Source organism: Paraburkholderia sp. GAS448, from assembly GCF_050435685.1.
Classification (GTDB): domain Bacteria; phylum Pseudomonadota; class Gammaproteobacteria; order Burkholderiales; family Burkholderiaceae; genus Paraburkholderia.
In genome coordinates, this window is record NZ_JBNDKT010000018.1 from 114,233 (window position 1) to 162,851 (window position 48,619).

The window sequence follows — 48,619 nt, forward strand, 5'->3', positions numbered from 1 at the left end:
AAGAACAAGCTGGTCGACCAGTCGAAGAACTAAGCCAGCGTTGCTTCTGTCCGGTTTCTGGACTCGCGGCGATTGCGAGTCTGCTTACCGGATATTCCCAAAAGCCGTCCAGGTGTGCTGAACCCTGGGCGGCTTTTGCTATCCTACGGTTTTACAAAAATACAGAAGCCATCCATGAATTACCCTCATCCGATCATCGCGCGCGAAGGCTGGCCATTTATCGCCATCGCGGCCGTCGTTGCGTTGTTGATCCATGCCGTCGCGGGGTTCGGCTTTGCGTGGCCTTTCTGGCTGCTGCTTGTCTTCATCGTGCAGTTCTTCCGCGATCCGGCGCGGCCGATCCCGACGCAGGCGAATGCCGTGCTGTGTCCGGCCGATGGCCGCATCGTTGCCGTCGAGACGGCTCATGATCCGTACGCCAACCGGGAAGCGCTGAAGATCAGCGTGTTCATGAATGTGTTCAACGTCCACTCGCAACGCTCGCCGGTGGATGGTGCGATTTCGAAGGTCGAGTATTTTCCGGGCGCGTACCTGAACGCGGCGGTCGATAAAGCCTCGCTCGAAAACGAGCGCAACGCGGTGGTGATCGAAATGGCCGGTGGCCAGACGGTGACGTCGGTGCAGATCGCGGGTCTGATTGCGCGACGGATTCTCTGCTATGTTCGCTCCGGCGAGCCGCTTACGCGCGGCCAGCGCTACGGCTTCATTCGCTTCGGTTCGCGTGTCGACGTCTATCTGCCGGTGGGCAGCCGTCCGCGCGTGTCGATCGGCGAGAAAGTATCGGCCTCGTCGACCATTCTTGCTGAACTATAAAGCGGCACAAGGAGGTTTCGATGGCCGCATTCAAACCGCGTCGACCCCGTAGCGCCGGCCCGCAGCCGCGGCCGTTCCGCCGCAACAAGCCGGTGCAGGAACCAGCGGTGGTCGACAGCCGCCGTGCCGCGCGTCAGCAGTTTCTGAGAAAGCGCGGCATTTACCTGCTGCCGAACGCCTTCACCACCGCGGCGCTCTTCTGTGGTTTCTTTGCCGTCGTGCAGGCGATGAACGTACGCTTCGAAGTGGCGGCGATCGCGATCTTCGTCGCGATGGTGCTGGACGGCATGGACGGCCGCGTTGCGCGTATGACCCACACACAGAGCGCGTTCGGCGAGCAGTTCGACAGCCTGTCGGACATGGTGTCGTTCGGCGTCGCGCCGGCGCTCGTGATGTACGAGTGGATTCTGAAGGACCTTGGGCGCTGGGGCTGGCTCGCGGCGTTCGTCTACTGCTCGGGCGCGGCGCTGCGGCTCGCGCGCTTCAATACGAACATCGGTGTCGTCGACAAGCGCTTTTTCCAGGGCATGCCGAGCCCGGCGGCGGCCGCGCTGATCGCCGGTTTCGTGTGGCTCGCCACCGACAATCGCGTGCCGCTCAAACTCGTCTGGCTGCCGTGGGTCGCATTCGTGCTGACGATCTATGCGGGCGTGACGATGGTCTCGAACGCGCCGTTTTACAGCGGTAAGGCGCTCGACGTGCGGCATCGCGTGCCGTTCGCGGCCATTCTGCTGGTGGTGGTCGCGTTTGTGCTGGTGTCGTCCGATCCGCCGTTGATGCTGTTTGGCCTGTTTGTGCTGTATGGCCTGTCGGGCTACGTGTTCTGGGGCTATCAGGCGATGCGGGGCAGGGGCAATCCGGCCCGCTCGTCGCAGCGTGACCACTGACGCACCGGCGCGCTGCGTAAGCGAAAACGGCGGCCCTCGGGCTGCCGTTTTCGTCTGTGCCACGGGATTGCCGCTAATTGCGCGTTTTCCGGAATGCCGCTATAGTCGCTGGCATGGTTATTTTCAAGTTCCCCCTCCTGTCTCTTCAAGCCGGTGCGCCCCTACGTGCACTAGCGCTAGCGCGCCTGCCGCGCTGATCGTTTTCGCCTCCCGTCTGCCTCGTCTGTTGTTGAGCGTCGCCAGCGGTGGCGCAAACACCTGAATTCCGTTTTCGCATCTCCATCATCCCCAATTTGACTGAATCCCCCGGAGACCTGACATGGCAGACAAGCTGATCATTTTCGACACGACCTTGCGCGACGGCGAACAATCGCCCGGTGCGTCGATGACGAAGGAAGAAAAAATCCGTATCGCGAAGCAGCTCGAACGGATGAAGGTGGACGTGATCGAGGCCGGCTTCGCCGCCAGTTCGAACGGCGACTTCGATTCGATCCAGACGATCGCGTCGATGATCAAGGGGAGCACGATCTGCTCGCTCGCCCGTGCGAACGACAAGGATATCCAGCGCGCCGCCGATGCGTTGAAGCCCGCTGAGCGCTTCCGTATCCATACGTTCATCGCGACGTCGCCGCTGCATATGGAAAAGAAGCTGCGCATGACGCCCGATCAGGTGTTCGAGCAGGCGAAGCTCGCCGTGCGCTTCGCGCGCAAGTTCACTGACGACGTCGAGTTCTCCCCGGAGGACGGCAGCCGCTCGGACATGGACTTCCTGTGCCGCGTGCTGGAAGCCGTCATCGCCGAAGGTGCGACCACGATCAACATCGCCGATACGGTCGGCTATGGCGTGCCGGAACTGTACGGCCAGCTGGTCAAGACGCTGCGTGAGCGCATTCCGAATTCGCACAAGGCCGTGTTCTCCGTGCACTGCCACAACGACCTCGGCATGGCGGTGGCGAACTCCCTGGCGGGCGTGAAGATCGGTGGCGCGCGTCAGGTCGAGTGCACGATCAACGGTCTCGGTGAGCGCGCGGGCAATACGTCGCTCGAAGAAATCGTGATGGCTGTGAAGACCCGCAAGGACTACTTCGGCCTCGAACTCGGCATCGACACGACGCAGATCGTGCCTGCTTCGAAGCTCGTGTCGCAGATCACCGGTTTCGTCGTGCAGCCGAACAAGGCCGTGGTCGGCGCGAATGCGTTTGCGCACGCGTCGGGCATTCACCAGGACGGCGTGCTGAAGGCGCGCGACACCTACGAAATCATGCGCGCCGAAGATGTGGGCTGGAGCGCGAACAAGATCGTGCTCGGCAAGCTGTCTGGCCGCAATGCGTTCAAGCAGCGTCTGCAGGTACTCGGCATCGCACTCGACAGCGAAGGCGAACTGAACACCGCGTTCGCGCGCTTCAAGGAACTGGCCGACCGCAAGGCTGAAATCTTCGACGAGGACATCATCGCGATCGTCACCGAGGAGTCGGCGGAAGCGCAGGAGAGGGAGCATTACAAGTTCGTGTCGCTGTCACAGCACTCGGAAACTGGCGAGCAGCCGCACGCGAAGGTAGTGTTTACGGTCGAAGGCAAGGAAGTGACCGGAGAAGCACACGGTAACGGCCCGGTCGATGCCACGCTGAACGCGATCGAAACCGAAGTGGGTAGCGGTTCGGAACTGCTGCTGTACTCGGTGAACGCGATCACGACCGGCACGCAGGCGCAAGGCGAAGTGACGGTGCGTCTGTCGAAGAGCGGCCGTATCGTGAACGGTGTCGGCACCGATCCTGATATCGTCGCGGCTTCCGCGAAGGCCTATATTTCGGCGCTCAACAAGCTCTTTTCGAACGCGGACAAAGTGAACCCGCAGCGTTCGTGATATCCATACAGGGCACCGATCGCGCCGCTGCGTGATCCAGACCGAAACCCCGTGCTTCACAAGAGCACGGGGTTTCGTGCATTTGAAGCGTGTGTGCCGCGTTTGCCGATTCGATCCGTTCGGGCGCCGGGAAATCGGGTTCCCGCACCGGTCCCCCTTGTTCCGGCGGGGGTACGGCCCGTGTGGTACTTGCGGTTACCGAAATCGCGCGGTATGGGGCAATTCAATCTTTGCTACTCAGGCTGTGCCGCGAACCGTTTCTGGCTGCGCTGCCGAGGTGTTGTCGGACGTAGTGGGCTCTTCGCCGGGATAGCCGAACGCCAGTACCTTGATGCGCCCGTCGCCTACCCTCAAAACGCGCACCGCATATTGGTGCACGCTCGCGCGGTCCACGAAACAAACGCGCCCCCGGCAGGCGAAACGCACAGAAAAACGCCGCCTGAAGAGGCGGCGGGCGGGCGCGACGCGGCGTCGTCTAGAAGAAATTGCTCCGGCGGTCCGGATCATGCAGCGGGTCGGGCGTCTTTTGTGTCAACCGCAGGATTCCCTGATTGTCGAAGTAGAAGCTGTACATCAGATACCAGACATTATCTTCCTGATACCGGTAGGTCCAGACCTCGCGCTTCATCAGCGGAAAGTACGATGTTTCCACCGGCCGGCCGAAGTTGACCAGCACATCCTCGCGGGTCCACTTGCCGATCTCCGCGCGATAGAACTCGTTCGGCTGCAACACCTGGCGGACGCTCACGATCTTGCCGGAGGCGTCGATGTCGGCGGCCGTGGTCGTTTCCCCCATCGGCTGGGTTGGCCACATCAGGCGCTTGCCGCCATTCGGCAGATCATAGGTTTCGCGCGGCGCGCCGAGGTGGCTGATGATCGTGGACTGGTCCTCGCCCGGTTGAAATTGCTGCCACGGCTGGGCGCAGCCGGCCAGCACCAGCGCGCCCAGGCAGGCGAGCGCGGTGCGGCGCAGGCCTGCGCGCGGCCGGGCGGTCGCGGCGAGCCCGGATGAGAGGCGGTTAAGCATGAATTCCTCCAATGGCTTTGCTAGCTTTTAGCGGCGGTTTTTATCATGGAGCCACGTTATTTTGACATGCGGCGGGGCAAAAGATTTGCGCGCAGGAAGCGCCCGGCTTCTTTTGCTCCCTCGTTCGGGCTTGCTCCGCAACGCCCGGGCGTCCTATGATCCGCGCTTCGAGCGATTCAACCGGAGCAGCGATGGCAGGGATTTGGGTACGGGCGGCGATGGCCGTGCTGGCGGCGTCGTCGATGGCCGCGCCGGTCACGGCGGCATACGCGGGCGGCGAGCCAGTGCAGCTTGCGCTGATCGAAGGCATGTCGGGGCCGTTCGCCAACGCGGGCGCGGCAGTGGAGCGCAATCTGCGGCTCGGGGTCGAGCGGGTCAACGCGGCGGGCGGCGTGAAGCTTGGGGATGGCGCGCATCCGCTGGAACTCGTCGTGCTGGATAGCAAGGGTAGCGCCGAGGAGGCCTTGATTCAGCTACGCGCAGCAGCGGACCGGCACATCGGCTACATCCTCCAGGGCAACAGTTCGGCGGTCGCAGCGGCACTGCTCGCGGCCATCGAGAAACAGAACGCGCGCGAGCCCGATAACCGCGAACTGTTCCTCAATTACTCCGCAGACGATCCCGCACTGACCAACGAGAACTGCAGCTTCTGGCATTTTCGCTTCGATGCGCACGCCGGCATGCGCATGGACGCACTTGCCGATGTCATCCAGCGCGACAGGTCGGTGAAAAAGGTCTATCTGCTGAACCAGGACTACAGCTTCGGGCATGACGTCAGCACGCTGGCGCGCGCGGCGCTGGCGTCGAAGCGGCCGGACATCGCGGTAGTCGGCGACGAATTTCATCCGATCGGCCGTGTGAAGGATTTCGCTCCGTACATCGCAAAGATCCGCGCGAGCGGGGCGGATGCGGTTGTGACCGGTAATTGGGGCAACGATCTCACGCTGCTGGTGAAGGCTGCACGCGAGCAGGGGCTCGACACGAAGTTCTACACGTTCTACGGCAATAGCCTCGGTGCGCCGGCTGCGCTCGGCGACGCAGGCGTCGGCCGGGTGCTCGCCGTGGCCGACTGGCATCCGAACGCCGGCGGCGCGGCGTCGGACGCGTGGTACAAGGCGTTTCGCGCCCGTTTCCCGTCCGCCGCCGACGATTACCCCGTCCTGCGCATGGAATTGATGGTGGAGATGCTCGCGGCAGCGATGAATCGCGCGGGGAACGCGCAGCCAGCCGCTGTCGCAAAGGCGCTCGAGGGCATGAAGTTCGACAACGGCTTCCATTCCTCGTGGATGCGCGCCGACGATCATCAGCTGATCCAGCCCCTTTACGTCATGCAGATGGACCAGGCCGGCACGCCTGGCGTGCGCTTCGATAACGAGGGTTCGGGCTACGGGTTCCGTACCGTGCTGGCGCTGCCGCCGGAGGGTACCGCGACGCCGACGGTTTGCCGTATGAAACGCCCTTGATTGCATCCGTAACGGGTCCGTTCGAGGGAGGTTCGCGGCCCGTTCGCGCTGTGCTACAATACGCCCCTCGTTGTAACCCCACGGCACGGCCTTTCTTCCGTGACCGCCTGTCTAGTACTAAAGGAAATCAACATGTCCGCAGTTGAAACAACCAGGAAGTCCGACGTCGTTGCGCAATTCGCACGCGCTGCTAACGACACCGGCTCCCCAGAAGTGCAGGTCGCACTGCTCACGACCCGCATTAATGAACTGACCGTTCACTTCAAGGCCCACACGAAGGATCACCACAGCCGCCGCGGTCTGCTCCGCATGGTGAGCCGCCGTCGCAAGCTGCTCGACTACCTGAAGGGCAAGGACGCAGATCGTTACCGCGCACTGATCGAGAAGCTGGGTCTGCGCAAGTAATCGGGCGCGCAGTTAGTCGTCTTTCCGCAAGATGCCTGTGTCAGTCAACTGATACAGGCATTTTGTTTTTGAACGGTGCGCTTCATGTGGCGCGCACCGAAGCGTCATCCGCGGCGCGCATGGAAGATCACGCGGCGGGTGACCGAAACAAGGCCGGGCCGCAGGGCAGAGCTTTGTGTCATTCCAGCGGTTCGCGCGCGCTTCGCGTGGTTCTCTGGAATGGCATAACACACCTCTTCCCGTGTGGCACCGGTCCTGGCGTTGCCGCGCCGCTTCTCGTCCGCGCGGCATTACGAAGAGAAAAGGAGTGACTATGTTCAACAAGATCGTCAAAGAATTCAAATGGGGACAACATAACGTTCGCCTCGAAACGGGCGAAATCGCCCGTCAGGCAAGCGGTGCGGTGCTCGTGGACGTCGAAGATACCGTTGTGCTGGCTACCGTTGTTGGTGCGAAGACGGCGAAGCCGGGTCAGGATTTCTTCCCGCTGACCGTCGACTACCTCGAAAAAACCTACTCCGCAGGCAAGATCCCGGGTGGCTTCTTCCGTCGCGAAGGTCGTCCGTCGGAAGGCGAAACGCTGATTTCGCGCCTGATCGACCGTCCGCTGCGCCCGCTGTTCCCCGAAGGCTTCTACAACGAAGTCCAGGTCGTCGTCCACGTGATGTCGATCAACCCGGAAGTCCCCGCCGACATCCCCGCGCTGATCGGTGCATCCGCGGCGCTCGCCATCTCCGGTCTGCCGTTCAACGGCCCGGTCGGTGCTGCACGTGTGGCATACATCAACAACGAATACGTGCTGAACCCGACGCGTTCGCAGCTGAAGGATTCGCGTCTGGACCTGATCGTCGCCGGTACGGAACGTGCTGTACTGATGGTCGAGTCGGAAGCGGATCAGCTGCCGGAAGACGTGATGCTCGGCGCCGTGGTCTATGGCCACGAGCAGATGCAGGTCGCGATCGACACGATCCACGAACTCGTTCGTGACGGCGGCAAGCCGGAATGGGACTGGCAGCCGGCCCCGAAGAACGAAGCGCTGATCTCGCGCGTCACGGAAATCGCCGAGCCGCAACTGCTCGCCGCCTATCAGACCCGCGACAAGCAGGCCCGTTCGACGAAGCTGAAGGAAATCTACGCAGCCACGTCGGCGAAGCTGGAAGAAGACGCGGCCGCTGCTGGCTCCGTTGCAGCCGACAAGGCGACCGTCGGCAACGTGCTGTTCGATATCGAAGCAAAGATCGTCCGCAGCCAGATCCTGAACGGTGAGCCGCGTATCGACGGCCGTGACACGCGTACCGTGCGCCCGATCGAAATCCGGACGGGCGTGCTGCCGCGTACGCACGGTTCGGCGCTCTTCACGCGCGGAGAAACGCAGGCGCTCGTGGTTGCGACGCTCGGCACGAAGGGCGACGAGCAGATCATCGACGCGCTCGAAGGCGAATACCGCGAACGCTTCATGCTCCACTACAACATGCCTCCGTTCGCGACCGGCGAAACGGGCCGCGTCGGTTCGCCGAAGCGCCGCGAAATCGGTCACGGTCGTCTCGCGAAGCGCGCGCTGGCCGCGTGCCTGCCGAGCGCCGAAGAATTCGGCTACTCGATCCGCGTCGTGTCGGAAATCACCGAATCGAACGGTTCGTCGTCGATGGCATCGGTGTGCGGTGGCTGTCTCGCGCTGATGGACGCTGGCGTCCCGATGAAGGCGCACGTCGCCGGCATCGCAATGGGCCTGATCCTCGAAGGCAACAAGTTCGCGGTGTTGACCGACATCCTCGGCGACGAAGACCACCTCGGCGACATGGACTTCAAGGTGGCGGGTACAGAGCAAGGCGTGACCGCGCTGCAGATGGACATCAAGATCCAGGGCATTACCAAGGAAATCATGCAGGTCGCGCTCGCGCAGGCGAAGGACGGCCGCATGCACATCCTCGGCAAGATGACCGCGGCTGTTTCGGGTGCGAACACTGAACTGTCGGAATTTGCGCCGCGGATGATCACCATCAAGATCAATCCGGAAAAGATCCGCGACGTGATCGGCAAGGGTGGCTCCGTAATCCGCGCGCTGACCGAAGAAACCGGCACGACGATCGACATTTCGGATGACGGCGTCGTCACCATCGCGAGCACGAGCAGCGAAGGGATGGCCGAAGCGAAAAAGCGCATCGAAAACATCACGATGGAAGTCGAAGTCGGTCAGGTGTACGACGGCACGGTCCTCAAGCTGCTGGACTTCGGCGCGATCGTCAACATCCTGCCGGGCAAGGATGGTCTGCTGCACATTTCCGAGATCGCCAACGAGCGTATCAAGGACATCAACGACTATCTGAAGGACGGCCAGCACGTGAAGGTGAAGGTCATCCAGACGGACGAGAAGGGGCGTGTGCGTCTGTCGGCCAAGGCATTGCTGAACGAAGCGCCCGCCGGCGCGCCGCAAGGCGAGCCGACGCCGCAGCAGTAAAGCGGTAGGGGTCTGACGGCCGGCGGCGTGGATGCGCGCCGGCCGTTTTTCATGGAGGATGGATTGCATTGCGCACAGCCCGCTCCCCGCACGCTGATCGCAGCGCAATCCACACCTTGGAGGTGACGCAGATGAAAGCGATCGAGATTTCCGAATTCGGTGCGCCGGATGTTCTGAAACTTGCCGAACGGCCGATGCCTGAACCGAAAGCCGGTGAAGTGCTGATCAAGGTCGCGGCGTCGGGCATCAATCGTCCTGACGTACTTCAGCGCAAGGGTGCGTATGCACCGCCGCCGGGCGCGTCGGATCTGCCGGGGCTGGAAGTGGCGGGCGAGATTGTGGGCGGCACGATCGACGAAAAGCACAATCCGTTTGCTCTGAAGCTCGGCGATCGCGTGTGCGCATTGCTCGCAGGTGGCGGTTACGCGGAATACGTCGCGGCTCCGCTTGCGCAATGTCTGCCGGTGCCGAAGGGGCTATCCGATGTCGAGGCGGCGTCGCTGCCGGAGACGTTCTTCACCGTATGGAGCAACGTGTTCGATCGTGCGCGGCTCGGTGCGGGCGAGGGCGGAGCGAACGAAACCCTGCTCGTGCAGGGCGGCTCGAGCGGCATCGGCGTGACGGCGATCCAGATCGCGCATGCGCTGGGTTTTCGCGTGTTCGCGACGGCGGGCTCGGACGACAAGTGTCGTGCGTGTGAAGAGCTGGGCGCGGAGCGTGCGATCAACTACAGGACAGAAGATTTTGTCGAAGTGGTGAAGTCGCTGACGAATGACCGTGGCGTCGACGTGATTCTGGACATGGTGGCGGGCAGTTATGTGCCGCGCGAACTGAAGGCGCTCGCCGATGGTGGCCGTCTCGTGTTGATCGCCCTTTTGGGCGGCGCGAAGGCGGAGCTGAACCTGAACGACGTTCTGCGCCGCCGTCTGACGGTGACGGGGTCGACACTGCGTCCGCGTCCCGTCGAGTTCAAGGCGAAAATTGCTGCGCAGCTCAAGGAGCGCGTCTGGCCGCACCTCGAAGACGGGCGCATCAAGCCCGTCGTGTACCGTGTGTTTCCCGCGGCGCAGGCGGCCGAAGGGCATGCGCTGATGGAAAGCAGTACGCATGTCGGCAAGATCGTGCTGGATTGGGGCGGCGCGCAGGTTGCCGCTGCAGGCGCTTGACACGGGTGGTTTGACCCGATCCGTCTGCGCACAGTAAAATTGCGCGTTTTGCGCGCGCTGCGTGATTTTCGCAAGGCGGCTGGACTGGCTCTGAGAACCAGGGTGCGAGCCTTGGTTCGCGCCCGCTTCACGACAAGACAAGACAATGTCGAAACAACGAGCAAAACTGGTAGTTGGTAACTGGAAGATGCATGGGCGCCTCGCCGAAAACGCGGCCCTGCTGCAGGCGGTGGCGCAGGGTGCCGGCGAGCTGCCGGAAGGCGTGCGGGTTGGCGTGTGCGTGCCGTGCCCGTATCTCGCGCAGGCGCAGTCGCTGCTCGAAGGCGGCCGCGTCGCATGGGGTGTCCAGGATGTGTCGGCGCATACGCATGGTGCCTACACCGGCGAGGTGGCGGCAGCGATGGCGGTCGAGTTCGGAGCAACGCTCGCAATCGTCGGACATTCGGAGCGCCGCGCGTACCATCGCGAACGCTCAGAAGTGGTAGCGATCAAGACGCAACGCGCCCTCGAGGCAGGTATTACGCCCATTGTCTGTGTCGGGGAAACGCTCGAAGAGCGCGAAGCGGGCACGACCGAGCAGGTGGTCGGCGCGCAGCTTGATGCGGTGCTTGCGAGGCTCTCTCAGGAAGAGGCTGTTCGGATCGTCGTTGCATACGAACCTGTCTGGGCAATCGGCACGGGCAAGAGTGCGACATCGGACCAGGCACAGCAGGTCCACGCGTTTTTGCGTGGACGTCTGGCGGCGAAGGGTGCGGCGGTCGCCGATGTGCCAGTGCTGTACGGTGGCAGCGTAAAGCCTGATAACGCGGAAGAATTGTTTCGTCAGGCGGATATCGATGGCGGCCTGATCGGCGGTGCATCGTTGAACGACACGGATTTCCTGGCAATCTGCAACGCGGCGCAAGCCGTGGCGACCGGCGCGGCGTAAGCCGTCGCGGCGAGCAGGGCGCCCGGGCGAGGATGACCCACTACGTGCACCACACAGTGTGTTGCGCGGTTAAATAAAGACTCAGGTGAGTGTGATGCTGTATTTGAAAACGTTGATTATCGTCGTCCAGTTGTTGTCGGCGCTTGGGGTTATCGGCCTCGTATTGCTGCAGCACGGAAAGGGCGCCGACATGGGTGCTGCGTTCGGGAGCGGAGCCTCGGGCAGCCTCTTCGGTGCGACAGGTTCGGCCAACTTTCTGTCGCGGACAACGGCTGTTCTCGCCGCCGTGTTTTTTGTCACGACGTTGACCCTGACTTACCTTGGCGCGTATCGTTCCAAGCCGTCGGTTGGTGTGCTGGGCGCAGCTGTGACTGCTCCGGTTGTGGCTTCTGCTGCGTCGGCACCGGCGGGTGTTTCGGCACCTGTTGCAGCGTCGCCGGCGTCGGCTCCGGGTCAGGATGTGCCGAAATAAAATTTTCACGCAAAAACGTTTTTTGTGCGTTGAACAATCTGTTTAAACCAGTTACAATTCAAGTCTTGAAGCGATTCGCGGGTTTTAGCAGTTGATTTCCCGGATTGTATGCAGTGCCGACGTGGTGAAATTGGTAGACACGCTATCTTGAGGGGGTAGTGGCGAAAGCTGTGCGAGTTCGAGTCTCGCCGTCGGCACCAATGATATATAAATGCCAGCCGCTTGCTTCGCTTCGGCTGGCATTTTCGCTTCTAAGGCGCTGCTTGCCATGGGCTTGCAACGTCAAGCAGGCCGAAGTGATTTTCTGGTCAGGGGTGCTTCGCTCCTGATGGCACTCAGAACCAACCGATAGAGGATAGTCTTGAACCTCGCAGCCTATTTCCCCGTCTTGTTGTTCCTCATCGTGGGCACCGGTTTAGGCGTAGCACTGGTCAGTATTGGCAAGATCCTCGGCCCCAACCGGCCCGACACCGAAAAGAACGCACCGTACGAGTGCGGCTTCGAAGCATTCGAAGATGCGCGCATGAAGTTCGATGTGCGCTACTACCTGGTGGCCATTCTCTTCATTATTTTCGACCTTGAAACGGCGTTCCTGTTCCCGTGGGGTGTAGCCCTGCGCGATATCGGCTGGCCCGGCTTCATGGCGATGATGATTTTCCTGCTCGAATTCCTGCTTGGCTTTGCCTATATCTGGAAGAAGGGCGGCCTCGACTGGGAATGACAGATTAATCGCCGGTTTGCGTGGGTGGCTCGGCTAGTCGCCCCGTCTGGAGTGGAAAGCAAATGAGTATCGAAGGGGTCTTGAAGGAAGGGTTTGTCACCACTACGGCTGACAAGCTGATCAACTGGACGCGCACCGGCTCGCTGTGGCCGATGACGTTCGGTCTCGCGTGCTGCGCGGTCGAGATGATGCATGCGGGCGCTGCCCGTTATGACCTCGACCGTTTCGGCGTGGTGTTTCGTCCGAGTCCGCGTCAGTCAGACGTGATGATCGTCGCTGGCACGCTCTGCAACAAGATGGCGCCGGCCTTGCGTAAGGTCTACGACCAGATGGCCGAGCCGCGCTGGGTGATCTCGATGGGCTCGTGCGCGAACGGCGGCGGCTATTACCACTACTCGTATTCAGTGGTGCGCGGCTGCGATCGGATCGTGCCTGTCGACGTCTATGTGCCGGGTTGTCCGCCCACGGCTGAAGCGCTGGTCTACGGCGTGATCCAGCTCCAGGCGAAGATCCGCCGCACCAACACCATCGCCCGTCAATAAGGCTCACGCCTACTCCCATAATATGGCAAGCAAACTCGAGACCCTGAAAGCGAACCTCGAGGCGGCATTTGGCGGCCGCCTGCTGAGCGTCACCGAAGCAATCGGTGAGCTGACGATCGTCGTGAAGGCGAGCGATTACCTCGAAGTAGCCACGCGTTTGCGCGACGATCGCTCGCTCGGCTTCGAGCAGCTGATGGATCTGTGCGGCGTCGATTACCAGACGTACGGCAACGGCGCCTACGAAGGTCCGCGTTTCGCCGCGGTGCTGCATCTGTTGTCCATCGCCAATAACTGGCGTCTGCGTGTGCGCGTGTTCGCACCGGACGACGAAGTGCCGCTCATCGCATCGGTCGTCGACATCTGGAGTTCGGCGAACTGGTACGAGCGTGAAGCGTTCGACCTCTACGGCATCGTCTTCGAAGGCCATCCTGACCTGCGCCGTATCCTGACCGACTATGGCTTTATCGGCCACCCGTTCCGCAAGGATTTCCCGGTTTCCGGCTACGTCGAAATGCGTTACGACCCGGAAGAGAAGCGCGTCGTCTACCAGCCCGTGACGATCGAGCCGCGGGAAATCACGCCGCGCGTGATCCGCGAGGATCGCTATGGCGGCCTGAAACACTAAGAGAACGCCATGGCAGAGATCAAGAACTACACGCTCAACTTCGGCCCGCAGCACCCGGCAGCGCACGGTGTGCTGCGCCTCGTGCTCGAACTCGACGGCGAAGTGATCCAGCGCGCCGACCCCCACATCGGCCTCCTGCATCGCGCGACTGAAAAGCTCGCCGAAACCAAGACCTTCATTCAATCCGTGCCGTACATGGACCGTCTCGACTACGTGTCGATGATGGTGAACGAGCACGGCTACGTGATGGCGATCGAAAAGCTGCTCGGCATCGATGTGCCGGTACGCGCGCAGTACATCCGCGTGATGTTCGACGAAATCACACGCGTGCTGAACCACCTGATGTGGATCGGCGCGCACGCGCTCGACGTCGGCGCGATGGCGGTGTTTCTGTATGCGTTCCGCGAGCGCGAAGACCTGATGGATGTGTATGAAGCGGTGTCCGGCGCACGGATGCACGCTGCGTATTACCGTCCGGGTGGTGTCTACCGCGATCTGCCTGACGCAATGCCGCAATACAAGGCGTCGAAGATTCGCAATGCGAAGGCGCTGTCGAAGATGAACGAGAACCGTCAAGGTTCGCTGCTCGACTTCATCGACGACTTCTTCACCCGTTTCCCGCACTGCGTCGACGAGTACGAGACGCTGCTCACCGACAACCGGATCTGGAAGCAACGTCTGGTGGGTATCGGTGTGGTCAGCCCGGAGCGCGCGTTGCAGATGGGTCTCACGGGCGCGATGCTGCGCGGTTCGGGCATCGAGTGGGATCTACGCAAGAAGCAGCCGTACGAAGTGTATGACAAGCTCGATTTCGACATTCCGGTTGGGGTGAACGGCGATTGCTACGACCGCTATCTGGTGCGCGTCGAAGAAATGCGTCAGTCCACGCGCATCGTGAAACAGTGCATTGAGTGGCTCCGCAAGAATCAGGGCCCGGTAATGATCGACAATCACAAGGTGGCGCCGCCGTCGCGTGTCGGCATGAAGTCGAACATGGAAGACTTGATTCACCACTTCAAGCTCTTCACCGAAGGCTTCCACGTGCCGGAAGGCGAGGCATACGCCGCGGTCGAGCATCCGAAGGGCGAGTTCGGCATCTACCTGATTTCGGATGGTGCGAACAAGCCGTATCGCCTGAAGATCCGCGCGCCGGGTTATGCCCACCTGTCCGCGCTGGATGAGATGGCGCGCGGTCACATGATCGCCGACGCCGTGACAATCATCGGTACGCAGGACATCGTGTTCGGCGAAGTGGATCGCTAAAGACGATATTCGGAGCGGCGCGCGCAGTCTGTCGCGCGTCAAGCAAAGGAACGCCGGGTCTGTCGCAGCATGGTGTGAGCGACGGGTTTTCGTTCGGTAGGAATTGAAAGAGTCGTGTCTGAAAATGATCTCAGCTGAAGGCCTGAAAGAAATCGATCGTGCGATCGCGAAGTATCCCGCCGATCAGAAACAGTCCGCCGTGATGTCGGCGTTGGCCACCGCTCAGGAAGAGCACGGCTGGCTGTCGCCCGAAGTCATGCAGTTCGTCGCGGACTATCTCGGCATGCCGGCGGTTGCCGTGCAGGAGGTTGCGACCTTCTACACGATGTACAACACGTCGCCGGTCGGCAAGTACAAGATCACGCTCTGCACCAACCTGCCGTGCCAGCTCGGCCCGGACGGCGGTTCGGACAGCGCCGCCGAATACCTGAAACAGAAACTCGGCATCGACTTCAACGAAACGACGCACGACGGCAAGTTCACCCTGAAAGAAGGTGAGTGCATGGGTTCGTGTGGCGATGCGCCGGTGTTGCTCGTGAACAATCACCGCATGTGCAGCTTCATGAGCCGCGAGAAGATCGACCAGCTGCTCGAGGAACTTTCGAAATGACGTCTTTACACGATCGTCACATCAAACCGCTGATTCTCGCCGGCCTGAACGGCGACAACTGGCATCTCGAAGACTATGTGGCGCGCGGGGGTTACGCCCAGCTGCGCCGTATTCTGGAAGAGAAGATTCCGCCCGAGCAGGTGATCGCCGACGTGAAAGCGTCGGGTCTGCGCGGCCGCGGCGGTGCAGGTTTTCCGACCGGTCTGAAGTGGAGCTTCATGCCGCGTCAGTTCCCGGGGCAGAAATACCTCGTCTGCAATTCGGACGAAGGCGAGCCGGGCACGTTCAAGGACCGCGACATCCTGCGCTGGAATCCGCATTCGTTGATCGAAGGCATGGCGATCGGCGCGTATGCGATGGGTATCACAGTCGGCTACAACTACATCCACGGCGAAATCTGGGAAGTCTACAAACGCTTCGAAGAAGCGTTGGACGAAGCGCGTCGTGCCGGGTTCCTTGGTGAGAACATCATGGGCTCGGGTTTTGCGTTCCAGCTGCACGCGCACCACGGTTACGGCGCCTACATCTGCGGCGAAGAAACTGCGCTGCTCGAATCGCTCGAAGGCAAGAAGGGGCAGCCGCGTTTCAAGCCGCCGTTCCCGGCGAGCTTCGGTGCATTCGGCAAGCCGACGACGATCAACAACACTGAGACGTTCGCAGCCGTGCCGTTCCTGCTCGCAGTCGGCCCGCAGAATTACCTCGAGATGGGCAAGCCGAACAACGGTGGCACGAAGATCTTCTCGATTTCCGGCGACATCGAACGTCCGGGCAACTATGAAGTTCCGCTAGGCACGCCGTTCGCGACGCTGATGGAACTCGCCGGCGGGATGCGTGGCGGCAAGAAGATCAAGGCCGTGATTCCGGGCGGCTCGTCGGCACCGGTCATTCCAGGCGACATCATGATGCAGACCGATCTCGACTACGATTCGATCGCGAAGGCCGGTTCGATGCTCGGTTCAGGCGCGGTGATCGTGATGGACGAGACGCGCTGCATGGTGCGCTCGCTGCTGCGTCTGTCGTATTTCTACTACGAAGAATCGTGCGGTCAGTGCACGCCTTGCCGCGAAGGCACGGGCTGGCTGTATCGCGTGGTGCATCGTATCGAGCACGGTCAGGGCCGCCAGGAAGACCTGGACCTGTTGAACTCGGTCGCTGAAAACATCATGGGCCGCACGATCTGCGCGCTCGGCGATGCAGCAGCGATGCCGGTGCGCGGCATGCTCAAGCACTACTGGGACGAGTTCGAGTATCACGTTGCACACAAGCACTGCCTCGTCGGCGGTCATGCGGGTGCGGCAACGGCATCGGAAACAGTGGCGGCCTGAACACAAGGCGCACTTCATAAGGCGCACTTAGGCACCAACCGCGGGGATTCATCGCTTCGACTCGTCGATTCGTTGACGAGCAGGCCGATGAACGGGCGAACGATTGAGCGGTAACAGGTTAAGGAAGATTGACCATCATGGTTGAACTTGAAATAGACGGCAAGACAGTTGAGGTGCCCGAAGGCAGCATGGTGATCCAGGCTGCGCATAAGGTCGATACTTACATTCCTCACTTCTGCTATCACAAGAAGTTGTCCATTGCGGCCAACTGCCGGATGTGTCTTGTCGATGTCGAGAAGATGCCGAAGGCTGTGCCGGCATGCGCGACGCCGGTGTCGGCGGGCATGATCGTGCGCACGAAGTCTGAGAAGGCGGTGAAGGGACAGCAAGCCGTGATGGAATTCCTGCTGATCAATCACCCGCTCGATTGCCCGATCTGCGACCAGGGCGGCGAATGCCAGTTGCAGGATCTGGCGGTCGGCTACGGCAAGTCTTCGTCGCGCTACAGCGAAGAAAAGCGCGTTGTATTCCACAAGAACGTCGGACCGCTGATCTCGATGGAAGAAATGACGCGCTGCATTCACTGCACGCGCTGCGTTCGCTTCGGCCAGGAAGTCGCTGGCGTGATGGAACTCGGCATGTTGGGTCGTGGCGAGCATTCGGAAATCACGTCGTTCGTCGGCAAGACGGTCGACTCCGAACTGTCCGGCAACATGATCGATCTGTGTCCGGTTGGCGCGCTCACCAGCAAGCCGTTCCGCTACAGCGCCCGGACGTGGGAACTGTCGCGCCGCAAGTCGGTGAGCCCGCACGATTCCGTCGGCGCAAACCTCGTGGTGCAGGTAAAGAACAATCGCGTGATGCGCGCGCTGCCGTTCGAAAATGAAGCAATCAACGAATGCTGGATCTCGGACAAGGACCGTTTCTCGTATGAAGCTCTGAACAGCGTAGAGCGCCTCACGCAGCCGATGCTCAAGCAAGGCGGCAAGTGGGTTGAAACCGACTGGCAGACGGCGCTCGAATACGTCGTCAAGGGTCTGAACGGCATCAAGGGCGACCACGGCGCGAACGCGCTGGCGGCGCTGGCAAGCCCCCATAGCACGGTCGAAGAACTGTTCCTGCTGAAGAAGTTCGCGCAGGCAGTTGGCACGCCGAACGTCGACTTTCGTCTGCGCCAGTCGGATTTCCCGGCGCCGCAGGGTGGCAACGGAAGTGGTACGCCGTGGCTCGGCACGAAGATCGCCGAACTGTCGAACGTCGATGCGGCGTTCGTGATCGGCTCGACGCTGCGTCGCGATCATCCGCTGCTGGCCGCGCGTCTGCGTCAGGCTGCTAAGGGCGGCGCGAAGCTGACCCTGCTGCAGGCGACGAACGACGATGCACTGATTCCGCAGGCGCAACGCGTCGTCGCGGCGCCGTCGGCATGGCTCGACGAACTGGCGGGCATCGCTGCCGCGGTTTCGGAAGCGTGTGGCGTGGCACTGCCGGAAGCTTTCGCAGGCACGGCGGCATCGGATACTCACAGGCAGGTTGCTGCATCGCTCGCAGCTGGTGCAAGCCGCCTCGTCCTGCTTGGCAACGGCGCTGTCCAGCATCCGGCATTTGCGCAGATTCACGCAGCGGCACAGTGGATCGCTGACGCGACCGGCGCGACGCTCGGTTTCCTGACGGAAGCGGCGAACACGGTGGGCGCGCATCTCGTCGGCGCATTGCCGGGCGAGGGTGGCCTGAATGCGCGCGAAGTGTTCGAGCAACCGCGCAAGGGTTATGTCCTCGTCAACCTCGAGCCTGAATTCGACACGGCGAACCCGGCGCAGGCGCTGGCCGCGCTGAAGCAGGCGGAAATGGTGGTCGTGATGTCGTCGTTCGTAACGGGCACCGACTACGCCGACGTCTTGCTGCCGATCGCTCCGTTCACGGAAACGGCCGGTACGTTCGTGAATGCCGAAGGTACGGTGCAGACGTTTAACGGCGTCGTGCGTCCGCTCGGCGAAACGCGTCCGGCGTGGAAGGTGTTGCGCGTGCTGGGCAGCCTCCTCGGCGTGCCCGGTTTCGAGTTCGACACGGCTGAAGAAGTGCGCGCGGCTGCACTCGGCGACGGCGACCTGACGTCGCGTCTGTCAAACAAAACGGGTGTGGCCATCGCGCGCGGTGCGGTAGCGAAGGCGGCGGACGGCAAGTTCGAACGCATCGCCGATGTACCGATCTACCACGCCGATCCGCTGGTGCGCCGCGCTGAGTCGCTGCATCTGACGGCAGCGGCGCGTGCAGCAAACTCGGCCGGTTTGCCGGCTGCGCTGTTCGACAAGCTGGGTCTGAAGGAAGGCGACGCGATCCGCGTGCGCCAGGGCGAACTGTCGGTGCAACTGCCGGCCGTGCGCGATGCGAATCTTGCGGAGACGGTCGTCCGCGTATCGGCAGCCACGCCTGCCGGTGCAGCGCTCGGCAGCCTGTTCGGTGAACTGGTGGTGGAGAAGGCGTAAATGAGCTTGTTCGATACGATCAACTCGGGCGGCACCCAGATCCTCGGTGTGGCATGGCCCACGGTGTGGGCACTGGTGCGCATCCTTGTAGTGGCCGTCGTGATCCTGCTGTGCGTGGCTTACCTGATCCTTTGGGAACGGAAGCTGATCGGCTGGATGCACGTGCGTCTCGGCCCGAACCGCGTTGGCCCCGCAGGTTTGCTGCAGCCGATCGCCGACGTGCTGAAGCTGCTGCTGAAAGAAGTGATTCAGCCGACCCAGGCAAGCCGCTGGATCTACATGATCGCACCGGTCATGGTGGTGGTGCCGGCCTTCGCGGTCTGGGCAGTGATCCCGTTCCAGGCGGGCGCGGTGCTCGGCGACATCAACGCCGGTCTGCTGTATGCGATCGCGATCTCGTCGGTTGGGGTGTACGGCGTGATTCTCGCTGGCTGGGCGTCGAACTCGAAGTACGCGTTTCTTGGCGCGATGCGCGCGGCGGCACAGATGGTGTCGTACGAAATCTCGATGGGCTTCGCGCTCGTCGTCGTGCTGATGACCGCCGGCAGCCTGAACCTGTCGGATATCGTCACTTCGCAGGAACGCGGCATTTTCGCCAGCTATGGCCTGAACTTCCTGTCGTGGAACTGGCTGCCGTTGTTGCCGATGTTCGCCGTCTACTTCATCTCCGGCATCGCTGAAACGAACCGCCACCCGTTCGACGTGGTGGAAGGGGAGTCGGAAATCGTTGCCGGCCACATGATCGATTACTCGGGTATGGCGTTTGCGCTGTTCTTCCTCGCCGAGTACATCAACATGATCGTGATCTCGGCGCTTGCAGCGACGTTCTTCCTCGGCGGCTGGAGCGCACCGTTCGGCTTCCTGTCGTTCGTGCCGGGCATCGTCTGGCTGGTGGCGAAGGTTTTCTTCCTGTTGTCGGTGTTCATCTGGGCGCGTGCGACGTTCCCGCGCTATCGCTATGACCAGATCATGCGTCTGGGCTGGAAGGTATTCATTCCAGTCTGCGTGGTATGGCTGGTGGTGGTCGGCTTCTGGATCATGTCGCCGTTGAACATCTGGAAATAAAGGGCGGATGAACCCATGACCGCAATCCAAAACTTCTTCAAGACCTTCTTCCTGACGGAACTGCTGAAGGGTCTCGCGCTAACCGGACGTTATGCGTTCCGGCGCAAGATCACGGTGCAGTTCCCTGAAGAAAAGACGCCGATTTCGCCGCGTTTCCGCGGCCTGCATGCGCTGCGCCGCTATGAAAACGGTGAAGAGCGCTGCATCGCCTGCAAGCTGTGCGAAGCGGTGTGCCCGGCACTCGCGATCACGATCGAGTCGGAAACGCGCGCGGACAACACGCGCCGCACGACGCGCTACGACATCGACCTGACCAAGTGCATCTTCTGCGGTTTCTGCGAAGAAAGCTGCCCCGTCGATTCGATCGTCGAGACGCACATCCTCGAATATCACGGCGAGAAGCGCGGCGACCTGTATTTCACGAAGGACATGCTGCTGGCTGTGGGCGATCGCTACGAAGCTGAGATCGCCGCCAACAAGGCAGCGGATGCACCGTATCGTTGAAACGCCCGTAGTTCGACACTGTAGTTCGATGCTGCAACGGCCCGCAGTCGGGGCCGGGAGCTGAAGCCTTACCGCTTTGGCATCGTGCACCTGTGTGCTTGTGCCAGATGCACGTGCCAAAGAACCATGCCTGACGATGGCCTAACGATGAACCGGTAATCATGGAATTCACGACCGTACTGTTCTACATCTTCGCGCTTCTCCTGACAGTGTCAGGGCTGAAGGTGATCACCTCGCGCAACCCGGTGGCATGCGCGCTATTTCTGGTGCTCGCGTTCTTCAATGCGGCGGCCATCTGGATGCTGCTCGAGGCTGAATTCCTCGCGATCCTGCTCGTGCTGGTCTACGTCGGCGCCGTCATGGTGCTGTTCCTGTTCGTCGTGATGATGCTGGACATCAATCTCGACGTGCTGCGACGCGACTTCAAACGCTTCGTGCCGATGGCGACCATCGTGGGCGCGATCATCGTGATCGAGACCGCGCTGATCCTCTGGCACGGCTATGGCGCGACGGTTCAGCCGGTGCGCGACACGACGGCGGTAGGCGCGGCTGCGGCAACCGCCGGCTGGTCGAACACCCGCCTGATCGGCAAGGTCATCTATACCGATTACATCTTCGCGTTCGAAGTCGCGGGCCTCGTGCTGCTGGTCGCGATCATCGCCGCGATCGCACTGACCACGCGTCATCAGAAGGACAGCAAGCGCCAGCGGGTGAGCGACCAGGTGAAGGTGCGCGCCTCGGATCGCGTGCGCGTCGTCAAGATGCCGTCCGAGAAGACCGCTGCAACCGAAGCGGCAGCCGATTCGGCGCCGGCCAAACAAGGCTGAGCGCACAAGGAGATAAAAACATGTTGACCCTTGCCCATTACCTCGTGCTCGGCGCGATCCTGTTCGCGATCAGTATCGTCGGCATTTTCCTGAACCGTCGCAACGTCATCATCATCCTGATGGCCATCGAACTGATGCTGCTGGCGGTGAACACGAATTTCGTCGCTTTCTCGCATTACCTCGGCGATGTGCACGGCCAGATCTTCGTGTTCTTCGTGCTGACCGTCGCCGCGGCGGAAGCAGCGATCGGCCTCGCCATTCTGGTGACCCTGTTCCGTAGCCTCGACACGATCAATGTCGAGGATCTCGATCAGCTCAAAGGTTAACTTCAGGCAAAGCTGTTATGTCAACGACACTCAATGAAAACCTGTTGCTGGCGGTCCCGCTTGCACCGCTGGCCGGCTCGCTGATTGCGGGGCTGTTCGGGAAAGCGATAGGGCGCGCCGGGGCTCACTCGGTCACGATCCTTGGGGTTGCGATCTCGTTCATCCTGTCGGTCATCGTCTTCTTCGACGTCATGAACGGCGCGAGCTTTAACGGGACGGTCTACGAATGGCTGACCGTCGGCAATCTGAAGTTCGAAGTCGGCTTCCTCGTCGACTCGCTGACGGCGCTGATGATGGCCGTGGTGACCTTCGTGTCGCTGATGGTGCACATCTACACGATCGGTTATATGGCCGACGACGACGGTTACCAGCGCTTCTTCTCGTACATCGCGCTCTTCACGTTCTCGATGCTGATGCTCGTGATGAGCAACAACTTCCTGCAGCTGTTCTTCGGCTGGGAAGCGGTGGGGCTGGTGTCGTACCTGCTGATCGGCTTCTACTTCACCCGCGAAAGCGCGATCTACGCCAACTTGAAGGCGTTCATCGTGAACCGCGTGGGCGACTTCGGCTTCCTGCTCGGCATCGGTCTTCTGCTCGCGTACGCCGGTTCGATGAACTACGGCGACGTGTTCGCGAAGAGCCACGAACTCGCGGCGCTGAATTTCCCGGGCACCAGCTGGGGCCTCCTGACCGTTGCCTGTATCTGCCTTTTCATTGGCGCGATGGGTAAGTCGGCACAGTTCCCGCTGCACGTCTGGCTGCCGGACTCGATGGAAGGCCCGACGCCGATCTCCGCGCTGATTCACGCGGCAACCATGGTGACGGCCGGTATCTTCATGGTCACGCGCATGTCGCCGCTGTTCGAACTGTCGGATACGGCGTTGTCGTTCGTGACGGTAATCGGCGCGATCACGGCGCTGTTCATGGGCTTCCTCGGGATCGTCCAGAACGACATCAAGCGCGTGGTGGCGTATTCGACGCTGTCGCAGCTCGGTTACATGACGGTTGCGCTCGGCGTGTCGGCTTATCCGGTCGCCATGTTCCACCTGATGACGCACGCGTTCTTCAAGGCGCTGCTGTTCCTCGGCGCGGGTTCGGTGATCATCGGCATGCACCATGATCAGGACATGCGCAACATGGGTGGCCTACGCAAGTACATGCCGATCACGTGGATCACGTCGCTGGTCGGCTCGCTGGCGCTGATCGGTACGCCGTTCTTCTCGGGCTTCTATTCGAAAGACTCGATCATCGATGCGGTGAAGCTGTCGCATCTGCCGGGTTCGGGTTTCGCGTACTTCGCGGTGGTGGGCAGCGTGTTTGTCACTGCGCTGTACTCGTTCCGTATGTATTTCATGGTGTTCCACGGCGAAGAGCGTTTCCGCAAGCCGAAGCATCCGGAATCGCCGATGGGCATGGAAGCGGCGCACGGCCACGGTCACGACGATCACGGGCATGGTCATGACGACCACGGCCATGCGCACGAACCGCATGAAACGCCGTGGGTGGTGTGGGTGCCGCTCGTCCTGCTGGCGATTCCGTCGGTGATCATCGGCGCGATCGCGGTCGGCCCGCTGCTGTTCGGCGACTTCTTCCAGCACGGCGTGGCGTTCGACAAGGTGATCTTCATCGGCGAAAACCATCCGTCGGTGCACGAAATGGCCGATGAGTTCCACGGGTGGGTCTCGATGGGCCTGCACTCGGTGTCGGGTCTGCCGGTCTGGCTGGCGCTCGCGGGTGTCGTCGTGGCGTGGTTCATGTACCTGAAGCGTCCTGAACTGCCGGCGGTTGTGCGTCGCACGTTCTCGCCGATCTACACGCTGCTCGACAACAAGTACTACATGGACAAGATCAACGAAGTCGTGTTCGCGAAGGGCGCCGTGGCAATCGGCCGTGGCCTCTGGAAGGAAGGCGATGTTGTGGTCATCGACGGCATCGTCAACGGCAGCGCGCGCTTCATCGGCTGGTTTGCCAGTGTGATCCGTTTCCTCCAATCCGGTTACATCTATCACTACGCGTTCGCCATGATTATCGGCATGTTGGGGCTCCTGACCCTGTTTGTAACGCTCGGCGGCAAATAAGGCGAGGGACACTAATGCACGCTTATCCGATTCTCAGTATCGCGATCTGGCTGCCGATCCTGTTCGGCCTCCTGGTCCTTGCCATCGGCTCCGACAGGAACCCCGCACCGGCGCGCTGGATCGCGCTGGTCGGCTCGGTACTCAGCTTCATCGTTACGATTCCGCTGATTACGGGGTTCGATTCCAGCACCGCAGACTTGCAGTTCGTCGAGAAGGCGAACTGGATCGAGCGCTTCAACATCACCTACCACCTGGGTATCGACGGCATCTCGATGTGGTTCGTCGTGCTGACCGCGTTGATTACGGTGATCGTCGTGATCGCCGGTTGGGAAGTGATCACGAAGCACGTGTCGCAGTATATGGCTTCGTTCCTGATCCTGTCGGGCATCATGGTCGGCGTGTTCAGCGCTGCCGACGGCATGCTGTTCTATGTGTTCTTCGAAGCAACGCTGATTCCGATGTACATCATCATCGGCGTGTGGGGTGGGGCGAACCGCGTGTATGCGGCGTTCAAGTTCTTCCTGTACACGCTGATGGGCTCGCTCCTGATGCTGGTCGCGCTGCTGTATCTGTACACGGAGACGGGCACGTTCGACCTCGCCGCGTGGCAAACCGCCCAGATCGCCATGACGCCGCAGGTGTTGCTGTTCATCGCGTTCTTCCTTGCGTTCGCCGTGAAGGTCCCGATGTGGCCGGTCCACACGTGGTTGCCTGATGCGCACGTGGAAGCGCCGACGGGCGGTTCGGTCGTGCTGGCCGCGATCATGCTGAAGCTCGGTGCGTACGGTTTCCTGCGCTTTTCGCTGCCGGTCACGCCGGACGCCAGCCACTTCCTCGCACCGGTTGTGATCACGCTGTCGCTGATCGCGGTGATCTACATCGGTCTCGTGGCGATGGTGCAGGCCGACATGAAGAAGCTGGTCGCGTATTCGTCGATCGCGCACATGGGCTTTGTGACGCTCGGCTTCTTCATCTTCAACCAGCTTGGCGCCGAAGGCGCGATCATCCAGATGATCTCGCACGGTTTCGTATCCGGCGCGATGTTCCTTTGCATCGGCGTGCTCTACGACCGTATGCACTCGCGCGAGATTGCTGACTACGGTGGCGTCGTCAACACGATGCCGAAGTTCGCCGCGCTCGTGATGCTGTTTGCGATGGCGAACTGCGGCCTGCCGGGCACGTCCGGTTTCGTCGGCGAGTTCATGGTGATTCTGGCAGCGGTGCAGTACAACTTCTGGATTGCGTTCGGCGCGGCGTTCACGCTGATCCTCGGCGCGGCCTACACGCTGTGGATGTACAAGCGCGTGTACTTCGGCGCGGTCGCGAACGATCACGTGAAGGGTCTGCTCGACGTCAACCGTCGCGAATTTGTCATGCTGGCGGTGCTGGCGGGCCTGACGCTGTACATGGGGCTGTTCCCGAAGCCTTTCACCGATGTGATGCACGTATCCGTGGAAAACCTCCTCTCCCACGTCGCGCAGTCCAAGCTGCCGTTGTCACAGTAATACAGAGCGGAGGAATCTCAAGATCATGCAAAACGCCCCTATCAATGCTCTGTTGCCCGACACGCTGCTGATGGCCGCAGTGGTCGTCGCGTGGCTCAACGACACGTTCGTCGGCCAGGCTGGCCGTCGCACGACGTACTACATTGCGGTCTTTTCGTCGGTGATCGCCGGCGTCTGGTTCGCCGTGAACGCGTTCGATCCGACACCGCATTATTTCTTCTCGCGCATGTTCGTGGTGGATCCGTTCGCCAACGCGATGAAGGCGGTCGTGTCGCTGGGCTACGCGGTATCGATCATCTATTCGCGCAAATACATCGAGGATCGCGACCTGTTCCGCGGCGACTTCTTCCTGCTCGGGATGTTCTCGCTGCTGGGCCAGCTCGTGATGATCTCCGGCAACAACTTCCTGACGCTGTATCTGGGTCTGGAGCTGATGTCGCTGTCGCTGTATGCGGTCATCGCGCTGCGCCGTGACGCTGCGCAGTCGAACGAAGCGGCGATGAAGTACTACGTGCTGGGCGCGCTCGCTTCCGGGTTCCTGTTGTACGGAATCTCGATGCTGTACGGTGCGACCGGCTCGCTTGAACTCGGCGAAGTGCTCAAGGCAGTGGCCTCGGGCCATATCAACGATGTGGTGCTGCTGTTCGGCGTGATCTTCATCGTGGCGGGCGTGGCGTTCAAGATGGGCGCGGTGCCGTTCCACATGTGGGTGCCGGACGTCTATCAGGGCGCACCGACGGCGATGACGCTGCTCACGGGCGGTGGCCCGAAGGTTGCCGCATTCGCGTGGGGTCTGCGCTTCCTGGTGATGGGTCTGCTGCCGCTCGCTGTCGACTGGCAGGAAATGCTCGTGATCCTCGCTGCGCTGTCGATGATCGTCGGCAATATTACCGGTATCGTTCAGCGCAACATCAAGCGGATGCTTGCGTACTCGGCGATCTCGAACATGGGCTTCGTGCTGCTCGGCCTGCTGGCGGGTGTGGTTGACGGCAAGGCGGGCGGGGCGGCCAGCGCGTACGGCTCGGCAATGTTCTACAGCATCGTCTATCTCGTGACGACGCTGGGTACGTTCGGTGTCGTGATGCTGCTCGCGCGCCGCGACTTCGAAGCTGAAATGATCGACGACTTCAAGGGCCTCAACCAGCGCAGCCCGGTGTTCGCGTTCGTGATGATGGTGATGATGTTCTCGCTCGCCGGGATCCCGCCGACGGTCGGCTTCTACGCGAAGCTCGCTGTGCTCGAAGCAACGATGAACGCCGGCCTCACCTGGCTGACCGTGCTGGCTGTGGTGACGTCGCTGTTCGGCGCGTTCTACTACCTGCGTATCGTCAAGCTGATGTACTTCGACGCACCGCAAGACACCTCGCCGATCACGGGCGATTTCTCCAAGCGCGCGCTGCTCGCGCTGAACGGTGTTGCGGTGCTGGTACTTGGCGTGGTTCCGGGTCCGCTGATGACGGTCTGTCTGCAGGCAATGCAGCACACGTTGCCGCTCTGATGTCGGCAGCAGGCTGGTTTATCGTGTTGTTGGCGCTCGCCGGCGCCAACCTGCCGTTCCTGAATCAGCGGCTCTTCGCTGTTGTGCCCATGAAGGCGGTGAAGAAGAGCGCGTGGCTGCGGATCGCCGAGCTCATCGTGCTGTATGTCGTGGTCGGCGCGCTCGGCTTCATGCTCGAAGCACGCGCCGGTAACCGCTTCGACCAGGGCTGGCAGTTCTACGCGATCACGTTTAGTTTGTTCGTCGTGTTCGCCTTCCCCGGCTTCACCTGGCAGTATCTCCTCAAACGTCGCTGACGGCGCAAGCCGTCGCGCACCCCCGCATTTCTGAGGTCCGCACATGGCTGAACAACTTCCGAACCACGACGCCGCGCTCACCGAGAAGTGCGTTGAAAGCAGGACGCTGCATGAAGGTCCGTTTCTGACGCTCAAGTGCGATACCGTCGAATTGCCCGACGGCAAGCACGCTACGCGCGAATACGTACAGCATCCAGGCGCGGTGATGGTGATCCCGCTCTTCGACGATGGCCGCGTGCTGCTGGAAAGTCAGTTTCGCTATCCGATCGGCAAGGTGATGTACGAGTACCCCGCTGGCAAGCTCGATCCGGACGAAGGTGCGCTCGCCTGCGCGAAACGCGAACTCGCTGAAGAAACGGGCTATACCGCGCGTGAATATGTGTACATCACGCGCATCCACCCGATCATTTCGTATTCGACTGAATTCATCGACATCTATCTTGCCCGCGGTCTGACGGCAGGCGAACGGAAGCTCGATGACGGCGAGTTTCTCGAACTGTTCACTGCTAGCGTGCCGGAGGTGTCGGAATGGGTGCGCACCGGCAAGATCACCGACGTCAAGACGATCATCGGTACGTTCTGGCTCGAAAAGATATTGTCCGGCGCGTGGCCGATGGCCGAACCGGAACCGGCTTGAATCCCGGGACATTGAGCACATTCGTCACGGTTTGGACAGAACGGCGGCCCACGAGGTCGCCGTTTCCGTTTTCAAGGGGCTTTCGCGATGCTTCGGCGAGCTTTGCCGCAAAGCGCTAGAATCGCCCAACGCTTTCAAATGTGACGTCCCTATGTTGCAAGAGAAAGCCAGACTTTTTGCGAACGACCGTTCACAAATTTCCATTTTGCGCTAAACTAATACGCAAGCCCTGATTCCAGATGAAGGTCCTCGATTTACAGTGTCCGCATGGCCATCGGTTCGAAGGTTGGTTCGCTTCCGCCGATGACTTCGAATCGCAGTTGTCCCGCAAACTCGTCGAATGTCCGATGTGCGGTGCGACCGAAGTGAGCCGTTTGCCGTCTGCGCCCCGGCTGAATCTGTCCGGTGCGACGAACGCGCAAGCCCCCGAGGGTGCGGCCGAACTGCAGGCGCACGTCATGCGTGCGTTACGCGAGGTACTGGAAAAAACCGAGAACGTGGGCGACCGCTTCGCCGAGGAAGCACGGCGCATTCACTACAACGAAGCGCCTGCACGCAGCATTCGCGGTGTTACGACACCCGAAGATGCGAGAGCCTTGGTCGAAGAAGGCATCGACGTGATGCCGCTGCCGGTCCCGGTCGCACTGAAAGAGCCGCTGCAGTAACGGCGCGGTGGCTCCTGGCGTCGGCGGTATCGTGCGCGGCCAGGAGACAAAAGCGCATGAATCTGGATTATTCCCCCGCCGACGACGCGTTTCGCGCCGACATCCGCACCTGGCTCGAGGCCAATCTGCCTCGTGAGCTGAGCGACAAGGTCCTCAATCACAAACGTCTGAATCGCGACGACTTCGCGCGCTGGCACAAGCTGCTCGGCACGCGTGGCTGGTCAGCGACCGCGTGGCCGACCGAATACGGCGGCCCAGGCTGGGACGCGACACAACGGCACATCTGGGACGAGGAGTGCGCGCGCCTCGGTGCGCCGACCGTGTTGCCGTTCGGCGTGTCGATGGTCGCGCCAGTGCTGATGAAATATGGCAGCGAGGCGCAAAAGCGCCACTACCTGCCGCGCATTCTCGACGGCACCGACTGGTGGTGCCAGGGCTATTCGGAGCCCGGCTCGGGGTCGGATCTCGCGTCGCTGCGCACACGTGCAGAGCGCGTCGGCGATCACTACGTCGTGAACGGTCAGAAAACGTGGACCACGCTCGGCCAGCATGCCGACATGATGTTCTGCCTCGTGCGCACCGATAGCGGCGCGAAGAAGCAGGAGGGCATCTCGTTCCTGCTGATCGACATGAAGACGCCGGGCATCACGGTACGTCCCATCATCACGCTGGATGAAGACCACGAAGTCAACGAAGTCTTCTTCGAGGACGTGAAGGTGCCGCTCGACAATATCGTCGGCGACGAGAATCGCGGCTGGACGTATGCGAAGTATCTGCTTGGCCATGAACGCACTGGCATCGCGCGGGTCGGTCAGTCGAAACGTGAACTCGTGTTCCTGAAGCGCTTTGCGTTGAACCAGCAGAAGAATGGCAGGCCGCTCCTGAACGATCCGGTTTTTGCTGCAAAGGTTGCGAATCTCGAGATCGAACTGATGGCGCTGGAAGTCACGGTGCAGCGCGTCGTCAGCAGCGAGGCCGGTGGACGGGGCCCCGGACCGGAGGCGTCAATGCTGAAGATCAAGGGTACCGAAGTGCAGCAGGCATTGACCGAACTGATGTTCGAAGCGGCCGGGCCGCTTGCAGCGCCGTTCGACGTGCCGTTCCTCGAAGGTGAGCGCGAGCACAGCATCGCCGGTGACGACGATGCCGCGCCACTCGCCGCGTACTACTTCAACTTCCGCAAGACGTCGATTTACGGCGGCTCGAACGAGATTCAAAAGAACATCATCGCGCAGATGATTCTGGGCCTTTGAGGAGCGGCGCATGGACTTCACCTTCAACGACGAACAACAGCAATTCGCCGACGCATTGCGCCGTTATCTGGACAGGAACTACGGCTTCGAGGCCCGCCAGACGATCGTGAAATCGGATACCGGCGTGGCAGACGCGCATTGGACCGCCTTCACTGAGCTTGGCCTGACCGCGTTGCCGGTGCCGGAAGCGCAGGGCGGCTTCAACGGCGGTACCGTCGATATGCTCGTGGTCATGCAGGAACTGGGGCGGGCGCTCGTCGTCGAGCCGTACTGGGCGACGGCGGTCGGGATCGAGGCCTTGCGCCTCGCCGGAAGCGCACAGGGCGACGACGCGCAACTGCTCGAACGCGCCGCAGCGGGCGAGATCAAGCTGGCGGTGGCCTTTCATGAACCGGCCGCGCGCTACGATCTGTTTGCCGTCGAAACGACCGCGACGCGGCAGGGCGACGGCTACGCGCTGACGGGTAAAAAATCGGTTGTCCAGCACGGCGCACAGGCTGATTTCTGGATCGTGCCCGCACGTCTGGACGGCGAGATTGCCCTGTTCGTCGTCGAGCGGCATGCGCAGAACGCACAGGTCACCGACTACCGGACGATCGACGGCCAGCGTGCCGCGACGCTGTCGTTCGATGCAACGCCAGCGCGACGTCTCTCGGGCGCTCACGCCGGCGCAGCCACGCTCGAACGCATCGCCGATTACGGTACGGTACTGCTGTGCGCCGAAGCCGTCGGCGCGCTGGATGCACTGAATCACGCAACCGTCGAGTATACGAAGACGCGTCAGCAGTTCGGTGTGCCCATCGCGCGTTTCCAGGCCTTGCAGCACAGGATGGTCGAGATGCTGATTCACGCGGAGCAGGCGCGCTCGCTTGCCTACCTCGCCGCCGTCCGCTATTCGAGCGACGATGCCGACGAGCGGCGTCGCGCGGTGTCGGCGGCGAAGGTGCGCGTGGGCCAGGCGGCCCGCTTCGTCGGCCAGCAGGCGGTGCAATTGCATGGCGGAATGGGCGTCACCAATGAAGTCGCCGCGGCGCACCTGTTCAAGCGCCTTGCGATCATCGAGACGACGCTCGGCGATGTCGATCACCATCTCGAACGATTTGCCGCGCTGCCCGCTTTTGCGGCAGCCGAAGTATGACCAGACGTTGACCTGCACGAGCGAGGTGTCAGTATGGGATTGAGTTTCGAAGACATGGAGGTCGGCAAGACCTTCGAGATTGGCGAACACACGTTTACGCGTGACGAGATCGTCGCATTTGCCGAGCAGTTCGACCCGCAGCCATTTCACGTCAGCGAAGCGGGTGCGGCCGCTTCGCCGTACGGCACGTTGATCGCGAGCGGCTGGCATACCTGTTCGGTGATGATGGGGCTGCTGGTGCGCAACGCGTTTGCAGGCTCGACGTCGATGGGATCGCCCGGCATCGACGACATCCGCTGGCTGAAGCCGGTTCGCGTCGGCGACACGATCCGGATGACGAATACGGTTCTCGACAAGCGCGTCTCGTCGAGCAAGCCGGATCGCGGGATTGTCTCGACGCAATGGGAGGGTAAAAACCAGCACGGCGAGACGGTGATCACCGTCCGCTCAAAAGGGCTTTTCGGACTGCGCCATCCTGGGAAGGCTGAATGACACCCGAGCTCGCGTCAGTCGATCTGCACGCGTTGCGTGCGCTCGTCGGCGCTGCGCCGCGCGTCAGCGACTGGGTGGAGATCGATCAGACGAGCGTCGACCGCTTCGCTGACGCGACCGGCGATCATCAGTGGATTCACGTCGACCCCGAGCGCGCAAAGCGTGAATCGCCGTTCGGCGGACCGATCGCACACGGCTTTCTGACGCTGTCGCTGATTCCCGCGTTGCTCGAGAGGACCGTTGCGCTCCGGCAGCGGATGGGCGTCAACTACGGCCTCAATCGGGTGCGTTTTACGTCGCCGGTACGGGTCGGTTCGAAGGTGCGCGCCAGTTTCGCGGTGACGAGTGTCACCGACGTCGACGAAGGTGGCGTGCAGGTCGTGTGGCATGTGACGCTTGAGCAGCAGGGCAGTGAGCGGCCGGCGTGCGTTGCGGAGTTCATCACGCGGCATTACTTCTAGTCGCGACGAAGCACGGCGCGAGCCCGGTTGGCAGCAACCCGGCTTGACGCCGTGCCGTGGGCTCAGTGCTTCGCGTACTGCGTCGCGCCGAACAGCACTTCTTTTGCCTTGTCGTCCATCAGCGGCTGACGGGCGTCCGCGAGCACCTCCACGCCGCGCACGACGGCTGGACGCGCCGCAATCTCTTCATGCCAGCGCTTCACATTCGGAAAATCGTCGAGTTCGATACCCTGGTTTTTCCACGAGCGCGTCCATGGGAACGATGCAATGTCTGCGATCGTGTAATCGTTGCCCGCCAGATAAGCAGTCTTGCCTAGCTTCGTATCCATCACGCCATACAGACGCCGCGCTTCATTCGAGTAGCGATTGATCGCGTATTCGATCGGCTTCGGTGCGTAGACGCGGAAATGGTGTGTCTGCCCCAGCATCGGCCCGATGCTGCCCATCTGGAACATCAGCCATTGGAGCGTTGCATAACGCGCGGCAGGGTCGGCTGGCAGGAATCTGCCGGTTTTCTCGGCCAGATAGATCAGGATCGCGCCGGACTCGAACAGCGAAAAGGGCTTGCCGTCGATGGTCTTCGGCCCTTCACTGTCGACGATCGCCGGGATCTTGTTATTCGGGCTGATCGCGAGGAACCCGGCGGTGAACTGGTCGCCTGCGCCGATGTTCACGCCATGCACGGTGTAGGGAAGGCCCGTTTCTTCGAGCATGATGTGAACCTTGTGGCCGTTCGGGGTCGCCCAGCTGTAGACGTCGATCATCGTGGCTCCTTCGTTCCTTGAGAGCGGCGCCGCATGATGCGGCGCCGAAGCAGACGAAAATTAGAGCATAGATCGGACGTTAGTGCAGGGCAGGGCAGAGCACGGCACGGGCCGTGCCGCCGCGTCAGTGCATCAACCGCATGTTACGAGCGTGCCGCTGCCGCACTGGTATCCGCGTAACGCGCGAGTTCGAGCTTCGCGATGGCATTGCGATGCACTTCATCGGGACCGTCGGCGAAGCGCAACGAACGCGCCGACGTGTACGCATACGCAAGCGGAAAGTCGTCGCTTACGCCGGCCGCGCCGTGCGCCTGCATCGCCCAGTCGATGACCTGACACGCCATGTTGGGCGCGACGACCTTGATCATCGCGATTTCACCGCGCGCGCCCTTGTTGCCGACGGTGTCCATCATGTATGCCGTCTTCAGTGTGAGCAGCCGGGCCTGTTCGATCATGCAGCGCGCTTCCGCAATGCGCTCCAGCGTCACGCCTTGCGCCGCGACCGGCTTACCGAAGGCGACGCGTTGCAGCGAGCGCCTCGCCATCAATTCGAGTGCGCGTTCGGCAAGGCCGATGAGCCGCATGCAATGGTGAATCCGTCCCGGGCCCAACCGGCCCTGGGCGATCTCGAAGCCCAGGCCTTCGCCCAGCAACATGTTCGTTGCCGGCACGCGCACGTTCTTCAAGGTGATTTCCATGTGGCCGTGCGGCGCATCGTCATAGCCGAATACGTTGAGCGGTCGATGCACGGTGATGCCGCTCGCGTCGGCTGGCACGAGAATCATCGATTGCTGTTGATGGCGAGGCGCTTCGGGATCGGTCTTGCCCATCACGATGTACACCTTGCAGCGCGGATCGCCCGCACCCGAAGACCACCACTTGTGACCGTTGATGATGTAATCGTCGCCGTCGCGGACGATGCGGGTCTGGATGTTCGTCGCATCCGACGACGCCACTTCCGGCTCGGTCATCAGGAACGCGGAACGGATCTGCCCCTGCAGCAGCGGTTCGAGCCATTCGCGCTTGTTCTCTTCGCTGCCGTAGCGCTCGATGGTTTCCATGTTGCCGGTATCGGGCGCGTTGCAGTTGAAGACTTCCGGCGCCCAGGGCACGCGTCCCATGATTTCGCACAGCGGCGCGTACTCGAGATTCGTCAGCCCCGCGCCGCGCTCGGAATCAGGCAGAAAGAGATTCCACAGCCCTGCATCGCGCGCCTTGAGCTTCAGGCTTTCGATCAGTTCCGTCGGGATCCACGCATTGCCGTTCTGGCGATTCCGCGCAATCTCGGCAGCGAAAGCGCGTTCGTTCGGATAGATGTGTTCGTCGAAAAAGGCGAGCAGCTTTTCACGTAATGCCTGAACCTTCGGGGTGTAGTCGAAATTCATGTATGGCCTCGCGAATGACGATGAGCAGGCGTATGCAATGGTGACGGGCGGCTAATGCACCTTCAACGCACCTTCTAACGCACCTTCTGGGCGTAGCGCCAGGCGAGCTCCGCCATCGGCTTCGCACGGCGGCCTGCGTCGATGGCCTGCGCGCTCGCCGCGGTGCCGTCGACGACGCGCTTCATGATCCCCTGCAGGATCGCCGCAATGCGGAACATGTTGTACGCCAGATAGAAATTCCAGTCGCCCTGAATCTCGAAGCCGGTGCGCGCGCAATAGCGTTCGACGTAGTGGGCTTCATCCGGAATGCCGAGTGTGGCCCAGTCGAGCCCGGCGATGCCGCGAAACTGCGATGGATCGATGTGCCATGCCATGCAGTGATACGCGAAATCGGCGAGCGGATCGCCTAGCGTCGACAGCTCCCAGTCGAGCACGGCGAGCACACGCGGTTCGTGCGGATGAAAGATGAGGTTATCGAGCCGGTAGTCGCCATGGACGATCGACGCGCGCTCCGTGGTTTCAGCCGGCAGGTGCTGCGGCAGCCATTCGATGAGGCGGTTCATCGCATCGATCGATTCGGTCTCGGACGCCTGGTACTGTTTGCTCCAGCGGCCGATCTGGCGAGCGAAGTAATTGCCCGGCTTGCCGTAATCGCTGAGGCCCACCGCGGCAGGATCGACGCTATGCAACGCAGCGATCACGCGGTTCATCTCGTCGTAGATGGCAGTACGCTCATCGGGCGACATGCCGGGCAGCGATTGATCCCACAGCACGCGTCCCTCGACGAACTCCATCACGTAGAACGCGCGTCCGACCACGCTTTCGTCCTCGCATAGCGCGAGCATCTTCGCGACCGGCACGTCGGTGTCAGCGAGCGCGTGCATCACGCGATACTCACGTTCTATCGCGTGCGCGGACGGCAGCAGCTTCGCCGCGGGCCCGGGCTTGGAGCGCATCACATACGAACGCGATGGCGTCACCAGTTTGAACGTGGGATTGGACTGGCCGCCGGCAAACTGCTCGACAGCAAGCGGCCCGGCAAAGCCTTCGACCTGCCCGGCGAGCCACGCGCCGAGCGCATCCATATCGAAGCGCAGCCGCTCCGCGATGGGCCGGGTGCCTTCGAATGCCGAATAGTCCGGCTTGTCCTCCGGATCTCCTGCGGGGCTGGCTTGCACCATTGTCTCCTCCAGATCGGGTTCAGCTACGCCTGTATTGAATGAATTGTGCGTAGAGCAGTTCCATCGTCGTGTTCCGCACGTCGCGATGGAGCGGCGACGGCGGGGAATAGTTGATGGCGCGCAGCACCCAGTCGCGCGGCGCGGCGCCGACGTCGAGCACGTTGATGCAGCCCGTGGCCTGAGCGAGGTGACCAAAGAACGTGCGGCCGCCGGCCGTGATCGCGTGCGACAGGAGCGCGCGGTTGACGCCGCCGTGCAGCACGAGGAGCGCGGTGTCCCAGGCGCTGTCTTCACGCAGCGCGGCGAGCGCGGGCAGCGCACGGTCGAACAGTTCGCCGATCGTCTCGCCGCCGAGGAAGCGTGTCTCTTCGGGCACGATGCCGTCGAACGCGCTGAGGAAGGCCGCTTCGAGGTCTTCGGCGGGAATGCTGCCGAGTTTGCCGCCGCGAATTTCCTGCCACGCGGGCTGGATCTCCAGTTCGACCTGCTGCCCGGTTTCAGCGAGCACACGTTGCGCCGTCTCGACGGTGCGTGGCAGGCCGCTCGCGATCACCCGATCGAAGCGGACCTGCTGCCCGGCAAACACACGACCGGCGGCGCTCGCCTGCTCGCGGCCGGCGGCGTTCAGCGGCACGGTTTCCGGATCGATTGCGCGGCCCGATGCGTCGAAATAGGTCACGTCGCCGTGGCGCATCAGATAGATGCGCCGACGTTTCGGCAACTGGAATGCAGCGTTCTGCGGTTCGCTCATTTGTACACCGGGGAGCGTTTTTCGAGGAATGCAGTGATACCTTCCGGCGCGTCGCCGTGATGCAGCGAGGCGACGAAACTGTCGCGCTCCGCCACCAGATGATCCGCAAGCGGTTGCGCACCGGCTGCGTCGATGAGCCCCTTGATCCGCGCCAGCGCATTCGGCGAGATCTTGCCGAGGTCGTCGGCCCAGGCGATTGCCGCATCGCGCGCAGCGCCCGCTTTCGCGAGCCGGTTCACGACGCCGAGTTCATGGAGACGCGTCGCGACGATCGGCTTGCCTTCGAACAGCACTTCGGCCGCCAGCTGGCGCGGCAAAGCGCGCGCGAGGAACCACGAGCCACCGCCATCCGGCGTCAGTCCGACGCGCGCGTATGACATGACGAACTTCGCGTCATCGGCGGCGACGATCAGGTCGCATGCGAGCGCCAGCGAAAAACCGGCGCCGGCCGCCGCGCCTTCCACCGCTGCGATCACCGGTTTTGTCGACGCCCGCAGCGCGGCGATCCACTCGCCGAGCAGGTCGATGCTTTGCGCCTGCACGGCGGGATCTTTCGCACGGTTTTCGAGCAGGCGGTTGAGGTTGCCGCCTGCGCAGAAGAACCGGTCGGCGCCGGTGAGCACGATCGCGCGGATCGACGCGTCGCGCTCGGCCGTGTCGAGCGCTTCGATGCCGGCGGCGTACATGTCGGGATGCAGCGCGTTGCGCGCGCCGGGATTCGACAGCGTGAGGACGAGCGTCGATTCGCTTTCAGCGGGGCGGGAGGCGAGGAGTTCTGCGCTCATTGGGAATCCTTTGCGTCGATGTCGGCAACGTCAGGCTGCGTGAGCGAAAGGCCGAGCTGTGCACGCCGCGCGAGCCACGGCGACGGGCGATAGCGCGGCTCCTGGAGCACGCTCGAGATGTTGCGCAGGATCGCGAGGATCGTCTTCGCGCCGAGCGCATCGCCAAGCGCCAGCGGCCCGCGCGGATAGCCGAGACCGAGCGTCACGGCGAGATCGATGTCCCGTGGCGACGCGATTCTCTTCTGCGCGATGTCGCAACCGATGTTGACGATGGTCGCGACTACACGTTGCGCGACGAAGCCAGTCGAGTCGTGGATCACGGTGACGGGTACGCCGTCGGACGCGAACAGTGCGTGACCGGCGTCGCGCGCGGCGCGCGTGGTGGCTGGCGTCGTCATCAGCGTGCGACGTTGCGCGCCGGCGAGCGGGAACAGTGCATCGACGGCGACCACGCGGCTCGCGTCGAGGCCTTCGTCGACGGCGGCTGTCGTGGCATCGTGTCCGAACGGCGTGACGACGATCAGCGAATCGGCCCCTGGCGTTGCGTCGTCATCGAGCACGACGCCGCTTTTCGCGACGATTACCAGCACCGCTTCGCGTGCTTCGGGATAGCGCCTGCTGACCCAGACGCGTTTTGGCAATTCCGTCGGGGCGCTCGCTTCGGCCGCAACCTGCTGCTTGCCGTCGACGTACTGATAGAACCCCTCACCGACCTTGCGACCAATCAACCCACCGGCGAGCCGGGTGCCGGTAATCGGCGACGGCGTATAGCGCGGCTCTTCGTAGAACTGGTGGTAGATCGACTCCATGACCGGATGCGAGACGTCGAGGGCGGTGAGGTCGAGCAGCTCGAACGGCCCGAGCCGGAAGCCGGCCTGCTCGCGCATGATGCGGTCGATGTCGACGAAGCTCGCGACACCTTCGCCCGCAACCCGCAGACCTTCGGTATTCATCCCGCGTCCGGCGTGATTGACGATGAAGCCCGGCATGTCTTTCGCGCGCACTGGCGTGTGGCCCATGCGGCGCGTGAGGGTCATCAGCGCATCGCCTGCTGCCGGATCGCTGCGCAGGCCGTCAATCACTTCGACGACTTTCATCAGCGGCACCGGATTGAAGAAGTGGTACCCCACGACCCGCGAGGGGTCCTGGCAGCCCGCTGCAATCGCGGTGATCGACAGCGACGAAGTATTCGACGCCAGCACGCAGTTGCCGCCTACGACCGTTTCGAGTTCGCGGAAGAGCGCGCGTTTGACGTCGAGCTTTTCGACGATCGCTTCGATCACGAGATCGCAGCCGGCAAGCTCGCCGACGGCCGCCGCGCCGGATACGCACGCCAGCGCCGCATGAGCGCGGGCCTGATCGAGCTTGCCTTTGGCGGTCAGTTTTGCGAACGTGTCAGCGAGATAGTCGCGCGCCGCGCCGACCGCCTCCGGATTGGCGTCGAAAAGACGCACAGTCAGGCCGGAGAGGGCGGCGATCTGTGCAATGCCGCGTCCCATCGCGCCCGTACCGACGATGCCGATGGTTTCGATGCTGAATTGACGAGAGGTCATGGTAAGGCTCGACTCCATGGTTGTTTTTAGAATAGCACGATCGTGCAATTTCTGGGATGATTGGTCAAAGCGGCCGCTGACACTTCAAGTGCGGTTCCCATCAAACGGCGCAAGCAGGCCGAATGGAGACACCTGATGATCAAACTGTGCGGTTACGCGCTGTCCAACTACTACAACAAGGTGAAATTCGTGCTGCTCGAGCATGACATCCCTTTTGAGGAAGTGCTCGTGATGCCGAGCCAGGACGAAGCGCTGCTCGCGCATTCGCCGCTTGGCAAAGTTCCGTTTCTCCAGACGGAAGAAGGCGATCTGTGCGAGTCGCAGGCGATCGTCGAATATCTGGCGGCGCGTTATCCCGACAGGCAGATCTTTTCCGCCGACCCGTGGGAAGCCGCGAAAGAACGCGAGATGATCTTCTTCGTCGATGTCCATCTCGAACTGACCGTCCGCAATCTCTACAAGCAGGCGTTCTTTGGCGGCACCATCACCGACGCGACCAAAGGGCGCGTCGAAAAGCTGCTGGCCCATCATATCAGCGGTTTCAGGCGGCTCGCGAAGTTCGGGCCGTATCTGCGCGGGGAGCGTTTCGGCGTGGCAGATGCGGCGGGATTCGTGAGCCTGCCGCTCGTCGGCATGGCGACGCGGATCATCTATGGGCGCGACTTTCTGCTCGACGCCGGCATCGACTGGAAGGCGTATGTGAAGGCGGTGGGCGAGCGCCCGGCCGCGCAGCGCGTGACGGCTGACCGGAAGGCGTGCGTCGAGGCGCAACAGCGCCAGAAGGGCTGAGCGCGACGGCGACGCTGGCGCGCGACCGCACACGCGCGGACGCGCGCATGCGGTGCTGTGGCGCGATGACGAAGAACGCTGGTTCGTTCGCATCATCGCACGCACCATTTCAGAGACGAGCCAGCCGTTCGAGCGCGGTGGCGAGCGTGCTTTCCTTTTTCGCGAAGCAGAAGCGCACCACGCCCGACTCGTGCGACTCGTGATAAAACGCCGAGACAGGGATCGCCGCGACGCCGATTTCGCCGGTCAGCCATTGTGCGAAGTCGGCTTCGGGCAGATCGCTGATCGCCGAATAGTCGACGCACTGAAAATAGGTGCCTTCGCAGGGCAGCAACTTGAAGCGGGAACCGGCGAGGCCGGCGCGGAAGAAGTCACGTTTCTTCTGGTAGAACGCGGGCAGTTCGAGATACGGTGCCGGGTCGTGCATGTACTGCGCGAGGCCGAGCTGCATCGGTGTGTTCACGGTGAACACGTTGAACTGATGGACCTTGCGGAATTCTTCAGTCAGCGCTGCGGGCGCGGCGACGTAGCCGACCTTCCAGCCCGTTACGTGATACGTCTTGCCGAAGCTCGACACGACGAAGCTGCGCCGGGCCAGTTCCGGATAGCGCGCGACGCTTTCGTGCGGCGCGCCGTCATACACCATGTGTTCGTAGACTTCGTCGGAGAGGATCAGCACGTTGGTGCCGCGCACGATTTCCTCGAGCTTGCGCATGTCGTCTTCGCGCCAGACCGTGCCGGTCGGATTGTGCGGCGTGTTGATCAGCAACAGACGTGTTTTCGGCGTGATCGCGGCTGCGAGCCTGTCGAACGGAATGGCGTAGTCGGGCGCCTCGAGCGTGACGAACACCGGCTTGCCGCCAGCGAGTTCGATCGACGGCAGGTAGCTGTCGTAGGTCGGCTCGACCACGATCACTTCGTCGCCAGGATGGACTGTGCAGAGGATCGCGGTCAGCAGCGCCTGCGTTGCGCCAGCCGTGACCGTGATCTCGCTGGTTGCGTCATAGCGGCGGCCGTAGAGGCTCGCGATCTTGTCCGAGATCGCCTCGCGCAGCGGCGAGAGACCGGCCATCGGCGGATACTGGTTGTGACCGTCGCGCATCGCGTCGGTCACGGCGTCGACAATGCGCGGATCGCAATCGAAGTCCGGAAAACCCTGGCCGAGGTTCACGGCGTTTTTCTGCGCGGCAAGCGCGCTCATCACCGTGAAGATCGTCGTGCCGACGTTCGGGAGGCGGGACGGAAAGGTCGGAGTCCTGGGCGTGTCGTGCGGTGCATTCATGGCGCTGTCCGGAGCGTTAGGCGAAGGTCTGGGTTGAGGGCGAAAGTTCGATTGTAGGGAATCGGGCGGCGGAGCGGGTTTCAGTCGGGCATCAGGCCGCCATCAGGCGTGCGCGGCGGTTTCGGCAGGGGTCTCGGCGGGCAGGGCGCACGCGGCCACGAATGGAGCCGGTTGCGCAATCTGAAAACCGAAGTCGCGCGCGACGCGTCGAGCCAGTTTCAGCACGGCCCGATCCTTCGAGACGAGCCAGTCGGCGCCGGCTGCGTGAGCGAGTTCGAGAAACTTCTGATCGTCACGGTCCTTGCACTTCGGCAGGGGGCGCGCGTCTTCGGCGGGCGCGGGTGGCGCGACCGTCTGCGACAGGCGCGCTACCGTGGCGAGCGCCGCGGCCTTGTCGAGCGCGCGCTGTGCAAACTGCGGATAGTCGAGCACGTACGTCAGTTCGGCGAGACAGCGAGCGTCAATCAGCGCGGCCAGCGCGCCGCGTTCGAGCGCCGCGCGGATCGGACGTGTGTGAGGGTCGTCGAACACGAGGATATCGATCCATACGTTCGAATCGAGGACAACGCGGAGCGCTCCGCGTGAGGCATTGGAACCGGGCATTCGTTACAATCGGGCTTTCGTCTTTGACCATCAGGCACGGCGTGCCTGTGAGCCTCTATGATAATCGTTCTGTCGCCGGCCAAATCCCTCGACTACGAAACACCCCCGCACGTCAAAAAGCATACGATCCCGGATTTTGTCGATGACGCGGCCGAACTGATCGGCGGCTTGCGGCGCCTGTCGCCGCAGGAGATATCTACGCTGATGGACATTTCCGATCCGCTTGCGCGGCTCAACTTCCAGCGATACGCAGATTGGTCGTCGAAGTTTGATACCAGCAATGCCAGGCAGGCGGTGCTTGCGTTCAACGGCGACGTGTACGAAGGATTCGATGCAAAGTCGCTATCGGCCGCGGATCTCGACTACGCGCAGAATCATGTCCGCGTGCTGTCGGGACTGTACGGGCTGCTGCGCCCGCTCGATCTGCTGCAGCCATATCGCCTGGAGATGGGCACGCGCTTCGAGAACGCGCGCGGCAAGGATCTCTACGCGTTCTGGGGCGAGCGCATCACGCACGCGCTGAATTCGCAGTTGAAGAAGAACGCGCAGGCGGCGCAGGTACTGGTCAACTGCGCGTCGAACGAGTACTTCAAGTCCGTCAAGCCGAAGCTGCTGGACGGGCCGGTGATCACGCCGGTCTTCGAGGACTGGAAGGGCGGCCGCTACAAGATCATCAGCTTTCACGCGAAGCGCGCGCGCGGCCTGATGGCACGTTACGCGGTGGAAAACCGTCTCGACGCGCCGGAAGCGCTGAAGGGTTTCGACGCCGAAGGCTATGCGTTCGATGCGGACGCTTCGAACGATTCCACCTACGTATTTCGCCGCCGCGTCGCTGAATAAGCGGACGACGCGCGGCACAGAAGCAGGGAATATCATCATGACGCTTTCGATCACCAGCAACTTCGACGCAGGCGCAATCGAAGTCCTGTCCTGCGCAGAGGCCAGCGACATCCGCCTGCGCGTGCGTCGCGACAGCCACGCCGAATTTGCGCAGTGGTTCTACTTCTGTCTGTCAGGCGCGGCGGGCGAGCGCTGCGTGATGACCTTCGAGAATGCCCACGAGTGCGCGTTCGCCGAGGGCTGGCGTGGCTATCACGCGATGGCGAGCTACGACCGCGTGAACTGGTTCCGCGTGCCCACTTCCTACGATGGCCACGTGCTGACGATCGATCACACTCCGGACTTCGACCGCATCTACTACGCGTACTTCGAGCCCTACAGCGAAGAGCGCCACTCGGAATTTCTCGGCGCGGTCCAGCAGATGCCGCAGGCAACGCTGACGGAACTGGGGCGCACGGTCGAAGGCCGGCCGATGTCGCTGCTCACGCTCGGCACCCCCGACATCGGCGAAGACGGAACGCCCAGGCCAAAGAAAAAAATCTGGATCATTGCGCGCCAGCATCCAGGCGAGACGATGGCGGAGTGGTTTGTCGAGGGGCTGGTGAAGCGCCTCGCCGGTTGGGGCGACTGGGCGGGCGATCCGGTTGCACGCAAGCTCTACGAGCATGCCGTGTTCCACATCGTGCCGAACATGAATCCGGACGGCAGCGTACATGGCAACCTGCGCACCAATGCAGCGGGCGCGAATCTGAACCGCGAGTGGATGGAGCCGGACACGGTGCGCAGTCCCGAAGTGCTGCTCGTGCGCGATGCGATTCACGCGATCGGCTGCGATCTGTTCTTCGACATTCACGGCGATGAAGCGTTGCCGTATGTGTTTGTCGCGGGCTCGGAGATGTTGCCGGGTTTCACGGAACGGCAGGCGCAGGAGCAGAAGGCCTTCATCGAGGCCTTCAAGCTGGCAAGTCCGGATTTCCAGGACAAGTACGGCTACGAGTCGGGCAAATACCGGCAGGATGCATTGAAGCTTGCGTCGAAGTACGTGGGGAACGAGTTCGGTTGTCTTTCGCTCACGCTGGAGATGCCGTTCAAGGACAACGCGAATCTGCCCGATGAGCGCGTGGGCTGGAATGGCGAGCGCAGCGCATCGCTGGGCGCGGCGATGCTCCAGGCGATCCTGCGACACGTCGAAGTCTTTGCCTAGAAGCGCGTAGCCGGATGCAAAAAAGCGGGGAGTGCGCAAGATGCGCACTCCCCGCTTTTTGTTTGCATACCGCAGCGGGTCATTGCGTATTCCCCACTGCGACGCAAGAGACGGCTCTGTCACTGCGACTTTTTCTGCGCGGCTGATTTCGACGAACTGGTTTTACGCGAAGGCTTGCTGCTCGATTTTGACGAGGTTGATTTTTTCGACGTTTTGCCGCTCGCCCCATGCTTGCCCTTTGCGCCTTTCTTCTTGCTCGACGACGCGCCGCTGTGCGCCTTTGCGGGTGGCACCGGATCGTTCCAGCTAAAGGCAAGCATCTGGCTACCGACATAGCCGCAGCGGAATTTCAGATCCATTGGCGAGCCATTGCCGCTCTGCGGTACGCCGAGACCTTCGACGGTGACAATGCTGTCGACCTTGACGCGCTGCTTGCCTTCGTTAAACGAATCGTTCCATGGTGTGATGGAAGCGTGTGCGCTGTCGAAAGAGCTGGGAGGGAATTCGACGTGGTCGAATGCGGTTGAGGTACTGGCCACGAAGTTGGCATGCGCGGCACAGTCCGCAACGAGCGGATCGGCGTGCATGTCAGTGATGAATTTACTGGCGAGTTCGTTGTGCTGTTCGAGTTGATCGGCGAACGCCGGAGCAGTGCACACGAGCGAGATGCTCGCGGCGATTACCCCTAGCCGGCCGACCAACCGCTGCAATCGGCGGGGTGCGTTGGTGCGATCCATCTATCGAAGTGTTTAGTGAGACATCAGGCACGTAAGATGCCCGGTGACGGGAAGTAGTTCAATCCTGACACACATTTTCGGATGCGTCCTGGTGGGCGGGCTCGACAGACGGGGCGTGCCGGAAATGATTCTGCAAAATATGCTGGCGCAGCACGCTGCATTGCGTTGAGTCAGGCATTGGCTGCATCGATAAAAAGCTTGTGCGGGATAGTCCCAGGTTTTACGAGGCTATCTAAAATGCGCAATCATGGGCGTCGCGGATTCTCAGATTCGCGGGCCGCCGAGCCGATAGCGGCGCACGTCGTATGTGGTCACCCAGGCCGGCCGATAAACGGCAATCAATGCCGTCGACATGCCGGTAAACCATGCTTCGCCGGAGGCTAGCAGGAAGATGCTGAAGGCGTAGCCCACGGGCACCACTGTCATCGATCCGCTCGCCAGGGCAACGTGCGAGGCGACCGCCGCCAAAGCTGTGACCGTCACTGCAATAGCCGGGGACAGGAAACCCTGGCCGACAATGAAGACGAACAGATTGTGTGGCAACCATTTGATGATCGCCCGTTGCAGAAGCGTCGATACGGCCACCGGCAATGCGCCAAAAATCAGGAAAGTGAGTGCGATGCCTTGCCAGGGTGCATCGAAGATCACGGCGGCCATGCCCGTGACCGCCGCCATTGCGACCAGCGCGAGCGCCCAGTCGAAGAGCGTCACTACAAGCGTCGCGCCAAGCAGGTGCATGACGGTGCCGTCCTCGAGCCATGCGTTGCTGGCCCACAGCACTGACATCGCGACGATAAGCGAGAGCCAGACATGCTGCAGCGTGGCATCCTGAAGACGTTTGAAAGGGTTCTTCCACAACGCGAGCGCAAGCAGCATCGCAGTGGCGATCCAGCCACCGACAGCGACCCAGAGCGGAAGCGGTGTGTAGAGGAAACCCATGTACTCATATTACTCGTTGGACGGAAAAAGGTGTGAGCGGAATCCGTGCCAGCCGTGCTCGAGATTCGCTGGCAAGTGCTGTGGACGGTCATTGCGCCGACCAGGGAGGGGGTTCGCCGAACGGTGTCGTGGGTTCCGCTGCGGTGGCGACGGCGCCGCCAGCGTCGTTTGCCGGCAACGGATATTTGAAGGGGCGATTCGCGCCGCGGCGTAGCGGAACAGCGCCAGTCTCACCGAGTGCAGGTCGCGGCGTGCTTTCCTCGCCAGAGCGCAACACTTCGAGTTGGGAGGCGAGCCAGCCGTTGTAGATCGCAACCGCAGCAGCGCGGTTTGGCGCGCCGAGCTGCTGGAAAATACTGGCGAGATGAATTTTGACCGTGCCTTCGCTGATGCCGAGAGTGCGGGCAATCATCTTGTTGGTGCTACCCATATGCACGCAGCGCATGATCTGCTCCTGGCGTGGCGAGAGCCCGCTTGTGAGCCTTGTCCGGCGTGGTGGCTTCCGATTGCCCGCATCGGGCTTGCGGACGGGGATGACGGGCGCAGGCGGCGACTCGAGCGCCAATGCGCCCGCCGGCACATAGTGACCGCCAAGCAGAACCATTTCGAAAGCCCGGACGATCACGTCAGGATTGGTTCCACGCGGAATCACGCCGAGCACGCCTTCGTCGATCAGGCCGCGCACCGTGGCGGGCGATGCGTCGTCCGTGAGTACCGCGACGGGTAACGCGGGATGCGCCGCGAACAACGCGCGGGCGTCGCTAATGCGCATCCAGTCTTCCCAGTCGATCACGAGCAGATCGGGTCTGAGCCGGCGCAATGTCCGGTCTGCCTGACGCCAGTCCTGCGCTTCGCTGAAACGCGCCTGGCGATCGATCTGTCGTAACAGAGCCTTGAGTCCTTCGCGCCTTTCGGCTTCCGAGTTGAGAACCGAGAATCGCATGCCTTGCCTCCTGATGAGTCGGTCGAGATGACGCGATGTGCCGGAGCCGGCCAGTGCCGGACGCCTCGTGATGCGTCACCGGCCCAATGATGACAAATTCCTGGGCGCAGGACTGCCTGTCCGAAAGGCATAGGAGAGCACTAAGAAAAAAGCCCCGCACGTGGCGGGGCTGTCAGAATCTGGCGGCGTGTGTGTCAGTGAAAATGGGGTTGCGCTGGTTCTGCGTCTTCCGGCATTTCGGCATGCACGATTTCACCGAGCGGATCCGCGTAGAGCGGTACGCCGCAGTCGTCACAATATTCCGGTTCGAAGCGGCCCGCGTGGCGGCGGACTTCGGTGACGCCGGTTTCCTTCAGCAGCGCGACGATTTCTTCGAGCGGACCGTCGGCAGGGGACGCTTCCTGCGGTTCCTCGTCGATACCGGGTTCGCCGTTTTCGCGTCCGTAGAGCGGCCATACGACACCATAGATCACCTCATTGCTGCCGCGACGCGTAAAGCCGATGCGATATTCGTCGATGTGCCGCTCGCCGAATCCTGCGACCACAGCGCGCAATTCCTGCGGCGCAGCGCCGATCGTGTCGAACAGATAGCGCACGGCCGTCCGGACGGTATGCGGACGGACGCGTTCATCGGCGTCGCGACACGCGGAGTAGTAGGCGTCGGGCAGCAGACATTCGAACTCGCAACCCGGCAGTACCACCGACAGATTGGCGCCGCCCTGCGTCGCCCATTGTTCGAGGCACTGGCCGCGTTCGATGCGGCTACCGTGTTCCTCTTCCTGCCAGCGGAAGACGGGGGCGCCGACCGGTGCCGCGACGACAGCGAGCAGAAAGCGCGGGTCGGCCAGGATCGGCGACGTTTCCGGCAGTTCGCCGAAATTGATCTTCGCGCTGTGGCCGCCGACTGCTGTTTGGGCGAGTTGCTGCGCAACCCGCCAGGTTTCGACGTGGTGGCGCGGCAACTGGTCGATGCTGTAGAGGAACGGCGCCATGGCGACGCGCGTGTCCGCTGCCAGCACATGTGCCTGCAGGTGGGCGCGGAGTGCGTCGGCCGCGTCGCCCTTGAGCGGGCCGGACGGAATCGCGTAGCGGGTCCAGGCGAGCACCGGGGCAGCGATCAACAGGGCCTCGTGGGGCAAGCCGTTGTAGTCGATCTGGAACGATTCGCTGTGCGTTTCGGCCATGTCTGCGAGGGCGCCGTACGCGTCCGGGTGATTCTGCTGCAGATGATCGAGAGCAGCATCCAGCGTGGTCTGGTTGCCATTGCGGACGATTTTCGCCAGCAGCGCGTCGAGTTTCGCTTCCCAGAAGCGATCTTCGGTGCGGCTGCCCGACGCGAAGAGCGCGAGCGAGAGGCCGACAAGCTTGTCGGCGTCAGGAGGGAGACGTTTGGCGATTCGCGAGCGCATAAATCCAGAGTTTTGGGTGCACAGAACCCTATATTCTAGTCTTTTCTGTGCCTTTATATCTTTTGAACGGGCGAGCCGGACGGCATAGGCTGCTCGCCTTGGAAAACCGGGTGTCCGAACGTGCCCGGATGGCATTGTTGCTGCGTCGCCTCGAACTGTCGTCTCATGCGTGGCACGGAGGGTTCCTATACTTCCAGCAGTGGGCGCCGCCCGGGCCGGGTGTGCGCGCCTTCGTGACCGCGGTCTGGCATAACAGGGGGCTCACAATGAAACTGGACCAACTGATCGAGCGGCTTGCCGCTGTGTTCGCGCTGCTCATACTCGTGGGCGGTTCGCTGCTGGTGCTGGCGCCGTTTACGACGGCATTGCTGTGGGGCGCGATTCTGAGTTACAGCTCGTGGGGGCTGTACCGGAAGCTGGCGGCGGCGCTGGGCGGCCGACGCAAATGGGCGGCCACCCTGATCGTGTTCATCATCCTGATCGTATTGCTTGGACCGTTCGTCTATGCGGGATTCGCGTTCGGTGCGCATGTGCACGACATCGTGGCGCTGGTGGAGAAGCTTTTCGATTCGGGCCTGCCGGACCTGCCGCCATGGGTGGCGCAGATACCGCTCGTCGGTTCGAATATCGAGTCGTTCTGGGAGCGCGTGACCAGCAGCAATTCTGAAATGCTCGCGCAGGTGCGGACGCTGGCCGCGCCGGCCGGCAAGTGGATCCTTGCAGCGGCCGTTGTAGTGACGCACGGGGTCGGACTGCTTGCGCTCAGTATTATCCTCGCGTTTTTCTTCTACACCGGCGGCGAGGGCGCGGCGGCGTGGCTGACCGCCGGGATGCGACGTATTGCCGGCGAGCGTGCCGATTATCTGCTGGCGCTCGCCGGCAATACGGTTAAGGGCGTCGTGTATGGCATTCTCGGGACGGCGCTCGTGCAGGGCATCCTGGCCGGCTTTGGCTGCTGGATCGCGGGTGTCCCGGCTCCGGCGCTGCTCGGTCTCGCGACTTTCTTTCTGTCTGTGGTGCCGGGCGGCCCGGTGGTCGTCTGGCTGCCCGCGGCGATCTGGCTCTATCACGGTGGCGAGACGGGATGGGCAATCTTCCTTGTGGCGTGGGGTGTGGTGGCAGTAGGCATGTCGGATAACGTGATCAAGCCGATCCTCATCGGCAAGAGTAGCGACATGCCGTTGATTCTCGTCATGCTGGGCATCCTTGGCGGCGCGTTCGCGTTTGGCTTCCTTGGTGTTTTTATCGGGCCGACGCTGCTAGCCGTGGCCTATACCGTATTGCATGACTGGACGATCGGCTCGCCTGCGGCTCGTGCACTGGCTTCCGGCATGAAGCCGGAATCTGCATCGACCGAGGAGTCGCCGCGCGTCGAAAAAGCACCCTGAAAAATAATTCAGCCTGGTGCTTGCAAGGACGCGGGAGGCTGGCTAGAATTCCGGTCTTTCGCGCTTTCAGAAGAAGGCGCGGGGAAGCGGGAAGCCAGGGTTGGCAAGGCTTTGCGAGGTGGTTGGCAGGCTGGGGCGGTTAAAAAACCTGTTGACGACGTAGCGGAAGTTCTTCATAATCTCGTTTCTCTGCTGCTGATGCAGCGACGCAGGGCGGGGCGGTGCCGGAGGGTGGTCTGACCGGTGCGGCGCGCGACGCGGATCGATCT

49 protein-coding genes and 1 tRNA gene (1 of these 50 only partly in view) are annotated in these 48,619 nt (G+C 62.1%); 36 read left to right on the forward strand and 14 right to left on the reverse strand.

Translation table 11 applies throughout. The features are described 5' to 3' along the window. From ilvC to P3T23_RS28475, 4 genes are all read left to right on the forward strand, one after another. A protein-coding gene (gene ilvC / locus P3T23_RS28460; RefSeq protein ID WP_429319423.1) for a ketol-acid reductoisomerase crosses the window boundary here: on the forward strand, positions 1-33 show its final stretch. The gene continues 984 nt to the left of window position 1, outside the view; 33 of the gene's 1,017 nt are visible here — the last part of the coding sequence; its start codon lies beyond the left edge, outside the window; it ends in the stop codon at positions 31-33. 141 nt (positions 34-174) lie between these two features. Beyond that, positions 175-813: a phosphatidylserine decarboxylase gene (locus P3T23_RS28465; RefSeq protein ID WP_429319424.1), complete on the forward strand. Its 639-nt coding sequence runs from the start codon at positions 175-177 to the stop codon at positions 811-813. Between the two features lie 20 nt (positions 814-833). Further along, entirely contained in the window at positions 834-1,700 is an 867-nt protein-coding gene (gene pssA / locus P3T23_RS28470; RefSeq protein ID WP_133663930.1) for a CDP-diacylglycerol--serine O-phosphatidyltransferase, read from the forward strand. 319 nt (positions 1,701-2,019) lie between these two features. Beyond that, entirely contained in the window at positions 2,020-3,564 is a 1,545-nt protein-coding gene (locus P3T23_RS28475; protein WP_429319425.1) for a 2-isopropylmalate synthase, read from the forward strand. 475 nt (positions 3,565-4,039) lie between these two features. Here the strand turns inward: P3T23_RS28475 and P3T23_RS28480 are convergent, their stop codons facing one another. After that, positions 4,040-4,591, reverse strand: a complete 552-nt coding sequence (locus tag P3T23_RS28480; protein ID WP_429319426.1) for a hypothetical protein — start codon at positions 4,589-4,591, stop codon at positions 4,040-4,042. Positions 4,592-4,833: 242 nt separating this feature from the next. Here P3T23_RS28480 and P3T23_RS28485 point away from each other — a divergent pair, with 242 nt between their 5' ends. From P3T23_RS28485 to P3T23_RS28620, 28 genes are all read left to right on the forward strand, one after another. Further along, a complete protein-coding gene (locus P3T23_RS28485) occupies positions 4,834-6,054 on the forward strand; it encodes a branched-chain amino acid ABC transporter substrate-binding protein (protein WP_429319471.1) in 1,221 nt (406 codons plus the stop codon). Between the two features lie 132 nt (positions 6,055-6,186). Next, on the forward strand, positions 6,187-6,459 hold the full coding sequence (gene rpsO / locus P3T23_RS28490) for a 30S ribosomal protein S15 (protein WP_133663926.1): 273 nt from the start codon (positions 6,187-6,189) through the stop codon (positions 6,457-6,459). A 307-nt stretch (positions 6,460-6,766) separates the two neighbouring features. Continuing rightward, complete coding sequence (gene pnp, locus P3T23_RS28495; protein WP_429319427.1) at positions 6,767-8,917, forward strand: polyribonucleotide nucleotidyltransferase; 2,151 nt, start codon at positions 6,767-6,769, stop codon at positions 8,915-8,917. Positions 8,918-9,048: 131 nt separating this feature from the next. Continuing rightward, positions 9,049-10,083 (forward strand): NAD(P)H-quinone oxidoreductase, encoded by a 1,035-nt coding sequence (locus P3T23_RS28500; protein WP_429319428.1) that lies wholly within the window; start codon positions 9,049-9,051, stop codon positions 10,081-10,083. A gap of 145 nt (positions 10,084-10,228) precedes the next feature. Continuing rightward, entirely contained in the window at positions 10,229-11,011 is a 783-nt protein-coding gene (gene tpiA, locus P3T23_RS28505) for a triose-phosphate isomerase (protein WP_429319429.1), read from the forward strand. 94 nt (positions 11,012-11,105) lie between these two features. Continuing rightward, positions 11,106-11,483, forward strand: a complete 378-nt coding sequence (secG, locus tag P3T23_RS28510) for a preprotein translocase subunit SecG (RefSeq protein ID WP_429319430.1) — start codon at positions 11,106-11,108, stop codon at positions 11,481-11,483. A 115-nt stretch (positions 11,484-11,598) separates the two neighbouring features. After that, positions 11,599-11,683, forward strand: a tRNA-Leu gene (locus tag P3T23_RS28515). A 161-nt stretch (positions 11,684-11,844) separates the two neighbouring features. After that, positions 11,845-12,204, forward strand: coding sequence for an NADH-quinone oxidoreductase subunit A (locus P3T23_RS28520; RefSeq protein WP_090531360.1), 360 nt, complete (start codon positions 11,845-11,847; stop codon positions 12,202-12,204). 62 nt (positions 12,205-12,266) lie between these two features. Next, the gene (locus P3T23_RS28525; RefSeq protein WP_006052903.1) at positions 12,267-12,746 is read left to right on the forward strand and encodes a NuoB/complex I 20 kDa subunit family protein; all 480 of its coding nucleotides are present in this window, start codon (positions 12,267-12,269) and stop codon (positions 12,744-12,746) included. Between the two features lie 22 nt (positions 12,747-12,768). After that, positions 12,769-13,371, forward strand: a complete 603-nt coding sequence (locus P3T23_RS28530; RefSeq protein ID WP_429319431.1) for an NADH-quinone oxidoreductase subunit C — start codon at positions 12,769-12,771, stop codon at positions 13,369-13,371. A 9-nt stretch (positions 13,372-13,380) separates the two neighbouring features. Continuing rightward, positions 13,381-14,634 (forward strand): NADH-quinone oxidoreductase subunit D, encoded by a 1,254-nt coding sequence (locus P3T23_RS28535; protein ID WP_429319432.1) that lies wholly within the window; start codon positions 13,381-13,383, stop codon positions 14,632-14,634. Between the two features lie 124 nt (positions 14,635-14,758). Further along, positions 14,759-15,244 (forward strand): NADH-quinone oxidoreductase subunit NuoE, encoded by a 486-nt coding sequence (gene nuoE, locus P3T23_RS28540; protein ID WP_133663919.1) that lies wholly within the window; start codon positions 14,759-14,761, stop codon positions 15,242-15,244. Further along, positions 15,241-16,569 (forward strand): NADH-quinone oxidoreductase subunit NuoF, encoded by a 1,329-nt coding sequence (nuoF, locus tag P3T23_RS28545; RefSeq protein WP_429319433.1) that lies wholly within the window; start codon positions 15,241-15,243, stop codon positions 16,567-16,569. The genes nuoE and nuoF overlap by 4 nt, the downstream gene beginning before the upstream one ends. A gap of 137 nt (positions 16,570-16,706) precedes the next feature. Then, on the forward strand, positions 16,707-19,052 hold the full coding sequence (gene nuoG / locus P3T23_RS28550) for an NADH-quinone oxidoreductase subunit NuoG (RefSeq protein WP_429319434.1): 2,346 nt from the start codon (positions 16,707-16,709) through the stop codon (positions 19,050-19,052). Next, positions 19,053-20,117, forward strand: coding sequence for an NADH-quinone oxidoreductase subunit NuoH (nuoH, locus tag P3T23_RS28555; RefSeq protein ID WP_429319435.1), 1,065 nt, complete (start codon positions 19,053-19,055; stop codon positions 20,115-20,117). It begins immediately after the preceding gene. A 15-nt stretch (positions 20,118-20,132) separates the two neighbouring features. Beyond that, on the forward strand, positions 20,133-20,621 hold the full coding sequence (gene nuoI / locus P3T23_RS28560) for an NADH-quinone oxidoreductase subunit NuoI (protein ID WP_429319436.1): 489 nt from the start codon (positions 20,133-20,135) through the stop codon (positions 20,619-20,621). A gap of 161 nt (positions 20,622-20,782) precedes the next feature. After that, positions 20,783-21,448, forward strand: coding sequence for an NADH-quinone oxidoreductase subunit J (locus P3T23_RS28565; protein ID WP_429319437.1), 666 nt, complete (start codon positions 20,783-20,785; stop codon positions 21,446-21,448). A 20-nt stretch (positions 21,449-21,468) separates the two neighbouring features. Next, complete coding sequence (gene nuoK, locus P3T23_RS28570) at positions 21,469-21,774, forward strand: NADH-quinone oxidoreductase subunit NuoK (RefSeq protein ID WP_006052894.1); 306 nt, start codon at positions 21,469-21,471, stop codon at positions 21,772-21,774. Positions 21,775-21,791: 17 nt separating this feature from the next. Continuing rightward, positions 21,792-23,852 carry an NADH-quinone oxidoreductase subunit L gene (gene nuoL, locus P3T23_RS28575; RefSeq protein ID WP_429319438.1) on the forward strand — a complete coding sequence of 687 codons (2,061 nt, stop codon included), beginning with the start codon at positions 21,792-21,794 and terminating at the stop codon, positions 23,850-23,852. A gap of 14 nt (positions 23,853-23,866) precedes the next feature. Beyond that, on the forward strand, positions 23,867-25,357 hold the full coding sequence (locus P3T23_RS28580; RefSeq protein WP_429319439.1) for an NADH-quinone oxidoreductase subunit M: 1,491 nt from the start codon (positions 23,867-23,869) through the stop codon (positions 25,355-25,357). Between the two features lie 25 nt (positions 25,358-25,382). After that, positions 25,383-26,855, forward strand: coding sequence for an NADH-quinone oxidoreductase subunit NuoN (gene nuoN, locus P3T23_RS28585; protein ID WP_429319440.1), 1,473 nt, complete (start codon positions 25,383-25,385; stop codon positions 26,853-26,855). Beyond that, positions 26,855-27,151: a DUF2818 family protein gene (locus P3T23_RS28590; protein WP_429319441.1), complete on the forward strand. Its 297-nt coding sequence runs from the start codon at positions 26,855-26,857 to the stop codon at positions 27,149-27,151. The genes nuoN and P3T23_RS28590 overlap by 1 nt, the downstream gene beginning before the upstream one ends. 43 nt (positions 27,152-27,194) lie before the next feature. After that, on the forward strand, positions 27,195-27,788 hold the full coding sequence (locus P3T23_RS28595) for an NUDIX domain-containing protein (protein WP_429319442.1): 594 nt from the start codon (positions 27,195-27,197) through the stop codon (positions 27,786-27,788). Between the two features lie 239 nt (positions 27,789-28,027). After that, complete coding sequence (locus P3T23_RS28600) at positions 28,028-28,453, forward strand: DUF1178 family protein (RefSeq protein ID WP_429319443.1); 426 nt, start codon at positions 28,028-28,030, stop codon at positions 28,451-28,453. A 56-nt stretch (positions 28,454-28,509) separates the two neighbouring features. Then, positions 28,510-29,706, forward strand: a complete 1,197-nt coding sequence (locus P3T23_RS28605; RefSeq protein WP_429319444.1) for an acyl-CoA dehydrogenase family protein — start codon at positions 28,510-28,512, stop codon at positions 29,704-29,706. Positions 29,707-29,716: 10 nt separating this feature from the next. Further along, the gene (locus tag P3T23_RS28610) at positions 29,717-30,844 is read left to right on the forward strand and encodes an acyl-CoA dehydrogenase family protein (protein WP_429319445.1); all 1,128 of its coding nucleotides are present in this window, start codon (positions 29,717-29,719) and stop codon (positions 30,842-30,844) included. Positions 30,845-30,877: 33 nt separating this feature from the next. Next, on the forward strand, positions 30,878-31,336 hold the full coding sequence (locus P3T23_RS28615; protein WP_429319446.1) for a MaoC family dehydratase: 459 nt from the start codon (positions 30,878-30,880) through the stop codon (positions 31,334-31,336). Then, positions 31,333-31,797, forward strand: a complete 465-nt coding sequence (locus P3T23_RS28620) for a MaoC family dehydratase (protein ID WP_429319447.1) — start codon at positions 31,333-31,335, stop codon at positions 31,795-31,797. The genes P3T23_RS28615 and P3T23_RS28620 overlap by 4 nt, the downstream gene beginning before the upstream one ends. Before the next feature lie 62 nt (positions 31,798-31,859). Here the strand turns inward: P3T23_RS28620 and P3T23_RS28625 are convergent, their stop codons facing one another. The 6 genes from P3T23_RS28625 to P3T23_RS28650 all read right to left on the reverse strand — a co-directional run bounded on the left by P3T23_RS28625 (position 31,860) and on the right by P3T23_RS28650 (position 38,216). Continuing rightward, the gene (locus P3T23_RS28625; protein WP_429319448.1) at positions 31,860-32,561 is read right to left on the reverse strand and encodes a glutathione binding-like protein; all 702 of its coding nucleotides are present in this window, start codon (positions 32,559-32,561) and stop codon (positions 31,860-31,862) included. Between the two features lie 143 nt (positions 32,562-32,704). Beyond that, complete coding sequence (locus P3T23_RS28630; RefSeq protein WP_429319449.1) at positions 32,705-33,946, reverse strand: acyl-CoA dehydrogenase family protein; 1,242 nt, start codon at positions 33,944-33,946, stop codon at positions 32,705-32,707. Positions 33,947-34,020: 74 nt separating this feature from the next. Further along, a complete protein-coding gene (locus tag P3T23_RS28635) occupies positions 34,021-35,127 on the reverse strand; it encodes a phosphotransferase (protein ID WP_429319450.1) in 1,107 nt (368 codons plus the stop codon). A gap of 19 nt (positions 35,128-35,146) precedes the next feature. Then, positions 35,147-35,878 carry a histidine phosphatase family protein gene (locus P3T23_RS28640; RefSeq protein ID WP_429319451.1) on the reverse strand — a complete coding sequence of 244 codons (732 nt, stop codon included), beginning with the start codon at positions 35,876-35,878 and terminating at the stop codon, positions 35,147-35,149. Then, entirely contained in the window at positions 35,875-36,663 is a 789-nt protein-coding gene (locus P3T23_RS28645; protein WP_429319452.1) for an oxepin-CoA hydrolase, alternative type, read from the reverse strand. The genes P3T23_RS28640 and P3T23_RS28645 overlap by 4 nt, the downstream gene beginning before the upstream one ends. After that, entirely contained in the window at positions 36,660-38,216 is a 1,557-nt protein-coding gene (locus P3T23_RS28650; RefSeq protein WP_429319453.1) for a 3-hydroxyacyl-CoA dehydrogenase, read from the reverse strand. Before P3T23_RS28650 ends, P3T23_RS28645 begins: the two co-directional genes overlap by 4 nt. Positions 38,217-38,351: 135 nt before the next feature. On the opposite strand from P3T23_RS28650, the gene P3T23_RS28655 reads away from it, so the two are divergent. Next, entirely contained in the window at positions 38,352-39,005 is a 654-nt protein-coding gene (locus tag P3T23_RS28655; RefSeq protein WP_429319454.1) for a glutathione S-transferase family protein, read from the forward strand. Positions 39,006-39,114: 109 nt separating this feature from the next. On the opposite strand, the gene P3T23_RS28660 is transcribed toward P3T23_RS28655, so the two are convergent. Continuing rightward, on the reverse strand, positions 39,115-40,287 hold the full coding sequence (locus P3T23_RS28660; RefSeq protein WP_429319455.1) for a pyridoxal phosphate-dependent aminotransferase: 1,173 nt from the start codon (positions 40,285-40,287) through the stop codon (positions 39,115-39,117). A gap of 102 nt (positions 40,288-40,389) precedes the next feature. Further along, positions 40,390-40,890, reverse strand: coding sequence for a putative toxin-antitoxin system toxin component, PIN family (locus tag P3T23_RS28665; protein ID WP_429319456.1), 501 nt, complete (start codon positions 40,888-40,890; stop codon positions 40,390-40,392). A 57-nt stretch (positions 40,891-40,947) separates the two neighbouring features. Here P3T23_RS28665 and yaaA point away from each other — a divergent pair, with 57 nt between their 5' ends. Together yaaA and P3T23_RS28675 are read left to right on the forward strand one after the other, a co-directional pair. Further along, positions 40,948-41,730 carry a peroxide stress protein YaaA gene (yaaA, locus tag P3T23_RS28670; protein WP_429319457.1) on the forward strand — a complete coding sequence of 261 codons (783 nt, stop codon included), beginning with the start codon at positions 40,948-40,950 and terminating at the stop codon, positions 41,728-41,730. A 37-nt stretch (positions 41,731-41,767) separates the two neighbouring features. Next, on the forward strand, positions 41,768-42,934 hold the full coding sequence (locus P3T23_RS28675; protein ID WP_429319458.1) for a M14 family metallopeptidase: 1,167 nt from the start codon (positions 41,768-41,770) through the stop codon (positions 42,932-42,934). 119 nt (positions 42,935-43,053) lie between these two features. On the opposite strand, the gene P3T23_RS28680 is transcribed toward P3T23_RS28675, so the two are convergent. From P3T23_RS28680 to P3T23_RS28695, 4 genes are all read right to left on the reverse strand, one after another. Further along, positions 43,054-43,671, reverse strand: coding sequence for a BspC domain-containing protein (locus tag P3T23_RS28680; RefSeq protein WP_429319459.1), 618 nt, complete (start codon positions 43,669-43,671; stop codon positions 43,054-43,056). 264 nt (positions 43,672-43,935) lie between these two features. Then, positions 43,936-44,610, reverse strand: a complete 675-nt coding sequence (locus P3T23_RS28685) for an energy-coupling factor ABC transporter permease (protein ID WP_429319460.1) — start codon at positions 44,608-44,610, stop codon at positions 43,936-43,938. Between the two features lie 88 nt (positions 44,611-44,698). After that, positions 44,699-45,553: a LuxR C-terminal-related transcriptional regulator gene (locus P3T23_RS28690; protein WP_429319461.1), complete on the reverse strand. Its 855-nt coding sequence runs from the start codon at positions 45,551-45,553 to the stop codon at positions 44,699-44,701. 194 nt (positions 45,554-45,747) lie between these two features. Continuing rightward, complete coding sequence (locus P3T23_RS28695) at positions 45,748-46,962, reverse strand: DUF2863 family protein (RefSeq protein ID WP_429319462.1); 1,215 nt, start codon at positions 46,960-46,962, stop codon at positions 45,748-45,750. Between the two features lie 266 nt (positions 46,963-47,228). Between P3T23_RS28695 and P3T23_RS28700 the strand changes: the two genes are divergently transcribed. Then, positions 47,229-48,350, forward strand: a complete 1,122-nt coding sequence (locus P3T23_RS28700; RefSeq protein ID WP_429319463.1) for an AI-2E family transporter — start codon at positions 47,229-47,231, stop codon at positions 48,348-48,350. Positions 48,351-48,416: 66 nt separating this feature from the next. Here the strand turns inward: P3T23_RS28700 and P3T23_RS28705 are convergent. Continuing rightward, positions 48,417-48,619: hypothetical protein (locus P3T23_RS28705; RefSeq protein WP_429319464.1), on the reverse strand; the 203-nt coding region annotated here is incomplete at its 5' end.

Coding starts and splice junctions, on each gene's coding strand:
- P3T23_RS28485 (WP_429319471.1), top strand. CDS start 4,834: ATGGCCGCGCCGGTCACGGCGGCATACGCGGGCGGCGAGCCAGTGCAG.
- nuoI (WP_429319436.1), top strand. CDS start 20,133: ATGACCGCAATCCAAAACTTCTTCAAGACCTTCTTCCTGACGGAACTG.
- nuoN (WP_429319440.1), top strand. CDS start 25,383: ATGCAAAACGCCCCTATCAATGCTCTGTTGCCCGACACGCTGCTGATG.
- P3T23_RS28605 (WP_429319444.1), top strand. CDS start 28,510: ATGAATCTGGATTATTCCCCCGCCGACGACGCGTTTCGCGCCGACATC.
- nuoF (WP_429319433.1), top strand. CDS start 15,241: ATGACGTCTTTACACGATCGTCACATCAAACCGCTGATTCTCGCCGGC.
- P3T23_RS28625 (WP_429319448.1), bottom strand. CDS start 32,561: ATGATCGACGTCTACAGCTGGGCGACCCCGAACGGCCACAAGGTTCAC.
- P3T23_RS28535 (WP_429319432.1), top strand. CDS start 13,381: ATGGCAGAGATCAAGAACTACACGCTCAACTTCGGCCCGCAGCACCCG.
- P3T23_RS28650 (WP_429319453.1), bottom strand. CDS start 38,216: ATGACCTCTCGTCAATTCAGCATCGAAACCATCGGCATCGTCGGTACG.
- P3T23_RS28690 (WP_429319461.1), bottom strand. CDS start 45,553: ATGCGATTCTCGGTTCTCAACTCGGAAGCCGAAAGGCGCGAAGGACTC.
- P3T23_RS28635 (WP_429319450.1), bottom strand. CDS start 35,127: ATGGTGCAAGCCAGCCCCGCAGGAGATCCGGAGGACAAGCCGGACTAT.
- P3T23_RS28665 (WP_429319456.1), bottom strand. CDS start 40,890: ATGCCCGGTTCCAATGCCTCACGCGGAGCGCTCCGCGTTGTCCTCGAT.
- P3T23_RS28465 (WP_429319424.1), top strand. CDS start 175: ATGAATTACCCTCATCCGATCATCGCGCGCGAAGGCTGGCCATTTATC.
- P3T23_RS28620 (WP_429319447.1), top strand. CDS start 31,333: ATGACACCCGAGCTCGCGTCAGTCGATCTGCACGCGTTGCGTGCGCTC.
- nuoE (WP_133663919.1), top strand. CDS start 14,759: ATGATCTCAGCTGAAGGCCTGAAAGAAATCGATCGTGCGATCGCGAAG.
- nuoL (WP_429319438.1), top strand. CDS start 21,792: ATGTCAACGACACTCAATGAAAACCTGTTGCTGGCGGTCCCGCTTGCA.
- P3T23_RS28590 (WP_429319441.1), top strand. CDS start 26,855: ATGTCGGCAGCAGGCTGGTTTATCGTGTTGTTGGCGCTCGCCGGCGCC.
- P3T23_RS28685 (WP_429319460.1), bottom strand. CDS start 44,610: ATGGGTTTCCTCTACACACCGCTTCCGCTCTGGGTCGCTGTCGGTGGC.
- P3T23_RS28675 (WP_429319458.1), top strand. CDS start 41,768: ATGACGCTTTCGATCACCAGCAACTTCGACGCAGGCGCAATCGAAGTC.
- P3T23_RS28580 (WP_429319439.1), top strand. CDS start 23,867: ATGCACGCTTATCCGATTCTCAGTATCGCGATCTGGCTGCCGATCCTG.
- P3T23_RS28700 (WP_429319463.1), top strand. CDS start 47,229: ATGAAACTGGACCAACTGATCGAGCGGCTTGCCGCTGTGTTCGCGCTG.
- P3T23_RS28595 (WP_429319442.1), top strand. CDS start 27,195: ATGGCTGAACAACTTCCGAACCACGACGCCGCGCTCACCGAGAAGTGC.
- P3T23_RS28480 (WP_429319426.1), bottom strand. CDS start 4,591: ATGCTTAACCGCCTCTCATCCGGGCTCGCCGCGACCGCCCGGCCGCGC.
- yaaA (WP_429319457.1), top strand. CDS start 40,948: ATGATAATCGTTCTGTCGCCGGCCAAATCCCTCGACTACGAAACACCC.
- P3T23_RS28695 (WP_429319462.1), bottom strand. CDS start 46,962: ATGCGCTCGCGAATCGCCAAACGTCTCCCTCCTGACGCCGACAAGCTT.
- P3T23_RS28615 (WP_429319446.1), top strand. CDS start 30,878: ATGGGATTGAGTTTCGAAGACATGGAGGTCGGCAAGACCTTCGAGATT.
- P3T23_RS28630 (WP_429319449.1), bottom strand. CDS start 33,946: ATGAATTTCGACTACACCCCGAAGGTTCAGGCATTACGTGAAAAGCTG.
- P3T23_RS28645 (WP_429319452.1), bottom strand. CDS start 36,663: ATGAGCGCAGAACTCCTCGCCTCCCGCCCCGCTGAAAGCGAATCGACG.
- P3T23_RS28610 (WP_429319445.1), top strand. CDS start 29,717: ATGGACTTCACCTTCAACGACGAACAACAGCAATTCGCCGACGCATTG.
- nuoK (WP_006052894.1), top strand. CDS start 21,469: ATGTTGACCCTTGCCCATTACCTCGTGCTCGGCGCGATCCTGTTCGCG.
- P3T23_RS28500 (WP_429319428.1), top strand. CDS start 9,049: ATGAAAGCGATCGAGATTTCCGAATTCGGTGCGCCGGATGTTCTGAAA.
- rpsO (WP_133663926.1), top strand. CDS start 6,187: ATGTCCGCAGTTGAAACAACCAGGAAGTCCGACGTCGTTGCGCAATTC.
- P3T23_RS28655 (WP_429319454.1), top strand. CDS start 38,352: ATGATCAAACTGTGCGGTTACGCGCTGTCCAACTACTACAACAAGGTG.
- nuoH (WP_429319435.1), top strand. CDS start 19,053: ATGAGCTTGTTCGATACGATCAACTCGGGCGGCACCCAGATCCTCGGT.
- P3T23_RS28475 (WP_429319425.1), top strand. CDS start 2,020: ATGGCAGACAAGCTGATCATTTTCGACACGACCTTGCGCGACGGCGAA.
- P3T23_RS28660 (WP_429319455.1), bottom strand. CDS start 40,287: ATGAATGCACCGCACGACACGCCCAGGACTCCGACCTTTCCGTCCCGC.
- P3T23_RS28640 (WP_429319451.1), bottom strand. CDS start 35,878: ATGAGCGAACCGCAGAACGCTGCATTCCAGTTGCCGAAACGTCGGCGC.
- P3T23_RS28680 (WP_429319459.1), bottom strand. CDS start 43,671: ATGGATCGCACCAACGCACCCCGCCGATTGCAGCGGTTGGTCGGCCGG.
- P3T23_RS28525 (WP_006052903.1), top strand. CDS start 12,267: ATGAGTATCGAAGGGGTCTTGAAGGAAGGGTTTGTCACCACTACGGCT.
- tpiA (WP_429319429.1), top strand. CDS start 10,229: ATGTCGAAACAACGAGCAAAACTGGTAGTTGGTAACTGGAAGATGCAT.
- P3T23_RS28600 (WP_429319443.1), top strand. CDS start 28,028: ATGAAGGTCCTCGATTTACAGTGTCCGCATGGCCATCGGTTCGAAGGT.
- nuoG (WP_429319434.1), top strand. CDS start 16,707: ATGGTTGAACTTGAAATAGACGGCAAGACAGTTGAGGTGCCCGAAGGC.
- pssA (WP_133663930.1), top strand. CDS start 834: ATGGCCGCATTCAAACCGCGTCGACCCCGTAGCGCCGGCCCGCAGCCG.
- P3T23_RS28530 (WP_429319431.1), top strand. CDS start 12,769: ATGGCAAGCAAACTCGAGACCCTGAAAGCGAACCTCGAGGCGGCATTT.
- P3T23_RS28565 (WP_429319437.1), top strand. CDS start 20,783: ATGGAATTCACGACCGTACTGTTCTACATCTTCGCGCTTCTCCTGACA.
- secG (WP_429319430.1), top strand. CDS start 11,106: ATGCTGTATTTGAAAACGTTGATTATCGTCGTCCAGTTGTTGTCGGCG.